At 72.2% G+C, this 57,080-nt stretch carries 49 protein-coding genes, 2 tRNA genes and 2 pseudogenes (2 of these 53 cut by a window edge); 19 read left to right on the top strand and 34 right to left on the bottom strand.

Annotated elements, in window-relative coordinates; genetic code table 11:
• The 4 genes in view from QOZ89_RS16445 to QOZ89_RS16430 are tightly spaced (at most 19 nt apart) and all read right to left on the bottom strand, a layout consistent with a single transcriptional unit that may run on beyond the window.
• Positions 1–531, bottom strand: the 5' portion of a protein-coding gene (locus QOZ89_RS16445) for a PfkB family carbohydrate kinase (RefSeq protein ID WP_083418937.1). The gene continues 474 nt to the left of window position 1, outside the view; only the first 531 of its 1,005 coding nucleotides appear in the window; its start codon is at positions 529–531; its stop codon lies beyond the left edge, outside the window.
• Positions 528–1,340 (bottom strand): ATP-binding cassette domain-containing protein, encoded by an 813-nt coding sequence (locus QOZ89_RS16440; RefSeq protein WP_312624163.1) that lies wholly within the window; start codon positions 1,338–1,340, stop codon positions 528–530. The genes QOZ89_RS16445 and QOZ89_RS16440 overlap by 4 nt, the downstream gene beginning before the upstream one ends.
• 8 nt (positions 1,341–1,348) lie before the next feature.
• Positions 1,349–2,383, bottom strand: a complete 1,035-nt coding sequence (locus QOZ89_RS16435) for an ABC transporter permease (protein WP_007515983.1) — start codon at positions 2,381–2,383, stop codon at positions 1,349–1,351.
• Positions 2,384–2,402: 19 nt separating this feature from the next.
• A complete protein-coding gene (locus tag QOZ89_RS16430) occupies positions 2,403–3,443 on the bottom strand; it encodes a substrate-binding domain-containing protein (protein WP_312624162.1) in 1,041 nt (346 codons plus the stop codon).
• 245 nt (positions 3,444–3,688) lie between these two features.
• On the opposite strand from QOZ89_RS16430, the gene QOZ89_RS16425 reads away from it, so the two are divergent.
• The 3 genes from QOZ89_RS16425 (at position 3,689) to QOZ89_RS16415 (ending at position 5,327) form a co-directional block, all read left to right on the top strand.
• On the top strand, positions 3,689–4,711 hold the full coding sequence (locus tag QOZ89_RS16425; protein WP_071049979.1) for a LacI family DNA-binding transcriptional regulator: 1,023 nt from the start codon (positions 3,689–3,691) through the stop codon (positions 4,709–4,711).
• Between the two features lie 207 nt (positions 4,712–4,918).
• A tRNA-Met gene (locus QOZ89_RS16420) sits at positions 4,919–4,995 on the top strand.
• A gap of 258 nt (positions 4,996–5,253) precedes the next feature.
• Positions 5,254–5,327, top strand: a tRNA-Met gene (locus QOZ89_RS16415).
• Positions 5,328–5,421: 94 nt separating this feature from the next.
• Here the strand turns inward: QOZ89_RS16415 and QOZ89_RS16410 are convergent.
• Positions 5,422–6,804, bottom strand: coding sequence for an aspartate aminotransferase family protein (locus tag QOZ89_RS16410; RefSeq protein ID WP_071050042.1), 1,383 nt, complete (start codon positions 6,802–6,804; stop codon positions 5,422–5,424).
• A gap of 389 nt (positions 6,805–7,193) precedes the next feature.
• Between QOZ89_RS16410 and QOZ89_RS16405 the strand changes: the two genes are divergently transcribed.
• On the top strand, positions 7,194–7,682 hold the full coding sequence (locus QOZ89_RS16405) for an Lrp/AsnC family transcriptional regulator (protein ID WP_083418960.1): 489 nt from the start codon (positions 7,194–7,196) through the stop codon (positions 7,680–7,682).
• A gap of 78 nt (positions 7,683–7,760) precedes the next feature.
• On the opposite strand, the gene QOZ89_RS16400 is transcribed toward QOZ89_RS16405, so the two are convergent.
• Both QOZ89_RS16400 and QOZ89_RS16395 read right to left on the bottom strand, forming a co-directional pair.
• Positions 7,761–8,030 (bottom strand): hypothetical protein, encoded by a 270-nt coding sequence (locus tag QOZ89_RS16400; RefSeq protein ID WP_071049980.1) that lies wholly within the window; start codon positions 8,028–8,030, stop codon positions 7,761–7,763.
• A 243-nt stretch (positions 8,031–8,273) separates the two neighbouring features.
• Positions 8,274–9,635 carry an NAD(P)/FAD-dependent oxidoreductase gene (locus QOZ89_RS16395; RefSeq protein WP_071049981.1) on the bottom strand — a complete coding sequence of 454 codons (1,362 nt, stop codon included), beginning with the start codon at positions 9,633–9,635 and terminating at the stop codon, positions 8,274–8,276.
• Positions 9,636–10,048: 413 nt separating this feature from the next.
• On the opposite strand from QOZ89_RS16395, the gene QOZ89_RS16390 reads away from it, so the two are divergent.
• From QOZ89_RS16390 to QOZ89_RS16380, 3 genes are all read left to right on the top strand, one after another.
• Positions 10,049–11,479, top strand: coding sequence for a gamma-aminobutyraldehyde dehydrogenase (locus QOZ89_RS16390; protein ID WP_071049982.1), 1,431 nt, complete (start codon positions 10,049–10,051; stop codon positions 11,477–11,479).
• Between the two features lie 122 nt (positions 11,480–11,601).
• Complete coding sequence (locus QOZ89_RS16385; protein WP_083418961.1) at positions 11,602–12,921, top strand: alpha/beta fold hydrolase; 1,320 nt, start codon at positions 11,602–11,604, stop codon at positions 12,919–12,921.
• Positions 12,922–13,426: 505 nt separating this feature from the next.
• Positions 13,427–13,570, top strand: coding sequence for a hypothetical protein (locus QOZ89_RS16380; protein WP_241834383.1), 144 nt, complete (start codon positions 13,427–13,429; stop codon positions 13,568–13,570).
• Between the two features lie 44 nt (positions 13,571–13,614).
• Here QOZ89_RS16380 and QOZ89_RS16375 read toward each other — a convergent pair whose 3' ends face one another.
• From QOZ89_RS16375 to QOZ89_RS16355, 5 genes and pseudogenes are all read right to left on the bottom strand, one after another.
• Entirely contained in the window at positions 13,615–14,385 is a 771-nt protein-coding gene (locus QOZ89_RS16375; protein ID WP_071049984.1) for a glycerophosphodiester phosphodiesterase, read from the bottom strand.
• Between the two features lie 158 nt (positions 14,386–14,543).
• Positions 14,544–15,416, bottom strand: a complete 873-nt coding sequence (gene hisN, locus QOZ89_RS16370) for a histidinol-phosphatase (RefSeq protein WP_312624161.1) — start codon at positions 15,414–15,416, stop codon at positions 14,544–14,546.
• Positions 15,417–15,853: 437 nt separating this feature from the next.
• Entirely contained in the window at positions 15,854–16,870 is a 1,017-nt protein-coding gene (gene rsgA / locus QOZ89_RS16365) for a ribosome small subunit-dependent GTPase A (protein ID WP_312624160.1), read from the bottom strand.
• The gene (gene aroA / locus QOZ89_RS16360) at positions 16,867–18,222 is read right to left on the bottom strand and encodes a 3-phosphoshikimate 1-carboxyvinyltransferase (protein ID WP_491723653.1); all 1,356 of its coding nucleotides are present in this window, start codon (positions 18,220–18,222) and stop codon (positions 16,867–16,869) included. The genes rsgA and aroA overlap by 4 nt, the downstream gene beginning before the upstream one ends.
• Before the next feature lie 102 nt (positions 18,223–18,324).
• A pseudogene (locus tag QOZ89_RS16355) lies at positions 18,325–18,846 on the bottom strand (methyltransferase domain-containing protein); the annotation flags it as partial.
• A gap of 1,053 nt (positions 18,847–19,899) precedes the next feature.
• Between QOZ89_RS16355 and QOZ89_RS16345 the strand changes: the two are divergent.
• From QOZ89_RS16345 to rsrA, 3 genes are all read left to right on the top strand, one after another.
• The gene (locus tag QOZ89_RS16345) at positions 19,900–20,673 is read left to right on the top strand and encodes an alpha/beta family hydrolase (protein WP_312624158.1); all 774 of its coding nucleotides are present in this window, start codon (positions 19,900–19,902) and stop codon (positions 20,671–20,673) included.
• A 471-nt stretch (positions 20,674–21,144) separates the two neighbouring features.
• Positions 21,145–21,966: a sigma-70 family RNA polymerase sigma factor gene (locus tag QOZ89_RS16340; protein WP_274536557.1), complete on the top strand. Its 822-nt coding sequence runs from the start codon at positions 21,145–21,147 to the stop codon at positions 21,964–21,966.
• The gene (rsrA, locus tag QOZ89_RS16335) at positions 21,963–22,253 is read left to right on the top strand and encodes a mycothiol system anti-sigma-R factor (protein ID WP_071049988.1); all 291 of its coding nucleotides are present in this window, start codon (positions 21,963–21,965) and stop codon (positions 22,251–22,253) included. The genes QOZ89_RS16340 and rsrA overlap by 4 nt, the downstream gene beginning before the upstream one ends.
• A 358-nt stretch (positions 22,254–22,611) precedes the next feature.
• Here rsrA and QOZ89_RS47385 read toward each other — a convergent pair whose 3' ends face one another.
• Both QOZ89_RS47385 and QOZ89_RS16330 read right to left on the bottom strand, forming a co-directional pair.
• Entirely contained in the window at positions 22,612–22,686 is a 75-nt protein-coding gene (locus QOZ89_RS47385) for a 50S ribosomal protein bL37 (RefSeq protein WP_369299096.1), read from the bottom strand.
• Between the two features lie 123 nt (positions 22,687–22,809).
• Positions 22,810–23,607: a DUF5317 family protein gene (locus tag QOZ89_RS16330; protein WP_312624157.1), complete on the bottom strand. Its 798-nt coding sequence runs from the start codon at positions 23,605–23,607 to the stop codon at positions 22,810–22,812.
• A 238-nt stretch (positions 23,608–23,845) separates the two neighbouring features.
• Here QOZ89_RS16330 and QOZ89_RS16325 point away from each other — a divergent pair, with 238 nt between their 5' ends.
• The gene (locus QOZ89_RS16325) at positions 23,846–24,073 is read left to right on the top strand and encodes a biotin/lipoyl-binding carrier protein (protein ID WP_071050046.1); all 228 of its coding nucleotides are present in this window, start codon (positions 23,846–23,848) and stop codon (positions 24,071–24,073) included.
• 62 nt (positions 24,074–24,135) lie between these two features.
• Here the strand turns inward: QOZ89_RS16325 and bsaP are convergent, their stop codons facing one another.
• From bsaP to QOZ89_RS16305, 4 genes are all read right to left on the bottom strand, one after another.
• Complete coding sequence (gene bsaP / locus QOZ89_RS16320; protein ID WP_241841875.1) at positions 24,136–24,396, bottom strand: biotin synthase auxiliary protein BsaP; 261 nt, start codon at positions 24,394–24,396, stop codon at positions 24,136–24,138.
• Between the two features lie 76 nt (positions 24,397–24,472).
• Positions 24,473–25,543, bottom strand: a complete 1,071-nt coding sequence (gene bioB / locus QOZ89_RS16315) for a biotin synthase BioB (protein ID WP_397428789.1) — start codon at positions 25,541–25,543, stop codon at positions 24,473–24,475.
• 423 nt (positions 25,544–25,966) lie between these two features.
• A complete protein-coding gene (gene bioD / locus QOZ89_RS16310; RefSeq protein WP_083418938.1) occupies positions 25,967–26,770 on the bottom strand; it encodes a dethiobiotin synthase in 804 nt (267 codons plus the stop codon).
• Positions 26,767–27,957: an 8-amino-7-oxononanoate synthase gene (locus tag QOZ89_RS16305; RefSeq protein ID WP_397428785.1), complete on the bottom strand. Its 1,191-nt coding sequence runs from the start codon at positions 27,955–27,957 to the stop codon at positions 26,767–26,769. Before QOZ89_RS16305 ends, bioD begins: the two co-directional genes overlap by 4 nt.
• Before the next feature lie 314 nt (positions 27,958–28,271).
• On the opposite strand from QOZ89_RS16305, the gene QOZ89_RS16300 reads away from it, so the two are divergent.
• Entirely contained in the window at positions 28,272–29,729 is a 1,458-nt protein-coding gene (locus QOZ89_RS16300) for a sensor histidine kinase (RefSeq protein ID WP_198543324.1), read from the top strand.
• 837 nt (positions 29,730–30,566) lie between these two features.
• On the opposite strand, the gene QOZ89_RS16295 is transcribed toward QOZ89_RS16300, so the two are convergent.
• A complete protein-coding gene (locus tag QOZ89_RS16295) occupies positions 30,567–30,812 on the bottom strand; it encodes a WhiB family transcriptional regulator (RefSeq protein WP_007518532.1) in 246 nt (81 codons plus the stop codon).
• 688 nt (positions 30,813–31,500) lie between these two features.
• Between QOZ89_RS16295 and QOZ89_RS16290 the strand changes: the two genes are divergently transcribed.
• Complete coding sequence (locus QOZ89_RS16290) at positions 31,501–32,226, top strand: glycerophosphodiester phosphodiesterase (RefSeq protein ID WP_071049992.1); 726 nt, start codon at positions 31,501–31,503, stop codon at positions 32,224–32,226.
• A 557-nt stretch (positions 32,227–32,783) separates the two neighbouring features.
• On the opposite strand, the gene QOZ89_RS16285 is transcribed toward QOZ89_RS16290, so the two are convergent.
• Positions 32,784–33,782 (bottom strand): diacylglycerol/lipid kinase family protein, encoded by a 999-nt coding sequence (locus tag QOZ89_RS16285; RefSeq protein WP_071049993.1) that lies wholly within the window; start codon positions 33,780–33,782, stop codon positions 32,784–32,786.
• 246 nt (positions 33,783–34,028) lie between these two features.
• Here QOZ89_RS16285 and QOZ89_RS16280 point away from each other — a divergent pair, with 246 nt between their 5' ends.
• Positions 34,029–34,478 carry a hypothetical protein gene (locus tag QOZ89_RS16280; protein WP_312624155.1) on the top strand — a complete coding sequence of 150 codons (450 nt, stop codon included), beginning with the start codon at positions 34,029–34,031 and terminating at the stop codon, positions 34,476–34,478.
• A gap of 238 nt (positions 34,479–34,716) precedes the next feature.
• Here QOZ89_RS16280 and QOZ89_RS16275 read toward each other — a convergent pair whose 3' ends face one another.
• The 4 genes from QOZ89_RS16275 to sodN all read right to left on the bottom strand — a co-directional run bounded on the left by QOZ89_RS16275 (position 34,717) and on the right by sodN (position 37,961).
• Entirely contained in the window at positions 34,717–35,793 is a 1,077-nt protein-coding gene (locus tag QOZ89_RS16275; RefSeq protein ID WP_083418941.1) for an RNA polymerase sigma factor SigF, read from the bottom strand.
• Entirely contained in the window at positions 35,790–36,323 is a 534-nt protein-coding gene (locus tag QOZ89_RS16270; RefSeq protein ID WP_071049994.1) for an ATP-binding protein, read from the bottom strand. Before QOZ89_RS16270 ends, QOZ89_RS16275 begins: the two co-directional genes overlap by 4 nt.
• A 647-nt stretch (positions 36,324–36,970) precedes the next feature.
• A complete protein-coding gene (locus QOZ89_RS16265) occupies positions 36,971–37,468 on the bottom strand; it encodes a GNAT family N-acetyltransferase (protein ID WP_071049995.1) in 498 nt (165 codons plus the stop codon).
• Positions 37,469–37,562: 94 nt separating this feature from the next.
• Entirely contained in the window at positions 37,563–37,961 is a 399-nt protein-coding gene (gene sodN / locus QOZ89_RS16260; protein ID WP_071049996.1) for a superoxide dismutase, Ni, read from the bottom strand.
• 137 nt (positions 37,962–38,098) lie between these two features.
• Here sodN and QOZ89_RS16255 point away from each other — a divergent pair.
• Positions 38,099–38,428 (top strand): annotated as a pseudogene (locus tag QOZ89_RS16255) (S24/S26 family peptidase); the annotation flags it as partial.
• On the opposite strand, the gene rfbC reads toward QOZ89_RS16255, so the two are convergent.
• The 4 genes from rfbC to QOZ89_RS16235 all read right to left on the bottom strand — a co-directional run bounded on the left by rfbC (position 38,389) and on the right by QOZ89_RS16235 (position 42,170).
• Positions 38,389–39,006: a dTDP-4-dehydrorhamnose 3,5-epimerase gene (rfbC, locus tag QOZ89_RS16250; protein ID WP_071049998.1), complete on the bottom strand. Its 618-nt coding sequence runs from the start codon at positions 39,004–39,006 to the stop codon at positions 38,389–38,391. The pseudogene QOZ89_RS16255 and the gene rfbC sit on opposite strands and share 40 nt — an antisense overlap.
• Positions 39,007–39,314: 308 nt before the next feature.
• The gene (locus QOZ89_RS16245; protein WP_116271596.1) at positions 39,315–40,067 is read right to left on the bottom strand and encodes an amino acid ABC transporter ATP-binding protein; all 753 of its coding nucleotides are present in this window, start codon (positions 40,065–40,067) and stop codon (positions 39,315–39,317) included.
• A 38-nt stretch (positions 40,068–40,105) separates the two neighbouring features.
• Positions 40,106–41,089, bottom strand: coding sequence for an amino acid ABC transporter permease (locus QOZ89_RS16240; protein ID WP_083418942.1), 984 nt, complete (start codon positions 41,087–41,089; stop codon positions 40,106–40,108).
• On the bottom strand, positions 41,073–42,170 hold the full coding sequence (locus tag QOZ89_RS16235; protein ID WP_241841877.1) for an ABC transporter substrate-binding protein: 1,098 nt from the start codon (positions 42,168–42,170) through the stop codon (positions 41,073–41,075). Before QOZ89_RS16235 ends, QOZ89_RS16240 begins: the two co-directional genes overlap by 17 nt.
• Positions 42,171–42,764: 594 nt before the next feature.
• Here QOZ89_RS16235 and QOZ89_RS16230 point away from each other — a divergent pair.
• Positions 42,765–44,006, top strand: coding sequence for an NAD(P)-dependent malic enzyme (locus QOZ89_RS16230; RefSeq protein ID WP_071050000.1), 1,242 nt, complete (start codon positions 42,765–42,767; stop codon positions 44,004–44,006).
• Positions 44,007–44,047: 41 nt separating this feature from the next.
• Here the strand turns inward: QOZ89_RS16230 and QOZ89_RS16225 are convergent, their stop codons facing one another.
• Positions 44,048–44,380 (bottom strand): hypothetical protein, encoded by a 333-nt coding sequence (locus QOZ89_RS16225; RefSeq protein ID WP_071050001.1) that lies wholly within the window; start codon positions 44,378–44,380, stop codon positions 44,048–44,050.
• Between the two features lie 205 nt (positions 44,381–44,585).
• Here QOZ89_RS16225 and QOZ89_RS16220 point away from each other — a divergent pair, with 205 nt between their 5' ends.
• Complete coding sequence (locus tag QOZ89_RS16220) at positions 44,586–45,560, top strand: zinc-binding dehydrogenase (protein ID WP_071050054.1); 975 nt, start codon at positions 44,586–44,588, stop codon at positions 45,558–45,560.
• Here the strand turns inward: QOZ89_RS16220 and QOZ89_RS16215 are convergent.
• Positions 45,550–46,812, bottom strand: coding sequence for a serine/threonine-protein kinase (locus QOZ89_RS16215; RefSeq protein ID WP_071050002.1), 1,263 nt, complete (start codon positions 46,810–46,812; stop codon positions 45,550–45,552). The two genes, QOZ89_RS16220 and QOZ89_RS16215, sit on opposite strands and share 11 nt — an antisense overlap.
• A 330-nt stretch (positions 46,813–47,142) precedes the next feature.
• On the opposite strand from QOZ89_RS16215, the gene QOZ89_RS16210 reads away from it, so the two are divergent.
• The gene (locus QOZ89_RS16210) at positions 47,143–48,267 is read left to right on the top strand and encodes a fibronectin type III domain-containing protein (protein WP_071050003.1); all 1,125 of its coding nucleotides are present in this window, start codon (positions 47,143–47,145) and stop codon (positions 48,265–48,267) included.
• A gap of 191 nt (positions 48,268–48,458) precedes the next feature.
• On the opposite strand, the gene QOZ89_RS16205 is transcribed toward QOZ89_RS16210, so the two are convergent.
• The 3 genes from QOZ89_RS16205 to QOZ89_RS16195 all read right to left on the bottom strand — a co-directional run bounded on the left by QOZ89_RS16205 (position 48,459) and on the right by QOZ89_RS16195 (position 53,317).
• On the bottom strand, positions 48,459–49,004 hold the full coding sequence (locus tag QOZ89_RS16205) for a DUF3800 domain-containing protein (RefSeq protein WP_071050004.1): 546 nt from the start codon (positions 49,002–49,004) through the stop codon (positions 48,459–48,461).
• Between the two features lie 129 nt (positions 49,005–49,133).
• Positions 49,134–49,313 carry a DUF6104 family protein gene (locus QOZ89_RS16200; protein WP_071050055.1) on the bottom strand — a complete coding sequence of 60 codons (180 nt, stop codon included), beginning with the start codon at positions 49,311–49,313 and terminating at the stop codon, positions 49,134–49,136.
• A 197-nt stretch (positions 49,314–49,510) separates the two neighbouring features.
• Positions 49,511–53,317, bottom strand: a complete 3,807-nt coding sequence (locus QOZ89_RS16195; protein ID WP_071050005.1) for a multifunctional oxoglutarate decarboxylase/oxoglutarate dehydrogenase thiamine pyrophosphate-binding subunit/dihydrolipoyllysine-residue succinyltransferase subunit — start codon at positions 53,315–53,317, stop codon at positions 49,511–49,513.
• Positions 53,318–53,767: 450 nt separating this feature from the next.
• On the opposite strand from QOZ89_RS16195, the gene QOZ89_RS16190 reads away from it, so the two are divergent.
• Positions 53,768–55,999 (top strand): hydantoinase/oxoprolinase family protein, encoded by a 2,232-nt coding sequence (locus QOZ89_RS16190; protein ID WP_083418944.1) that lies wholly within the window; start codon positions 53,768–53,770, stop codon positions 55,997–55,999.
• A gap of 288 nt (positions 56,000–56,287) precedes the next feature.
• Here QOZ89_RS16190 and QOZ89_RS16185 read toward each other — a convergent pair whose 3' ends face one another.
• Positions 56,288–57,080, bottom strand: partial view of a thiamine-phosphate kinase gene (locus QOZ89_RS16185; RefSeq protein ID WP_312624154.1) — the 3' portion only. The gene runs 158 nt beyond the window's last position; only the last 793 of its 951 coding nucleotides appear in the window; its start codon lies off the right edge, out of view; its stop codon occupies positions 56,288–56,290.

Below are 57,080 nucleotides of genomic sequence, written 5' to 3'. Positions count from 1 at the left end.
TCCCATCGCGGCCGGGCGTAGGTTGAGGTCGTAGGTAACGGTCGTGGCTGGGGCTAGGCCGCGGATGAGTTCGGCCACGTGCTGGGCACCGGGCGGGAGCACGGCACCGAACGATCCGGTGTGCACCACCACGGGCCGCGTGGCTGGAGGGTCGGGAGCGACGTCCCAGTCGAGGTCGAAGACGTATGACGCGTTGCCGTCGGCCCGCAGCCGTGCGTGGGCAGTCGACGTCCGCGGTCCGCGCTGGGCGAGCAGCTCGATGCCTTCGCCGCGGAAGTGCGCCGCCAGCCGCGCGCCTCGGCGGTCCGTCCCAAGCCGGGTGGCCAACGTCACCGGATGGCCGAGCCGGGCCAGCCCCACCGCGACATTCGCCGGACTTCCGCCGGGTCGCTCGCGAAGCGAGCCGTACGCGCCGTGCAGCACGTCAACGAGCGCCTCGCCGACGACCAGCGCGCTCCCGGGTCCCACCGCGCCCTGGCCACCGCGGCCGCGGGTCGTCGCCTGGAGCGGTACGCCGGCGTCGATCGTCATGGTGCCGCACGTCCCGGGGTCTCGGCCAGCGTCGTGGCGCCGGTCATGATCGCGACGGCCTCGGACATCGTGTGCGACCTCGGCGTGATCACCCCGGCCGACCGCCCGAGCCGCTGAATCTGGATCCGGTTCGCCACCTCGAACACGTTCGGCATGTTGTGGCTGATCAGAATCACGGCGAGCCCGCGTTTCTTCACCTCCTCGATCAGCCGGAGCACCTGGGCCGTCTCCTTCACGCCCAGCGCGGCCGTCGGCTCGTCGAGGACGACGAGCTTGCTGGCGAAGGCCGCGGCACGCGCCACCGCGACCGCCTGCCGCTGGCCGCCGGAGAGGGTCTCGACCGCCTGGCCCATGTTCTGCAGGGTCCCGATGCCGAGTTCGGTCATCGAGCGCTCGGCGCTGGCGCGCATCCCCTTCTTGTCGAGCATGCGCAGGACGGAGCCGAGGACGCCCTTTCGGCGTACCTCGCGTCCGAGGAACAGGTTGCTCGCGATGTCGAGGGCCGGTGCCACCGCGAGCGTCTGGTAGACGGTCTCGATTCCGGCGGCCCGGGCGTCCTGCGGGCGCTTGAACTGCACCGGGGAGCCGTCGACCAGAATCTCGCCGGCGTCGGGGATGTAGGCCCCGGTGAGACACTTGATCAGGGTGGACTTGCCGGCGCCGTTGTCGCCGATGATGGCCAGAACCTCGCCTGGGTAGAGGGCGAGGTCGACGCCGTCGAGGCCGACCACCCGGCCGAAGGTCTTCACAAGCCCGCGGGCCTCGAGGGCGGGGACCCGGCGTTCGGCCGCGGCTAACGGCTTGGTCATCGTTGTGCTCATGCCCGCACTTTCCTGATCCATTGGTCGACACCCACGGCGGCGATGACGAGGATGCCGATGGCCAGCACGCGGTACTGGTCGTCGACCCCCGCGAGTGACAGGCCGCTGCGGAACACCCCGACGATCAGTGCGCCGATCAGCGACCCGACCACGACACCGCGGCCGCCGAAGAGGCTGGTTCCGCCGATCACGACGGCCGTGATGCTCTCGAGATTCGCGTCTGTCAGCGCATTGGGGCTGGCGGCCCCGGCGCGGCCGATGAGGATCCACGCGGTTATCCCGAAGATCACCCCGGCCGCGACGTACACCGACAGCAGCACCCGGCCTACTCTGATGCCCGCGAGCCTCGCCGCCTCCGCGTCGTTGCCGACCGCGTAGACGTGCCTGCCCCAGGCTGTCTGGCCGAGCGCGTACGCCGCGAGGACGTACATCACCGCGACGAGCACGACCCCGGTGGTGATCCGGAACCGGCCCGCGCCGAAGGTGTCGCCCGTCCAGCTCAGCACGTCGGGCATGGACGACGCCTGGATGCTGCGCGCCTTGGAGTAGAGCAGCCCGAGCGCCGTGAAGACGCTCAGCGTGCCGAGCGTGGCGATGAATGGCGGCACCTTCAACCGCATGACGAGCAAGCCGTTGACGAGGCCGCCCAGCGCGCCGAGGGCGACGCCGATCGCGATCGCGAGCCCGCCCGGCAGGCCCTGCTCGGCGGCGAGCTTGGCCATCACCATCATGGAGAGCAGGGTGAGCGCGCCGACGGAGAGGTCGATGCCCGCCGTCAGGATGATCAGCGTCTGGCCGATCGCCAGCGCCGCCACGATCGCTACCTGCTGGAGAACCAACGAGAGCGACTGCGCGGAGGAGAACCTCGGGTTGACGATCGTGAACACGACGAACGAGGCCACCAGCACGAGGATCGGGCTGATCGTGGGATGCCCGTGCAGGAGGTGCTGAACCGACTGCGTCGGCGACCGGCGCCGAGCGGCGAAGGCCTCAGCCGCCATGGCTGGCTGGTGCGGGATCGTGGTTGACACAGGCTCCTCCATCCCGGCCTCAGCTGACGGTGCCCCAGCAGATCTTGCTGGCCTCGTCGGTTCCGATGCTGTCGACGCCCGCGGCCGGCTTCTCGGTGACCAGCGCCGCGCCGGTGTCGATGAAGTCAAGGCCCGGCGAGGTGGCCGGCTTCGCGCCGCCCTTGGCGATCTGGGCGATGGCCTCGACGCCGAGCTGGGCCATCTTGAGCGGGTACTGCTGCGAGGTGGCCGCGAGCGTGCCGTCCTTCACCTTGCTGACGCCGAGACAGCCGCCGTCGACAGAGACGATGGTCGCCTTCTTACCCGCCGCCGCGAGGGCCTCGGACGCCCCGATCCCGGCCGGCTCGTTGATCGAGTAGACCAGGTTGATGTTCGGGTTCTTGGCCAGGCAGCGCTCCATGGCGCTCTTGCCGTCGGGCTGGGCGCCGTTGGTCGGCTCGTTGCAGGCGATCGTGTACCCGCCGCCGCTGTAGGTGCCGGCCTTGGCCTCGTCGCCGTTCTTGGTCTTGTCCTTGACGTCGATCCCCATGCCGGTCAGAAAGCCCTGGTCGCGGTTGTAGTCCACGGAAACGATCTTGTCGTTGAAGAGGTCAAGCATCGCGATCACGACGTCCTGGCCCTTCATGGTCTTGGCCGCCCACTGGCCGATGAGCTCGCCGGCCTTGAAGTTGTCGGTCGCGTAGGTGATGTCGACGGTGTCGGCCGGGTCGGGCGGGGTGTCGAGCGCGATCACGTACAGGCCGGCGTCCCGAGCCTTCTTGATCGCGGAGTTCACGCCCGGCCCGTTCGGGGTGATGAGGATGCCGTCCTGGCCGGCCGCGATCGCGTTCTCGATGAGCGTGATCTGGCCCTCCTCGTCACCGTCCTCCTTGCCCGCGCCGACGGTGAGGTCGACGCCCTGGTCCTTGGCGGCCTTCTTGGCGCCCTCCTGCATCGCGACGAAGAACGGGTTGATCGAGTCCTTGGTGATCAGCGAGACCGCGACCGTGTCGGACCCGGACCCGGACCCGGAGCCGCCGCAGGCCGCCGTGGCGGTGACGGCAGACAGTAAGACGGCCACGCAGGCGACTCGGCTAACGCGGGAGCGGACCCGGCCGGACGCCGCGGGTCGGGTGTGGCGGGTTCGGTGCATCGTGGCGACCCTTCTCTCGACTGTCCGGCAGACCTCGGCCCCGGACCAGACAACGTTGTCAGGCGATGGTCATAGCGGGATGGCCCCGTGTCAAGTCTCATATGTCTGGATGCCGGGTATGATTGACAGCGTTGTCGGGACCCGGTACTCCTGGTTCCGGAGGGAGGCCGCGCATGCGCAAGCGCGCCACCATGACGGACGTCGCCGCCTTGGCTGGCGTGAGCCTCAAGACCGTCTCGCGGGTCGTCAACGGCGAGCCGGGGGTGTCGCCCGATCTGGTCGAGCGGGTCCGCCGAGCCGTCGAGCAGCTCGACTACCGGCACAACCTGGCGGCGAGCAACCTACGGCGCGGGGTGCGCACCCAGACGATCGGCGTGCTGCTCCATGACCTCCGTAACGAGTACGCCGCGGAGCTGCTGCGCGTGATCGACGACCATGCCCGGCCGCTCGGCGTCGCGGTGCTTGCGTCGAGCCTCGACGACCACGAGGACCGCGAGCAGGTTCTCGTCCACGACATGGTCACGCGGCGCGTCGACGGGCTCGTGCTGATGCCGGCCAGCCCGGACCAGAGCTACCTGCTCCCGGAGGTCCGAGCGGGCCTCCCCGTCGTCGCCGTGGACCGGCCCACGGCGGGCCTCGCGGTCGACACTGTCGTCGTCGACAACCGGGACGGTGCCCACCGGGCGACCGAGTACCTTCTTGGCCGAGGCCATGTTCGCGTCGCGTGTCTGACCGACCGCGGTCGGCTGTGGACCGCGCGGGAGCGACTCCGCGGGTACCTCGAAGCGATCACGGAAGCTGGCCTGCCCGTCGACGAGCGGATCGTCGTCAAGGACCTGGTTACCGCCGACGAGGCGACGGCGGCGACCCGTGCGCTCCTCGATCTCGCCGATCCGCCTACCGCGGTGTTCGCCGGCCGCAACGACCTGTCGGTCGGCGTGGTCAGGGCGCTGCGTGAGCGCGCCCTCGAGCGCAGGGTCGCGGTCGTCGGCTTCGACGACTTCCCCTTGGCCGATCTGATGAGCCCGGCCGTCACGGTGGTCAGCCAGCGGGTGACCGAGATCGGCGCGACCGCGGCACAGCTGCTTTTCGCCCGCATGCACGGCGAAGCGCCCACGCCACGGACTGTGGTGGTGCCGACCCGGCTCGTCGAGCGCGAGTCCGGGCTGATCCCCGTGCCGGTCACGTTTGCTTGACGGCGGCCCGCGCCAGATCGCGCTCGCGTCCTCCTGGGCGAGCGGGACCAACTCACCGTCACCCCGTCGATGGTGAACGTCGCCGGCCTCACCCCGCTCGACGAGGTCGCCTGCCCGCTGCCCGCGGCCGGGCGAGGCCGCGCGGGCCGGCGCCGCCGCTCGCTTTGACAGGCTCGGCCAGCCGGTGTGTATAGTTTGCAACAATGACGCGGGGTGGAGCAGCTCGGTAGCTCGCTGGGCTCATAACCCAGAGGTCGCAGGTTCAAATCCTGTCCCCGCTACCAGTTTGGTTGTACCGTCGAGGCCGTCCCGGAGAGATCCGGGGCGGCCTTTGACGTTTCCTGAGGGACGCTCGTCCGTGGCCGATCCATACCTCCGCCCCAGCCCGGGTTCGCCGGGGCGAAGCTGCCCAGTTTGGCCAGGTTGGGCTCCGTCGCGTACGGGTCACTCTCCGGGCGGTTGGGTTCGGTGGGGCCAGCTCACGGATCGGACATCCGCTTTGACACCTCCTGGCCACGAGCGTGTATAGTTGCCATTACCGACGCGGGGTGGAGCAGCTCGGTAGCTCGCTGGGCTCATAACCCAGAGGTCACAGGTTCAAATCCTGTCCCCGCTACGAGACCAGGGATAGAAGTAGCCCTGGATGACAAAGGCCGGCGCGATCGCGCCGGCCTTTGTCATTTCCGGGACTGGTTTTCGGGAGGGACGGGTCAGCCGGCCGCTCGGGCTAGGTCGGCGCACATCGCGTCGAGGCTGTCCAGGTAGCGGTCCACGTCGGCGTCGGTGTGCTGGACCGAGAGGGTCCACTCCTCCTCGCGCCCCGGGGCCATCAGCACGCCGCGGTTGGCGTTGTAGAGCCAGGCGAGCTCCGGCAGCTCGGCGTTCTGATGTTCCATGAATGTCGTGTAGTCGCGGATCGGGGCGTCGGTGAAGTGGACGCAGCCCTTCGACGAGATGCCGACCGTGTAGCCCGGGATGCCGTGGCGGGCGAGGATCGCGTCGCACCCGGCGATGAGCCGGTCGTTCAGGCGGTCGAGGTGCGCGTACGCCTCCGGGGTGAGCACGCCGAACAGGCTCGCGCGCGCCGCGGCCATCGTCAGCGGGTTGCCGTTGTAGGTGCCGACCTGCTTCACCTTCCCGGTCGCCACGACCTCCATGATCTCGTCGGTGGCGCCGATCGCCCCGGCCGGCAGGCCCCCGCCCAGCGCCTTGGCGAGCGTCACCATGTCCGGCGTGACACCGAACCGCTCGGTCGCGCCACCGGGAGCGACGCACAGGCCGGTCTTCACCTCGTCGAAGATCAGGACGATGCCGTGCCGCCGGGTGATGTCCCGGACGGCCTCCAGGTAGCCGGGCTCGGGCAGGATGACGCCGAGGTTCATCATCGCCGCCTCCATGATCACGCAGGCGGGCTTGCGGCCCTCGTCGATGAGCCGCTCGATCCGGCGCTCCATGGCCGGAGCGTCGTTGAACGGCACCGGGACGGTGAGGTCGACGACCGCCTCCGGGATGCCGGCGCCGTAGCCGAGCGAGTTCATGTCGTCCGCCGGGCCGATGTCGGCGTAGGGAGCGCCGATCGAGACCATGACGTAGTCGTGGTGGCCGTGGTACGAGCCGAAAATCTTGACGATGGTCTCCCGGCCGGTGAGCCCGCGCGCGATCCGGATCGCGTCCATCGTCGCCTCGGAGCCCGAGTTGACGAAGCGCCACTGCGGCAGCCCGAACCGGCGGGCCAGCTCCTCGCTCACCACGACGGCGTCCTCGGTCGGCATCGCGAAGTGGCTGCCCAGCGCGACCCGTTCCGAGACGGCGCGCACGATCGCCGGGTGCGCGTGGCCCTGCACCATCGAGCCGAACGCGTTGTGGAAGTCGGCGTACTCATTGCCGTCGACGTCCCATACCCGCGACCCGCGCCCATGGGTGAGGTAGATCGGCCATGGGTCGCGTTCCTGGTAGGACGACGGCACCCCTCCGGTCATGGTGCGCAGCGCGCGCTCGTGCATCGTGCCGGAGCCGGGGGTGGCCGCCTCCAGCCGCGCCTCCTCCCGCCCGGCGAGGTCGGCGGCCCGTTCGGTGAGTGCCGCCGTCGAGATCCTCTCGGCCGGTTGGTTGCGTGTGTCAGCCGTGGTCACGGCGGCCTCCCGGGGCTCGCGATGGGCAGTTCAACGCTGGAAGCGTAGCCCCCAACCCCGGTTTGCGATGGAATCCGTCGAGATAATCCCTTCTGATCATCGCATCACGGCCGAGATCGTGCGGTCATACGATGGCGGGTACTGTCGGCCGGCATGGCGCCGCGAATGGTGACCGGCTGGACGAGAGGTCGCCCGGCGGCTCTGTCGCGTGCCTTGCCGTCATGCCCGTCGGGGACGGGGTGACGTTCCCGCTGCCGGGTTCCATCGGGTCCAGCGGTATCCGATAACAGCCGTCAGGATTGTGGTCATCGGTGGCCAGGATTGGTGGCGAGGAGGAAGTGGAGGAAGCGGTGCAGATGCGCAGGGCGTCGGGTGGTCGCTCCTCGTCCGAGCCTCTGCTGGACGACGTCAACAAGGCGATCATCGAGCAGCTCCAGCAGGACGGCCGGCGGTCCTACGCGGCGATGGCGGCGGCGGTGGGGCTGTCCGAGGCCGCCGTGCGCCAGCGGGTGCAGCGGCTGCTCGACGCCGGGATCATGCAGATCGTCGCGGTCACCGACCCGTTGCGGGTGGGTTTCAAGCGTCAGGCGATGATCGGCGTGCGAGTGATCGGTGATACGAGGGAGGTCGCGGACGCGTTGTCCGCGCTGCCCGAGGTCGACTACGTCGTGATCACGGCCGGGTCGTTCGACCTGCTGCTGGAGATCGTCGCCGAGGACGACGAGCACTTGATCTCGCTGGTCAACGACCACATCAGGGCGCTTCCCCAGGTCAGGGAGACCGAGACGTTCGTCTACCTTCGCCTGGTCAAGCAGACCTACACCTGGGGCGTCCGCTAACACCCGCAGATGGGCCTTCGGCCGCCTGGACAGCAGCGCCGCGGTTGCCGGAGGACGCCGTTCAGTGCCGGCTTGCCCTCAACGAGGGCGTGGTGGGGTGCGCCAGCCGCCGGGGGCGGTCGGGTCGATGGTGTCCGCGGCGGCGAGGAGTGCCTGGGCGAGGGCCCGAGCCTCGGTTGGGCCCAGGTAGGCGACCGCGAGCGTGTCGAACATCGGGGAGACCAGGCGAAGCAGAATGACGGGCCCGTTGTCGCGGCCCGCTGGCGGTTCCGGCCGGACTGTGATCTCAGAACCGCCGAGGCGGGTCACCAGGATGTCATCGGCTGGTTCACGTCCGACCTGAGGCATGGGCCGTCCCATCTACCCGGGCCGGCTGACATCCGGCCACCGCGCTCTGTCGGACTCCTGAAACCACCCCCTGGTTGTGTATCGGTTGATTTTTGCGACTATTCGGCACGTTCGCCCGAGATCTCCCGCCGGTGCGGGGGAGCCGGTGCGACGAGGAAGCCGACCGACACCGCGACCAGCATCAGGTGAAACGAGTTGAGGCTGGTGCACCGGGTGGAGGCCGCGATCCGCGGTGACGAGCCGTCAGTGGCCGGTGAGACGATCCACGGCCTTGCCAAGGTGGGACGGCCGGCCGGTGCGGTTCTCCCGGGCGTCGGCCGTCGCGGCGCCGAGACGGCCGGCATTGACGCCGAGCCACCGCAGCGGTTCGGGCTCCCACGGCCGGGTCCGCCGGTTCACCCAGGGAAGCCTTGTGTTCGGCGTGTCCAGGCCCGCGACCAGCTCGGCGAGCGTCCGCCCGGCCAGGGCGCTCGCGGCGACGCCGTCGCCAACGTAGCCACCGCCGCTGCCCAGACCCGTGGCCGGGTCGAAACGCACCGACGGGGCCCAGTCGCGGGGCACACCGAGCGGGCCGCCCCAGCGATGGGTGATCTCGGCTCGCGCCGCCGCCGGGAACAGGGTGCCGAGGGTGCGGCGCAGGTGTTCGAAGACGGCGTCCTCATGGTCGAACGACGGCTTGATCCGCGAGCCCAGGTGGTAGGGCGCTCCCCGGCCGCCCAGCACGATGCGCCCGTCGGCGGTGCGCTGGGCGTAGATGATCAGGCGGCGGGCGTCGTTCAGGGTGAACCGCTCCCGCCAGCCGATCTCGTCCCAGGCCGCGGCCGGCAGCGGCTCGGTCGCGATGACCAGCGAGTAGATGGGCACGAGCTCGCGGCGGTGGCCGGCAAACCGGGGCGTCCACGCCTCGGTCGCCCGGATCACCGCGTCGGCTCGGACCGTGCCACCGTCGAGCTCGACGAGCCCAGGGGCGATCGCACGCGCCGGCGAGTGCTCGAAGACGGTCACGCCGCGCCGCTCGACCGCGTCCGCCAGTCCCCTGACCAGCTTCCCGGGGGACAGCGCGGCGCACTCCGGGTCGAACACACCGCCGAGCGCGCCCGGGATGCGCACCCGCGCCGCCACCTGGTCGGCGTTCAGCCAGCCGCGGCCCTCGGCACGCAGCCTCGCCTCCTGCGCGGGCGTGGTGGCCAGGCACAGGTAGCCGTCCTTGGCGAAGTCGCAGTCGATGCCCTCGGCCGCGGCGACCGCTCCCACCTCGTCGACGGTGGCGGCCAGCGCTGGGCGCAGCTGGTCGGCCATCGAGGCGACCGGGAACAGCGCCGAGCACCAGCCGCCGTTGCGGCCGGACGCGCCGAATCCGGCGACCTCGCTCTCGACCACGACCACGCGCCTTTCCGGGGCGAGCGTGGCCAGGTGGTACGCGGTCCACAGCCCGGTGAACCCGGCGCCGACGACGCACACGTCGGCGCGCAGCTCGCCGCGCAGCGCGGACCGTGGCGTCACCGGGCCCAGGAGCTGGTCGGCCCACAGTGAGGCCGGCAGCGCCGTCGACGGGCGCGCCGGGCGCCGGCGTATCCGCTGGACGATCCGGCTCGCGTCAGCCACCTGCCCTGCCTACCCTTCGGAACGGGGCGCGCACCGGATCCTGTCCGGTTGGCGCGGCCGGACGGAGGTGCGATCCGTGTTCTACCTCGGAACTCTGGCGCCCTTCGGCGGCGGGACCGGCTGCGGCCTGGGGCCACCGCATCGTGTGGGCCGTCCGTCACCGCGTCCCGACGACCTTCGGCCGCGCGATGGGCGACGTGCTCAGCGACATCTATCCGAGCGTGGTATCCGTGCCCTAGTGTGCGGGCAACTGCCGTCTTCGACCGTACTTGCCCGGTCCGAAGACGGCATCCGTAGGTCCGTCACGTTCTCGCCGCCGCGCGGCCGCGTGCCGGAATCCGGAATGTGGTGGAGTCTGAGCCCGGCGGATGTGGGGACCGCGGAGGGCTGACGTCGGGGACGGGAGAGGGTGGATGGGCACGGTTCTGGGCAACTTCATCGGCGGCGAGCACGTGCCGGCGGCCGACGGCCGAACGATGCCGATCGTCGACCCGTCGACCGGCGAGCAGTACGCCGAGGCGCCGCTCTCGGGCCCCGCCGACGTGGACCGCGCCGTCACCGCGGCGGCGGGCGCGTTCGAGTCATGGCGGGACGCGACGCCGAGCGAGCGCGCCCGCGCCCTGCTGAAGATCGCCGATGCGATCGAGGAGCGTGCCGACGACATCGTCGCGGCCGAGAGCCGCAACACGGGCAAGCCCGTCCAGCTCACCCTGGACGAGGAGATCCCGCCGTCGGCCGACCAGGTCCGGTTCTTCGCCGGTGCCGCGCGGCTGCTGGAGGGCCGCGCGGCCGGGGAGTACATGGCGGGGCATACCAGCTATGTACGGCGCGAGCCGATCGGCGTCTGCGGCCAGGTCACCCCGTGGAACTACCCGTTCATGATGGCGATCTGGAAGATCGCCCCCGCGCTCGCGGCTGGCAACACCGTCGTCCTTAAGCCGTCGGACACCACCCCGGCGAGCAGCCTGCTGCTGGCCGAGATCGCGGCCGAGTTCCTGCCGCCGGGCGTGCTCAACGTCGTCTGCGGCGACCGTGACTCCGGGCGGGCCCTGGTCACCCACAAGGTGCCAGCGATGGTCTCGGTGACCGGCAGCGTCCGCGCCGGCACGGAGGTCGCCAAGGCCGCGGCGGACGACCTCAAGCGGGTGCATCTGGAGCTCGGCGGCAAGGCGCCGGTCGTGGTGTTCGACGACGTCGACCCGGTGCGGGTGGCGGAGGGGATCGCCGGCGCGGGCTACTTCAACGCCGGCCAGGACTGCACCGCGGCGACGAGGGTGCTGGCCGCCCCCGGTATCTACGACGACCTCGTCGCGGCGCTCGGCGAGGCCGCCCGCGCCACCCACATCGGCCCGCCGTCGGACGCCGAGGCCGCCTTCGGGCCGCTGAACAACGCGAACCAGCTCGCCCGGGTGAGCGGGTTCGTCACGCGGGCGCCCGCGCACACCGAGGTCGTGGCGGGTGGCGTGGCGGTCGATGGTCCGGGGTACTTCTACCCACCCACGGTCATCGCCGGCGTACGTCAGGACGACGAGCTCGCCCAGCAGGAGGTCTTCGGGCCGGTCGTGACCGTGCAGCGGTTCTCGGACGAGGACGAGGCGGTGCGATGGGCCAACGGTGTCGAGTACGGCCTGGCGTCGAGCGTGTGGACGTCGGACCACGGGCGCGCCATGCGGGTCACCCGTCGCCTCGACTTCGGCTGCGTGTGGGTGAACACGCACATCCCGATCGTCGCGGAGATGCCGCACGGAGGTTTCAAGAAGAGCGGTTACGGTAAAGATCTCTCGGTCTACGGGCTCGAGGACTACACCCGGATCAAGCACGTCATGCATAACCTCGAGTTCTAGGCCTCGCGGAGGCGCTGCCCCCAAGGTCCGCGAGCGACGTCGGCGCGGTGCCGGCGGAGTGCACGGTCTGCTCCTCCCGCGCACCTCCGCCAGTCCTCAGGGGCACGGAGGCGGTGGTCGCGATGCGGGTGGATGGGACGGCCGGGCCCGAAAAACGTTCCGGTGGCCACGGCGCGTCGGGCCGTGGGGCGTCGTCAGGTGGCGGTGGCACCGAGGGGCCCGGCGGCGCCAAGCTGGAGGGCGCGGCAGCCACCAGGGCGGGTGAGCCGCGGAGCGGGCGGACGAACCAGCGGTCGCAGCGGTTCGTCACGCTGCACGGCTATCGTCGCGCCTACCTGCGCGCCGGGCGTGGCCCGGCCGTGCTGCTCATTCACGGCATCGGGGACAGTTCGGCGACCTGGAAGCCGGTGCTGTCCAGGCTCGCCCGCAGGCACACGGTCATCGCGCCCGACCTGCTCGGCCATGGCCTGTCCGACAAACCACGTGGCGACTACTCCCTCGGCGGGTTCGCCTGCGGGATGCGTGACCTGCTGACCGTGCTCGGTATCGACCGGGTCACCGTGGTTGGGCACTCGCTGGGTGGCGGTGTGGCCATGCAGTTCGCCTACCAGTTCCCCGAGCGCTGCGAGCGGCTGGTGCTGGTCGGTACCGGCGGCGTCGGGCCCCAGCTGCACCCCGCCCTGCGGCTGGCGGCCACTCCGGGCGGGGAGGCGCTGCTTTCGCTGCTTCGGCTGCCGCCGGCCCGCCTCGCCGGCCGGGGCGTGTTCGGTGCGCTCAGTCTGCTGGGGGCCGACCTCGGCCGGGACGCGGCCGATCTCGGTCAGGTGTTCGACGCGCTGACCGCGCCGGGCGCGCGGGCGGCGTTCCTGCGCACGCTACGGGCCGCCGCGGACTCCCGCGGCCAGGCGATCACGATGCTCGACCGCTGCTACCTGGCGCAGGGGATGCCGACGCTGATCATCTGGGGCGAGCACGACGCCGTGATTCCGGTCACACACGCCCGGATCGCCCACGAGGCGATGCCTGGTAGCCGGCTGGAGATCTTCCCCGACGCCGGCCACTTTCCCCACCACACCGACCCCGATCGGTTCCAGGCCGTCCTGGAGGACTTCCTCGCCACCACCCGCCCGGCGAGCCATTCGGCCCGCAAATGGCGCGCGCTGCTGCGCTCGCGCTCCCTGCCACCCGGCGAGCCCCTCGCGGGTGCGGTGGGCACGGACTCGACGGCCCCGGCCGGCCAGGGCGCGGCCACCGACCGCCCGGGGGCGCTCGGCGGCGGGACGCGTGGCGCCCGCGGCGCGCGTGTGGGGACCGCCCGGGCGGCGCAACGGCCGGCGAAGCCCGGTCGACCGGTGGAACGGACCGAACCGGCGGAATCGGCGGAACCCGCGGCGAGAACGGAGCACACCGAGCTGCTGGGGCGTTTCTACAAAGCGGGATGAGTCCGCGCCCGGGCGGGCAACGTGCTGTCCGAAGGAGTCGTGGTGGCTTTCGGTGGCGTCGACAAGCAAGGCGGCGGTGACCCAAAGATGAGTGGATCATGTCTCCCACCCGGTCGGCGGTGGCATGAGTGTCCGAACGGGTCGGACCGCGCGGGCCCGGCCGTATCGGGCGCCGCGCGCCGGTCGGCGATGCCCGTGGCCCGTGGTGGTCAGCTACTGGTAAGGCCAACGCCAGTGACAAGCGGCACGGGTAAGTTCCACATTTAGTCTCCAGGAAGCGCTACCGTAGAGTTAGGCCTGTCGGCCACCGGCAATCTGACCAATGTTGGTGACCAGTCCCGGCGGCAAAGCTGGTGACGAGGCTGGCGACGAGGGACGGTGCGAGCCGCCTTGTTCGCCGAAGGGGTTATGTGGACACCCCGATGGACTATTCGGAGGTCGATCCTTGGCACGCCGTGCACGTCTCAGCTGGCCGGATGAACGCCGGGGGGCGAGTGAGGTAGTGGTGACGCGGTTCGATCCGGGCCGCGGCTGGACCCTCGAGCAGGCTCGCGACCTGGTACGCCAGGGTTACTCGGTGGATAATGTCGCGGAGCGGACTGGCTTTCCGTCGCAGATGTTGAAAGTCGCGGCCGTCGACGAGGACTGAACCTAGCCTGTCAGATTGCCGATGCCGATTTGCGAGGGTTAGGTTCAGCGCCCGACGGCGTGTCTTGCGGTGACGGTCACGAGACGGTCGACGTGGTCCGAGTAGACGGCGTCCAGGCCGTAGCCGAGCAGCCGGGCGAGCGTGGCTGGGCGCTGCGCGTCCCAGCCGAAGGCCAGCAGGCCGTGGTCGTGCAGCACTTGGGCTATCGGGGCGGTGGGCGCCACCCACTCCCGGGAACGCAGATTTAACGCGGTCACTCCGGCGGCACGCAGTTCGTGCGCGTAACGGCCGATTCCGCCGGCCGCCCGGACCTCGCGCATCGACGTGGAGTTGACCAGGCGCACATCGGGGTCGAGCTCGCGCCAGACGCGCAGGCTACCCAACGGGCCACATATCCACAGGCGGCGTGGCGCGTCCGCGCCGGCCGCCCGCGCCACGGCCAGCACCGCGGCCACGGTGGCGTCGGCCGCCCTGCCCGCCGGCGTCTTCACGTCCAGGCTGAACTCGAAGCCGGTGCCGAGCGCCCGGTAGAACGAGGACAGCGTCGGCAGCCAGCTCGGCAGCGCGTCGGCGGGCAGCGCCGTCACGTCACGGCGCAGCCTCGGCGGCCCATACACCCCGTCATGATGCAGTACGGGCACTCCGTCGGCGGCGAGCCAGGCGTCCGACTCCAGCCCCGTCGCCCTGTTCGCCAGCGCGCGGGCGAAGGCCGCCAGCGTGTTCTCCCGCTGGTACCAGGCGGGTGCCCCCCGGTGCGCGAACCCGATCGGCCCGCGTCGGGCGGTCGGCACCGGGCCGACGTCCGGGCCGTCCATGCGTCACCGTCCATGTCGTCGCTCTCACCGAGCGAAGGTTGGTGCCGAGGGGCCGCGGAGCGGCCCTGGCGGGAGCGCCGGGCGCGGGCCCGCCGGCCGGCGCGCGGGGCTGTCGGCGACCACCCCGCCGATCGGTGAGGCGGCCCGACGGCACGCCGTCAGCGCCTGGAGCCGCTCGTCACGAAGGAGGCCAGCGCCGCCTCGTGCAGGTGGCCGTTCGTCGAGAGCACCGTGCCGTGCCCGGCCCCGCGCCGGCCGCGCAGGTCGGTGAACCGGCCGCCGGCCTCCTCGACGATGACCTGCAGCGCGGCGAGGTCCCACAGCGAGACGACCGGCTCGGGAGCGACGTCGACGGCGCCCTCGGCCACCATCATGTGCGACCAGAAGTCGCCGTACGCCCTGGTCCGCCAGACCTGGCCGGCGAGGTGGAGCAGCTCGTCGAGGCGCCCACGCTCGGTCCAGCCCTCCAGCGAGGCGAACGACAGGAACGCGTCCTCCAGCCGGGACACCGAGGACACCCGCAGGGCCCGGGTGTCGCCGGTGGCGGTGCGGGTGAACGCGCCGCCGCCGCTGGCCGCCCACCACCGCCGGCCCATGGCCGGGGCGCTGGCGACGCCGACGACCATCTCACCGTCCACCTCGAGCCCGAGCAGCGTCCCCCAGACCGGGACGCCCCGCACGAAGTTCTTGGTGCCGTCGACCGGGTCGAGGATCCAGCGCCGCTGGGCGTCGCCGGTCAGCCCCTCCTCCTCGCCGAGCACCGCGTCGTCCGGACGGGCCACCGCCAGCCGCTCCCGGATCATCGACTCGACGGCCGTGTCCGCGTCCGACACCGGGGTGTTGTCCGGTTTTGACTCCACCCGCAGATCCACCGCCAGGAACCGAGCAAGCGTGATCTTGTCGGCGGCGTCCGCGAGACTCAACGCCAGGGCAAGGTCGTCGGCCGGCGTGGGCCAGCCGTCCGCGGCCGGCTCGGTCGCCGAACCGGAGTTGGTGGCGGAGTCGGCCGCCGCCGGGTCAGACAGCTTCACGGCTGTAGAGCCTACGGTTCCTTTCCTGCCGATTCTCCTTCCCCACAGGTCGCCAGTACCGGGGTCGAGACCGATCGGCCAGGTGCTTCGAATCGGTGGCCGGAGGCGATCCGCGGGGACCCGCGGACGGGGGTAGACCTTGAAGCGCGGCGGATCTCGGCCTGTGACGGTGGTGAGCAGGTCAGAAAGTAGACCGTGAAATGGAGGCGGGGTCACCCGCGGCCGTGGCGAGCGGGCCAGAAGGCGGACCTTGAAATGAGACGGGTCTCACCCGACGACGGCTGGGCAGAAAAATGAGAGACAGCTCTCATCCCTCCTTCCCCACAGATCGCCCATGTCTGGGGCCGGGCGGATCTGTGAGGTGCTGCCAGTCCATGGCTGGAGGCCGATCCGCGGGGACCCCGCGGGCAGCTAGGCCGGGAAGAGGGGGGTAGTCCTCATCCGCCCCGGGCAGCCAGGAGGCGGCGCAGGCTGGTGAGTCGGGCGGGGTCGGCGTGGCCGTCGCGGGCTGCCTGGTCCAGGGCGCAGTCCGCGAGGCCTTCGGCGTGGGTGCAGCCGGGGGGACAGTTGGCGGCGGCTTCGGCCAGCTCGGCGAACGCGGCGAGCACCCTGGCCAGGCTGACCGCCCCGAGCCCGAACGAGCGCACCCCCGGGGTGTCCACCACCCAGCCGCCGCCGGGCACCGGCAGGGCCACCGCGGCCGACGAGATGTGCCGGCCCCGACCGGTCACCGCGTTCACCTCGCCGATCTCCCTGGCCGCGTCCGGGACGAGCCGGTTGACCAGGGTGGACTTCCCGACCCCACTGTGACCGAACATCACACTCACCCGGTCGGTGATCAGCGCCCGTAGCTCGGCGGGGTCGACGTCCGGGCGGCTGGTGACGATGGTCACGCCGAGCGGCCGGTACAGGTCGCGCAGCTCCTCGTCGCCCGCGAGGTCCGCCTTGGTCAGGCAGAGCACTGGGTCGAGACCACCGTCGTAGGCGGCGACCAGGCAGCGGTCGACCAGGCCGGTACGCGGCGGCGGGTCGGCGAGCGCCGTCACGATGATGAGCTGGTCGGCGTTCGCGACGATCGGCCGCTCGGTCGGGTCGGTGTCGTCGGCGGTGCGCCGCAGCACGCTGGTGCGCTCGGCACGGCGCACCATCCGGGCGAGCGCGCCCGGATCGCCGGACACGTCACCGACGAGCGCCACCCGGTCGCCGACGACGACCGGCACCCGGCGCAGGTCCCCGCCCCGGATCGCGGCGACCACGGCGCCGGCGAGGTCCGCCTGGCCGTCCGGCAGGGTGCGCCGGCAGCTGTAGCGGCCCCGGTCGACGGCGACCACCACCGCGTCGACGGCGTCGGCATGCTCGGGGCGCTCGCGGGTACGCGGCCGTGAGCCGCGCCCCGGGCGGGTGCGGACGTCGTCCTCGTCGAGGTCGCGCCCGCTTCGTCGCGCGCCGCTCATCCAGTGTCGCTGGAGGCCAGGTGCGGGCCGGCGAGCATCGCTGCCCACATGGCCGGGAACTCGGGCACCGTCTTGCCCGTCGTGGCGATGTCGTCGACCGTCACCCCCGGCACCGCGAGGCCCACCACGGCGTAGGTCATGGCGAGCCGGTGGTCGGCGAGCGGGTCGAGCCGCGCCCCGCGCAGCGGCGCCGGCCGGATGGCCAGGCCGTCCTCGGTGACGGTGATGTCGGCGCCGAGCCGGCCGAGCTGGTCGGCGAGCGCCCCGAGCCGGTCGGTCTCCTGCAGCCGCAGGTGGGCGATCCCGCGCAGGCGGGACGGCGAGTCGGCGAGCACGGCCAGCGCGGTGAGGACCGGGGCCGCCTCGCCGACGTCACCGAGGTCGGCGTCCAGGCCGCGCAGGCCGTCGCCGGCGCGCACGCGCATGCCCGCGGGCGTCCGCTCGGCGCGCGCGCCCATCTGCTCCAGCAGAGCGGGCAGCATGCGGCCGGGCTGCGTGGTGACCTCGGGCCAGTCCGGGATCAGGACGTCCCCGCCGGTCGCCACCGCGGCGGCGAGGAACGGGGCGGCGCTGTTGAGATCCGGCTCGATCGCCCGGTCGTAGGCGCGCAGCGGGCCGGCCGCCACCCGCCAGGTCGGCGGCTGGCCGGCGGCGGCCGCCACGACCTCGACCGCCGCACCCGCCGCCCGCAGGTCGGCGACCGTCATGTCCAGGTACGGGCCGGAGGGCAGCCGGCCGCCGACGTGGCGGACCTCGACGCCCCGGTCATAGCCCGGCGCGGCCAGCAGGAGGCCGGAGATCAGCTGGCTGGAGCTGGAGGCGTCGACGGTCACCGGGCCACCGGGGAGGCGGCCCTGGCCATGGATGGTGAACGGCATCGCGTCGCCGTCGATGGCGGCGCCGAGGCGTCGCAGCGCGTCGAGCAGTGGGGTGAGCGGGCGCTCGCGCATCCGTGGGTCGCCGTCGAAGCGCGCGTCGCCGCGGGTCAGCGCGGCGAGCGCCGGGGTGAAGCGGGCGACGGTGCCCGCGTTGCCGCAGTCGACCGCGGTCGGGCCGCCGTCAGCGGAGCGCGAGCCGAGACCGCCCCGCACCACCCATTCCGTGCCCATGGCGACGGGAGAGGACTCCGTGTCCACCTCGATGCCGAGCGCCCGCAGCGCGCCGGCCATGAGCAGCGTGTCCCGGGAGCGCAGCGCGCCGCGCAGCCTGGAGACGCCGTCCGCCGCCGCGGCCAGGATCAGGGCCCGGTTCGTCCCGGACTTCGAGCCGGGCACCCGCACCACGGCCCGCACCGGACCGCTCGCGGTCGGCGCTGGCCACGGGTCGGCCGGAACACGTGTCGCTGTCGTCACGCCCTCTAGCATGCCCTCGCCCCCGCACTGATTCGCGGGCCGGTCCGCGGGTTCGACGGCTGCCCGACGCCTGAATGTGGGCGAATCGGCGCAGGCCGCGATCTAGCTCGGTCTTCTCGCGGAGGCGATGAGGTGGATACCGATGGACTCGCCTTCGCGCTCCGCGGCGAGTTCGACCTCGGTGCGAACCAGAGTGGGGAACGAGGACATGTCCGCTGACAGCGCCCGCTTCACCGCCTCGACGGACAGCACGGTGCGCGGCCGGACCCAGTCGACCTCCAGGCCGGCGCTCGTCAGCACGGCCTTGAGCTCCTCGGGCCAGAAGCACCGGGTGATCGTGCCGTCCTCCGCCGGGACGAGCACGACGTCGGCCCGTGGCACGTCGGAGAGCTCGGCCCAGCGGTGCTGCTCGGCCAGCCGGGCCAGGCCCAGCAGCAGCGAGTCGACGCACAGCAGCAACTGGCCGCCCGGCCGCAGCAGCCGGTGGATCTCCTCGAGGGTGCTCTCGGTGGCCAGGCAGAACGACAGTGCCCGTCCCTCGGCCAGCACCGCGTCGAACGACGCCGGCGCGAACCAGTCGAGGCTGCGGGCGTCGCCCACCACGCTGCGCAGCGCACCAGGCGGACCCCCGCCGGGCTGTTCGCCCGCGCGGCGCGCGCCGGACGCTGTCCTCGTCATCGCCTGCGAGGACGGCACCGACCGGCCGCGGCCGAGGGGCGGCGCCTGGCCACGTGCGCGCTCCCTGGGCCCCCCGAAGTCCCTGGGGCCCCGACCGGATCGGCCAAGGCCGGGACTCCCGCCGGATGGGCGAAGCCCGGCGCCCCCGCCGGATCGGTGCCAGGGTTCCTCCCAGACCGGTGCCAGGGTTCCTGCCGGGTCGGCGCCGGGATCCCTGCCGGATCGGCGAAGCCGATCGGGCAGGCCTGGAAGCCGGTCCGGGAAACCTGTTGGGAGGTCCGCGATCTGGGAGGTCTGCTGGGAGTCCGGCGATCTGGGAGTCCGGCGATCCATGAGGTCCGCCGGGAGGTTCGTGACCTGGGCGGCGTCACCGACGACGCGGATGACCTGGTGACCGGCCGCCACCATCTGCCGGGCGAACCGGTCACGCTGCCCGGAGACGTCGAGCACCCTTGACGGCGCGCCCGGCAGCCACTCGCGCAGCTGGACCGAGGCGACCTCGTCGTAGAACGACCAGTAGGGGTCGTCGCTGCCCGCGGGCGCCTCGCAGACCACGGTGGGTGCGAGGGGGCGACGAAACTCCGGATCACCAAGCTCAGGATCGGCGCCGGGACCAGAAAGCATGAACCATTCCTACCCTTCGAAGGGCCGCGATGCGAGGCATGTCACAGACCAGGGGCGGAAGCCTCAAACGTCGGAGGGTTTGCGGTCATCCTTCCTCCTGCCGCGCAGTGCACGGGCGGCGGGACCGCCCGTGATGTCGCGGGGAGGGCTTCGGTGGGGCTCACAGCACAACCTGATCTCATGACTCGAACCGTCGATGGCGCGACGCCCCGAGGTTGCTCCCAGAGCGGCGGAATCCGGGGTTCCTCCTCGATCGGCGAGGCTGATCCGGGAGGTCTGCCGGGAGGTCGGCTGGCAGGTCCAGCCACCCAGATCGCTATGGCCACATCCGCCGCCGCGCAAACCCCTGTTTCTGTGGACGGCGGACGGCTGCTCGTGGTTCCCGGTGTTGGCCAGCAGCTGGCCGCCAGTGCCGGCGGCGCGGCCGGCGGCACCGATGGCACACCGGTGGTGGTGCTGCTGCATGGCGCCGGGTCCGGCACCGACACGCCGCTGCTGCGGCGCCTGACCGAGCTGCTCGTCGTCGCGGGCGTCACCGTCGGCCGGCTGGAGATGCCCTACCGGGTCGCCGGCCGCAAGGCGCCCGACCGCCCGGCGCGCCTCGACGCCGTGCTCATGGCCGCCGTCGCGGCGCTGACCGGGGGTGCGCCGCCCGCCGAGGGCGCGCCGCGCCGGCTCGCGTTGGCGGGCGCGTCCATGGGTTCCCGGGTCGCGGTGCGCACCGCGAGGGCGGTCGGGGCTCGTGCGGTGCTGGCGCTCGGGTTCCCGCTGAACCCACCGCCCCCCCGGCCATCGCTTCGCGAGAGCCCGGGGACCCCTGCTGCCCCCCGGCCATCGCTTCGCGAGAGCCCGGGGACCCCTGCTCGCGACCGGCCCTCGCGCCAGGTGGAGCTGTCCGGCGCCGGCGTGCCGGTGCGCGTCGTCCAGGGAGAACGAGACTCCTTCGGCAGGCCAGAGCCCGATCCGCGGCGCGGCGTCGAGGTGGTCGTCGTGGCCGGCGCCGACCACTCGTTCAAGGTCAGGGTCCGGGATTGCCGTGCCGCCGAAGAGGTGATCGAGGAAGCCGCCATGCTCGGGGCGACCTGGCTGCTGCAGCGGCTGGACGTGCCCTCCTCGCCCGCCGGCGGCTCGGGGAGGCCGGTCTCGTAGCTTTCCCAGGCCCGCCTTCGACCGGTGGTCCCGACCAGGCCTGTCCAGGCCCGTCGTGGCCGTGACGGCCGGTCCGGCCGAAGCGCCGCCCGGACGACGGCGAGTCCTAAGGAGGCCCGGAGGCCTCCGGCCCGCCCGGTCAGGAATTCCTCGGGCCTGTCCAGGGATCCGCTCCAGGGATAGGGATCCACCCTGAGCGGTCGCTCAGGAATCCGGGTCCGGTGGACCTGGGGAATCCCGAAGACGGCCAGGTGGTTGGCTGAGACGGAAGCCAAGGTCACGGAGGTCAGATTGACGTCTGAGAGCCAGCTGCGCCGGCCTGCCGCCCCGGCGGGGATGATCGGCGGTACAGGCCCATGGGCGGCCCGCGAGGTCGGCTCGTGGACGGGCGTACCTCCGCTGAGCGGGGTATCGTCACCACGGAAGGCCAGTGACAGCCGTTCGGCGCAGCCGATCACGCGATGGGAAGACGTGGCGGGCCGTGAGGCCCTGAAGGGCGACGTCCCGGCGGGCGAAGGCACGACGGACGAGAATCCGTCGGCGGCCGGCGACATCGCGACGACGGCGACGACGGCGGGCGGCCGGCGGACCAGCACGGTTGTTGACGTTCAGTCAGCTTCCCGGGGGCCCGCGACGTCGGCCGGGGAGGACCGCCTCCCGGGCCACCCGAGCGGTGAGGGAGTGATCCTGGTCGACGAGACCACCGAGGAGCGGGGCGCGCGATTCGAGCGTGACGCCCTTCCCTACCTCGACCAGCTGTACGCGGCCGCGCTGCGGATGACGCGCAACCCGGCGGATGCCGAAGATCTTGTTCAGGAGACCTTCGTCAAGGCGTTCGCGGCCTTCCACCAGTTCCAGGAGGGCACGAACCTCAAGGCCTGGCTGTACCGCATCCTCACCAACACCTTCATCAACAACTACCGGAAGCGCCAGCGCCAGCCGCTCCAGAGCCCGACCGAGCAGGTCGAGGACTGGCAGCTCGCGGAGGCGGAGTCGCACACCTCGACGGGTCTCAAGAGCGCAGAGATGGAGGCGCTCGAGCACCTGCCAGACAGCGACATCAAGGAAGCGCTCCAAGCGCTCCCCGAGGACTTCCGGATGGCCGTCTACCTGGCCGACGTGGAGGGTTTCGCCTACAAGGAGATCGCCGAGATCATGGGCACGCCCATCGGCACGGTGATGTCCCGGCTGCATCGAGGCCGGCGCGGCCTGCGCAAGTCGCTGGAGCAGTACGCCAGGGAGCGCGGGCTGGTTCCCGCCGGCTCCCCTGGGAACGAGGGCGGTGCCTCGTGAGCTGCGGCCACCCGCACGACATCGACTGCCGCAAGGTTCTCGACGCGGTCTTTCTGTACCTCGACGGAGAGTGCGACGGGACCCAGCAGAACCTGATCCGCGCCCACCTCGACGAGTGCTCGCCGTGCCTGCGCGAGTTCGGCGTCGAGCACGAGGTGAAGCTGCTGGTGGCGCGCAAGTGCGGCGGCGACCGGGCCCCCGACTCACTGCGCGCCAACCTGCTGGTCCGCCTGCGCGCCGCGCGGGTCGAGGCCGACGCGACCACCAGTGAGCTGAGCGCCGAGTAGGGCAGCCAGGCGCCGCGCGGAGCGCTGCCGGTGCCGGGCCGCCTTCGGCCGCTGAACGCCCTCCCCGGGTTTCTGCCCGGGTCGAGTCGAGGCGTATGACAGCGCCGGCATGATCATCCATCGGCGAGCCGGCTGGGCTGGCGGCTCCGGCCGCGGAGCGCGCCCCTGCTGGGCCTTACGGGCACCGCCAGGCCCAGCCGGCCTGCCAGCGGCGGCCTTGGCGCCCCTGCTGGGCCTACGGGCACCGCGCTTCCCAACCGGCCGGCCGTCGAGCAACGCTTGACGCTTGTGCCCGCTCGGCGGCCAGGCGGTGGGAACCCCCATGAGGGCCGCACTGCGGGCCGATGGGGGGCGTCTGTCAGGTGTTGGGGCGCTTGCCGTGGTTGGCCTTGCTCTTCGCGCGGGCGCGCCGCTTACGCTTCTTCTTCGCCATGCCGCGACCTCCTTCCCTTGCCTGTCGCCGCCTTGGGCGGCGGGCGCAGTGCGCCCGCCGTCGAACGCTTCGCGTCCGACAATGTAGCCCGGGGTGGGTGCGGCAGGCTGGGGACCCGCCTGATCACGGGCCGGTCCCGCGGCCGGGTTCCTTCGTGACGGACGTGGCGGTGGACGTTCCCGAGGAGGAGGACGCGTCCGCCGGGCGCCCGGCGGGCAGGGCCGCCGTCGGTCGACGGGGCCGGCGAGTGGCGGCGGGGGAGCCGTCGCGGTCTCCCCGAGCGTCCGCGTCCGCGTCGTCGGCCGAGCCGTCTTCGTCGGTCGTCGCCGTGGCTCGCTGCCGCTGGCGGCGCCGGCGGGCGCGTTCGGCCCCTCGGGCGCGCAGCGTCCGGTTCGCCCGTACGGGCGCGAGCCCCGCGAACAGCGCCACGCCGGACACGATCAGCACGTCCCCGGCGCTGAGCACCGACGGAGCCACCCAGAAGGGAAACGGGATCACGTCGCCGAGCACACGCAGCCGGGTGTCGTCGCCCGCGAGCGTGTAGTACCGCGAGGACGCCACATCGTCCCGCTCAACCCCGGCCGAGCTGATCGCCGCCGTCGAGACCGGCATCTGGCCATGGTTCGCGCCGATCACCGCCGCATTCAGCGCCAGCCCGAAGAACAGCAGGAATAGTCCGGGAACCCGCCGGTTCGCCGCGGTCAGGGCAGCGGCGAGTGCGGCGGCGGCGATCCAGCCCACGGTCCGGGCGCTGTCCACAAGCGCGGCGATGACCAGCGCCAGGACGATGCCCGCGGCGAGCCAGCCGAGCCGTACCCGGATGCGTCCCAGGGCGTCGAGGGTCCCTCCGCGCAGTCGGGCGACCAGCAGGCCGATCAGCAGGGCGAGGACGAGAAGAACGAACACACCTGTAGTTTGCAAGCCAAGGCACTTCCACCGCTTCCGTGGGGTCCCGCCCGACCTTCGCCACGCCGGCTGGGCTCGCCGCGAAGCGGTTTTGCGATGGCGCTCCGCGACATCCGACGCCTGAAACGGTCTAGCGGCGTCAGCCGACTACGCTGGCAGACGGACCGGAGAGCCGGTGACGTGGGCGGCCCGGTCAGCTGCCGGATCTCTGGTGATGTGCGCGACGCGCACTGTGCCCCCCGAAGGGATGACCATGGCCGAGGAAGTCCGCGCCGAGATGGTGGCGAACGTCTGGAAGGTCGTCGTGGGGGTGGGAGACCCTGTCGGCGCCGGAGACGCGTTGGTGATCCTCGACTCGATGAAGATGGAGATCCCGGTCATCAGCGAGGACGGCGGCACGGTGGCCGAGATCGCCGTCCGGGAGGGCGACGTCGTCCAGGACGGCGACCTCATCGCGATCGTGGAGCCGACCCCGGCCTGAGGGCATGGGCGGCCTCCGCCGCGGGCTGGGGTCCTCGGTGGATCCCCGCCCGCGGCCGCTCGTCAGCTGGCGGTGACGCCGTGTTCCGCGCAGCGAGCCGTCCAGCCGGTGGGAACGACCTGGACGACCAGCCTGCGCCGGCAGGTGGGGCAGTAGCGCGGTGGTTCCAGCGCGCGCGCCGCCGCGCAGCGATCATGGGAGCCCGTGGCCGCCGGCTCGCCGCAGCGGTCGCAGTAGCCGACCGGCGCGACCTGAACCGCTCCTGCTCGGTACGGCGAAGGGCCGTCGTGGGGGCCTGCCACCTGGTCCTCGTTCCTCGTCACTGTCTGGTTCCTCCGCGGTCGTCTGGACACCGGTACAGCGCCTCGGGCTCGCTTCGCCGCCGCGCCGCCGCCGCCTCTACAGCGTCGCCTGCAGTGACTTGATCGGCATCGACAGGCGGTCGAGCATGGCGAGGTCGACGTCGGGGGACTGCCCGAGGGTCGTCAGGTAGTTGCCGACGATGACGGCGTTGATCCCGCCGAGCATGCCCTTGTCTGCCAGGTCGCCGAGGGTGATCTCCCGGCCGCCCGCGTAGCGCAGGATCGTGCGCGGCATCGCCAGGCGGAATGCCGCGATCGTGCGCAGCGCCTCGCGCGGCTCGACGGGGGGCAGGTCACCGAACGGCGTGCCCGGCCGCGGGTTGAGGAAGTTCAGCGGTACCTCGTCCGGTTCCAGCGCCGCGAGCTGCGCGGCGAGCTCCGCGCGCTGCGCGAGGCTCTCGCCGACGCCGATGATCGCGCCGCAGCACAGTTCCATCCCGGCCGCGCGGACCATCCGGCAGGTGTCGAGCCGCTCGTCCCAGCTGTGGGTGGTGACGACGTTCGGGAAGTGCGAGCGGGCCGTCTCGAGGTTGTGGTTGTAGCGATGCACGCCCATCGCGACCAGTTCGTCGACCTGCTCCTGGGTGAGCATCCCCAGCGAGCAGGCGACGTTGATGTCGACGGCGGCGCGGATCGCCGCCACGCCCTCGCGGACCTGGGTCATCAGCCGGGTGTCCGGCCCGCGTACCGCCGCGACGATGCAGAACTCGGTCGCGCCGGTCGCGGCGGTCGCCTTGGCGGCCTCGACCAGGCTCGGCACGTCCAGCCAGGCAGAGCGGACCGGCGATTCGAACTTGCCGGACTGCGAGCAGAAGTGGCAGTCCTCCGGGCAGCCACCCGTCTTGAGGCTGACGATGCCCTCCACCTCGACCTCGGGGCCGCACCAGCGCATCCGCACCTCGTGCGCGAGCGCGAGCAGCTCCGGCAGCGCCTCGTCCGCCAGCTCGAGCACGGCCAGCACCTGCCGCTCGTCCAGGCCCCGGCCCTCGAGAAGGACCTGCTGGCGGGCGGTGGCGAGCAGTCCGGCGGCGTCCGCCGGCAGGACAGCCGGACTGATGGTGGTCACGGGTGGGGTCACTTCGTTCGCTCCAGCCGCCGAAACCGGCATCGGGGACAGTGGCGTCATCATCGAGTCCATGGCCGAAGGGCGCGCGACGATGGCGAAGCCTCGCGCGCCCGGAGGCGCTTTCTAGCGTTCATGGCCGAAGGGCACGCGACGATGGCGAAGCCTCGCGCGCCCGGAGGCGCTTTCTAGCGTTCATGGCCGAAGGGCACGCGACAGCGGCGAAGCCGCGCGCGCCTGAAGGCCCATTCCTAGCATCAGAGCCGTCGGGTGAGCGGGCATCGCCGCGTTCGTCACCACACGCCCGCTCATTGTCGAACTCAGGCCGCCCGCGGCGCGCGCCTGACGGACGTGGTATCTGGCACGTCGCCGCGGCGAGCCCTACCGTTCCGTGCTTCCGGTCTGGCCCCTCCGTGGCGTCGCCGGAGTCTGTTCCAGACCCAAGGCGTCCGGAGCTCCGGCAGGCCGTCACGAGGCCCGCGACGGGTCGCTGAGCGAGCCGGATGCCAAACGCGTGGCCGCCGAGCCCGGCCAGCCCGCGGACCGGGGCAGGGATGGGGGGCTGTGCAGGGCGCGGAAGGCGGCGGGGTCGAACGTCCCACCGAGGGACGGGGCTAGCGACCGTCGGGCGAGCTCGCGGAACCCCACACGGTCGAGCAGGCCCGCCCCGGCCGGGAGCACACCGGCGAGCGGCCGGCCGGCGACCGTCTCCAGATCGGCGAGGTTGGCTCGTTCGGCGAGGCCCGGGTCCGCCGGCCAGCTGCCGATGACCACACCGGCCGGTTCCAGGCCGCGGTGCGCCAGCGCCTCCAGCGTGAGTGCGGTGTCGTTCAAGGTGCCCAGTGCCGGCCGGGTGACCACGAGCACCGGCGCCCGGAGCAGCCGGGCCAGGTCGGCGAGCGTACGGCCGTCGTCGTCGTAGCGGACCAGCAGCCCGCCCGCCCCTTCTACGAGCACGAGCCGGTGATCGGCCGCCAGCCTGGTCACCGTGTCAGCCGCGGCAACCAGGTCGAGGGGGGGAAGCCCCGCGCGCCGGGCCGCGGTCGCCGGAGCGAGCGGCTCCGGGTAGCGGGCGAGCTCGTGCACCTCGCTGACGCCCGTCAGGTCGCGGACCAGGTCGGCGTCGCCGAGCTCGCCCGGCCCGACGCCGGTCTGCGCCGGCTTGACCACCGTCACCGGTGCGCCCCGGCCGCGTGCCAACGCCGCCACCGCCGCCGTGACGACGGTCTTGCCAACCTCCGTACCCGTACCGGTGACGACGAGGATGCTCATGTCCCGGTCTCCGGCCTGACGGCGCCGTCGGCGGCGCGCAGTGCCCCGGCGAGCGCGCTCGCGAACAGGGCCACGTCGTCGTCGGTGAGGTCGGCGCGCGCGGACAGCCGCAGCCGGCTGGTCCCCGGCGGCACCGTCGGAGGACGGAAACAGCCGACGGCCACGCCCCGCTCCCGACAGGCCGCGGCGGCCGCGACCGCCCGCTCGGGCGCGCCGAGCACGACGGAGACCACGGCCGCGGCGGGCGCTGGCGCGCCGGCGAGACGTGCCAGCTCCGCCGCCCTGGCCCGGCTGCGGGTGGCCAGGCCGGGGTCGGCCGCCAGGAGCCGCAGGGCACCTAGCGCGGCGCCGGCCGCCGCGGGCGCGAGGCCGGTGTCGAAGATGAAGGTGCGGGACGTGTCGATCAGGTGGTCGCGTACCTCGACCGGCCCCAGCACGGCGCCGCCCTGGCTGCCCAGGGACTTGGACATGGTGACGGTGGCTATGACGTCCGGCTCACCGGCGAGGCCGGTAGCGGCGGCCGCGCCCCGCCCGCCGGGGCCGACGACGCCGAGGGCATGCGCCTCGTCCAGCAGCAGCACCGCGCCGTGACGGCGGGCGGCCTGGTGCAGCTCGGCCAGGGGCGCGAGGTCACCGTCGGCGGAGAAGACCGAGTCGGTGACGACGAGAGCCCGCCGGTACCGCCGGTGCGTCAGGGCGCCGTCGACGGCGGCGACGTCCAGGTGCGGCACGATCGCGACGTCGGCGCGGGACAGCCGGCAGGCGTCGACGATCGAGGCGTGGTTTCGCTCGTCGGAGACGATCAGGTCGCCCGCCCCGACGAGCGCGGTGACGACGCCGAGGTTCGCGGCGTATCCGGAGGCGAAGACCAGGGCCGCCGCGAACCCGGTGTGCGCGGCGAGCGCGTCCTCCAGCTCGGCGTGCAGCGCCGTCGACCCGGTCACCAGCCTGCTGCCGGTGGAGCCGGCACCCCAGATCCGCAGCGCCTCGACACCGGCCTCGATCACGGCCGGGTGCCTGGAGAGGCCCAGGTAGTCGTTGCCAGCCAGGTCGACGCGCACCTGGTCGTCCAGCGCGGGCCGGGGCCGTACCGACCGGCGCAGCCCGGCCTCGCGTCGGGCCCGCGCGTTCGCGTCCAGCCAGGCGAGTGGGGCGGGCGGGGCGGAAAGTCGCTGGTCCACGGTCACGTCGCGACTGTATGACGGCGTTCTGGCTACGGCCCTTGGCGCTGTGAGCCAGGAATCGCCTGGCGCGCTTGTACGGCTGCCCCATGTGGAGCGCTGGTTGCGGGCCAGGGCCGGCCGTGGGCCACGCTGCTTGGGCCGTTTGGCTCGGAGGCTCTGGTTCGCCTGGCATGTACTGCCTCGGACGCGCTGTGGGCCTGGGGGCAGGCCGCGCGCCCAGGCACCAGGCGGAGGCGGACAGGGGCCCTCGGGGCACCGAGATTGTTCAGGAGGCAGCTTCGTCTGGCAGTCTGCCTGCCGTGGGAACCCTGGCCGACATGCTGCGCGCGAGCACCGACCTGAACGACGACGACATCGACCAGCTACACGCGCTCGTCGCCGACTGGGCGTTGCTGGCCGATCTCTCCTTCGCGGACCTGCTCCTGCTGGTTCCCAGCCGTACCTCGAGCCAGCGGGCGGCCAAGGTCGGGCACGCGGAGTTCCTCGTCGTCGCCCAGGTGCGCCCGACCACTGGCCCGACGGCGTATCACAACGACGAGGTCGGCAGCGTCGTCATCAATCGCTGGGTGGTACGCAACGCGTGGCGAGAGCACCGGATCGCCCGGGAGGGCGAGCCCGAGTGGGACGGCGGCGTTCCGGTGCGGACCGAGGCCATCCCGGTCCGGCACGGTAACCGGGTGATCGCCGTGCTTGCCCGGGACACCAACCTCGCGACCACCCGCACCCCGAGCGCGCTGGAGTCCGCCTACCTGCAGTGCGCCAACAACCTGGCCCTGATGGTCGCTGAGGGGCTGTTCCCGTTCCGGGGCAGCTCCGCCGAGCTCCCGGAAGCGCCTCGGGTGGGCGACGGGATGGTCCGCCTCGACGGCGCTGGCAAGGTCATCTTCGCGAGCCCGAACGCGCTGTCGGCCTACCGCCGGCTCGGCTACACCGGCAACGTCACCGGTGAGGACCTGCGTTCGGTGCACCGGGCGCTCAGCCTGCCGGCGACCACTCCCGCGGTGTGGCACGCGATCGGCCGGCGCCGGCCCGTGGAGGTCGAGCTCGCGGTCGGTAGCACTGTGGTGCTGCTGCGCGCGATTCCGTTGTTCCCCGGGCAGACCAGGGAGGTCCTGGTCCTGGTGCGCGACGTCTCCGAGCTGCGCCGCCGGGAGGCGCAGCTGCTGAGCAAGGACGCCACCATCCGGGAGATCCACCACCGGGTGAAGAACAACCTGCAGACGGTGGCGGCGCTGCTGCGGCTGCAGATGCGCCGCACGAAGGTCGACGAGGCCAGGGACGCGCTGCGGGAGTCGGTCCGCAGGGTGACGTCGATCGCGCTGGTGCACGAGACGCTCTCGCAGACGTTGGGGGAGTCGGTCCCGTTCGACGAGATCGCCGACCAGATCACCTCCGTCACGGTCGACCTCGCGACCACCGGGACGCGGGCGACGACACGGCGGGTCGGCTCGTTCGGCATGCTCTCGGGTGCGCTCGCCACGCCGTTGGCCCTTGTCCTCTCCGAGATTTTGCAGAATGCTGTCGAACATGCGTTCGATGGTTCGGCGGGCTCGATCGAGATCCGGGTACGGCGCACGGCCAGCCGGCTCGATGTCGTGGTCGCCGACGACGGCGCAGGCCTGCCGGACGACTTCCAGCTGGAGCATTCGCCGCGCCTCGGCCTGCAGATCGTCCGTCAGCTCGTGCTCGGGGAGATGCAGGGCACCATCCGCCTGCAGGCGGGCGCCGAGCGGGGGACCGAGGCGTTGCTCTCGATCCCACTTTCTTCAGGTTGAGTGTTTGGGGCGCTGGAAGGCGGGTATTACCGGACTCGTGGAGTGTGCCCTCAGTGAGCGCCCATCGAGCGCTCACGCTGCGTCTCACTTCATGCCGGTTGAGGTGACGCCCCGCTCTCGGGGCGCCGAGTCGACTCCGGCCACCGGTCAGCACGCCCTGACCCCAGCCGGAACCGCGGCCGTCCAGGCCGCCCCCCGCAACGCAGCTCTTGCGTCGGGCCGTAGGCACGCCAACTCGGGCTCGGTTACCGGTCAGCGCGACTTGGCCACCACCGTGCCCGCGGCCGTCCAGGCCGCCTCCCGCAACGCAGCTCTTGCGTCGGGCCGTAGGCACGCCAACTCGGGCTCGGTCACCGGTCAGCGCGACTCGGCCACAGCCGGAACCGCGGCCGTCCAGGCCGCCCCACGCAACGCAACCGTCGCACCGACCCTGACGAGCGCCAAGTCGGAAGCGTCCGCCAGCCCCGGACCAAGGCCCTCGAGTTTTTGGGCCGTCCAGGCCCCAAAAACAGCATCGGCCGTTCCGTCCATGGCGCGCCAGCCGGAGGCGGCGGCCATACGGACAGAACGGCCGAGAGTGCCGTGGTCGGAGGCGCACCGACTGGGCGCGCTCCGTGACATGGGCACGGATGCAACTATCGCTGAGCCACGCGTCGCGTCGGCCAGCGATTTCTGCGATATATGGCCAGGTAGTGGCGTTGTTGGCCGCTGGCCCGCGGACCCGTGCGTCGAGAGTCGCACGAACTCACGGGGAGGGATGACCCCTCAGACGCAGCTGGTGTGCGATCCCGGCGCGCAGTGGACCGATCACCGGTCCTCGGCCGGAGGCACCGCCGGTCAGGCGGTGCGGACTCGCAGCACCTGCCGCTTCAGGGCGCGCCGTTCGTCCTCGCTCAGGCCACCCCAGACGCCAGCGTCCTGGCCGGTCTCCAGTGCCCAGTTCAGGCAGTCGGAGGTCACGGCACAGCGTCGGCATACGGCTTTGGCTTCGTCGATCTGGCGCTCAGCAGGCCCGGTGGTCCCGATTGGGAAGAAAAGCTCGGGGTCCTCGTCACGGCAGAGCGCTCTGTGGCGCCAGTCCATGCGTCCTACTCCCTCTGTCGTAGCGGGCGACTCTGCACAAGAGACGCTCGACTGACTCCTAGGGTTGCGTCACGAGACGTGACCACGCGGCGAGCCCCGTTCTCGTCGCGACCCCGGGTGTCGTCTAGTCAACTGCGTGCAGGAGTGCGCCCGGGTGTATGTGGTCCATCCACCTCGGACATTCGCCACCCTCCCACCGGAACCGGCAGGGGCGCAAGAACCTGCAACCGCGTTCACACCATCTCTGGCCTGCACTTGTCCGTTAAGGACACGGACGGACCACGATCGGCTGCGCTCCGGATGACTAGTCCGGGCTGTCTGGATGCCTGGTGGCCATGGGCAGTTGGCTCCATCAGCCGGGTCTTGTCCGGATAGTCCGACCAGGCCATGCCCTGTCACCCGCCGATCCACCATGCCAACTAGGCATCCCGCCCGCTGCGCCGGGCCGCGGTACCGAGGTGGCCTCCGGTGACCCAGCCGGCCTCGTCGGGCCGCGCCAGCGCCCGTCCTGCTCCGCGCTCATTTCCTGTGCGGTGCCCGCGTCAGGCCGGGCGGCCGAGGGGCGTGCGGGCGGGCGCGGTGGCGAGGTGTGGCGGTCTCCACCGATCTGCCTACTGAGCAGAAACGGCGCGTCCGGTGCAGGATGGCTCCGGGACATGGTCTGGTGGCGGATCGCTGGGGAGGCCGCATGGAGGTACTGGGGCATCGCGGCAGCCGGAGCCCCGGGCCCGAGAATACGGCCGCGGCGGTCGACGCGGCGTTAGCGGCCGGGGCGGACGGGATCGAGATCGACATCCGGCGCACCGCCGACGGCGATCTCGTCTGCGTCCACGACGCGCGGCTGCCCCGGCTCGGGGGCCGGGCGGTGATCCGTCGGCCCACCGCCGACTTGGCGGCCAGGGGCATACCGACGCTGCATGATGTGCTGGACGCCTGGAGCGGCCGGGGACGGATCATCATAGAGATCAAGAACCAGCCCGGCCAGCCGGATTTCGATGCCCCCCGCGAGCGGTCCGCGCAGGCGCTGGTCGAGCTGCTGCGCGCCCGCGGGCTGACCGGGCCCGGTGCCGGGGTGACCGTGTCGTCGTTCGACTGGTTCGCGATCGAGCAGGTGCGAGGCAGCGGCGTGGGGGTGCGTACGGCGTTCCTGACCATGCCGAGGATGTCGGTGAGCGGCGGCCTGTCCTACGTGCGCTCCGCCGGGCACGCCGAACTGCATGCCCACACCTCGGCTGTGCTCGCCGCCGCCGACGCGGCCGAACGTGCCCGCGCGGCTGGGATCCGGCTGGTCACCTGGACCGTGACCAACGAGCGGGCGGCGCTGCGCCTGCGCGACGCGGGCGTCGACGGCATCATCTGCGACGACCCGGCCGGCGCCGTCCGCGCCCTGCGCCCCGCCCCACCGTCGCCCTGACCGCAAGCTCGTGACAACCCCGGGTCGGGGACTGGACTGAGGTCGGCCGGGGTTGGGCGGGAAGGTTGTCATGGTTCGCTCCGTGCGGGCGGCGCGCTCCGGCCCCGTACTCGCTTCGCTCCCACGGGACCTCCGCGCGCCGTCCTCCTGCGCTCACGGGCGCTGCGGCGACCTCCGCTGCGGCCCAACCACGTTCGCTTCGCTCCGTGGCCGGGCCTCCGCGGAGGCACGCCTCCGCGCCAGCACGGTGACCTTGCGTTGGGACGTCACCAACCCGAGACCACGGCGTTCGTATGGGCACTTCGCTTCGCTCGTGGGACGGTCTTCGCGCCTGATGGGTATGGATTGCTCGACTCGTCACCGTGTTAGGCGCTCCACGAGCGCAGCGAAGTGGCCCGACGGATGGGCATGCTTCGGATGGGTGACGTTCAGCGGCGGGCGACCGTGCGGCGCGGAGGCGCGCCTCGCGGAGGAGGACGGCGCGCGGAGGTCCCGTGGGAGCGAAGCGAGTACGGGGCCGGAGCGCGCCGCCCGCACGGAGCGAACCAGAAATACAGCTATACAGCCGCGATCACACGCAGGGCCTGGGGGTGGGCGGTCAGCTCGACCTCGGCGTGCTCGCCGAGGTACTCGCCGTCCATCTGGAAGGGGGCGGTGGGTGCCGCGGTCATCCGGATCCTGGTCAGGTCGTGCTCGAGGACCACGTTGCGGCCGTGCGGGCCACGGTCGCCGGCGAGCATCTGCCCGGTGGTGCGCAGCAGGCTCGACAGGCGCGCCCTGCGCAGCCCCAGCAGGTCCAGGCCGGTGTCGAACGACGCCTCAGGGCAGGCGCGAACCGGCATGCCGCCCAGATAGGTCCACGGGACCGCGTTGCAGACGATGGCGACCGTCACCTCGCGGTCCGGCGTGGCCGCGCTCTCCTCAGCGCCGTCCTGGGTCTCCGCGGCGGTCCTGGGTATCTCCGGCCCCGCCTCGAGCTCGAGGTTGATGCCTACCCGGTCGCGGCCGATGCCGCGGCCGTACCGCGCCACCGCGCTGCGAAGGAACAGCCCGGCGCTGTTCGGCCGCCCGCCCGAGCGCCTGCGCTCGACCCTGCCGACGACCTCGGCGTCCAGCCCCATCCCCGCGCAGAACGTGAACCAGCGTGCCTCGCCGGCCCAGCGGGCATGGCCGAGGCCGACCAGTCGGGTCCTGCCGTCGCGCAGGTTGGCCAGCAGTTCCCCGGTCGCCTCGACGGGGGACGCGGAGTAGCCGAGCGCTCTGGCGAACACGTTGGTGCTGCCGCCGGGAACGACGGCGAGCGCCGGCGCGTCCGGCCTCGGCCCGCCGTGGAGAAGGCCGTTGACGACCTCGTTCACCGTGCCGTCGCCACCGAGGGCGATGACCACGTCGACACCGGTCTCGGACGCACGCTGGCCGAGCTCGGCCGCGTGCCCGCGTCCCTTGGTGATGACGGTCTCGACGGCGACGTCGGCGGACAGGGCCGTGACGAGGACGTCGCGGACCCGTTCCGTGGTCGTCGTCGCGGCGGGATTGACGACCAGGAGCCCTCGCATGCTCACCACGGTAGTACCCTGCCGCTTTCCGGCGCCGGCATGCGGAATGTCTCACAATGACAGCGAAGTATCGGAATGTCGCCAAGGCGTGAAACGGAGCGTGCTGTTGCTTGATAGACGCGTCTGCGTCACCTGGTGGCAACGGAGCGGCAGAACCGTCGTTCTGCCCTCGCCTCACACCATGCGGACCGGCCGCGGGGCATGTGAGCGGAATCGGCCTGGGGGCGGCGCCGTAAGGTCAACGCCATGGGAAGTGGCGAGACGCCGGGTGCTCGACCGGGAGCCTGGGCACGCGAGACAGCGACCGCGCTGGCGGCGGCTCCGCCCGCGCTGACGGTGGCCGCGGCGCTGGTAGCGGCCGAGGGCCTGCTGCTCGTGGGCCTGGGCGCTTTCCAGGTCATACGGGGCTTCGGGAACGGCATTGACGACCTTGCTCGCGCGGAGTTCGGTGGTGTGCTGTCGCTCGGGTGCGGACTCGTGGTGTTGGTACTCGCCCGCACGCTCGTGGTCAACCGCGCCGCGACGAAGTCCCCGGTCATCGTCATCCAGCTGCTGTGTGTGCCGGTCGGCGCCGCGATGATCCAGAATGGTCTCTACGCCTATGGCATCCCGCTGCTGGTGGTCGCCGTGGCGGTCCTTCTCGCTCTGGCGGTCGCAGGGCTGCGCCGCTCCTCCGACCGCGACCCCAAGGCCTGAGCCCGCAAGGCCCTGAACACGGGCTGGCGGGAGCGTCCGGGACCTCCCAGCAGACCTCCCAGCAGACCTCCCAGATCGCTCCGCGATCCGGCAGGGACCCCGGCTCCGCGATCCGGCAGGGACCCCGGCTCCGCGATCCGGCAGGGACCCCGGCTCCGCGATCCGGCAGGGACCCCGGCTCCGCGATCCGGCAGGGACCCCGGCTCCGCGATCCGGCAGGAACCCCGGCGCGCTGGCCCTAACCGTCCTCGAGGAGACCGCGGCGCAGCTGGGCCAGGGTGCGCGCGAGCAGGCGCGAGACGTGCATCTGGGAGATCCCCAGCTCCGTGGCGATCTGGGACTGGGTCATGTTCCCGAAGAAACGCAGTAGCAGAATGCGCTTCTCGCGCGGCGGAAGCTTCTCCAGCAGTGGCTTGAGCGACTCGCGGTACTCCACGCCCTCCAGGGACTCGTCCTGGACGCCGAGCGTGTCCGCGACGGCCGGCGACTCGTCGTCGCCGGAGTCGGGTGCGTCGAGCGAGACAGCCGAGTACGCGTTGGCCGACTCTAGCCCTTCGAGCACCTCCTCCTCGCTCATCTCGAGGTGGGCGGCGATCTCGGCGACCGTCGGTGACCGGCCGAGCGACTGGGACAGCTCCGAGGTCGCCTTCGTCAGCGACAGCTTGAGCTCCTGCAGCCGCCGCGGAACCCGGATCGCCCAGCCCTTGTCCCGGAAGTGCCGCTTGATCTCGCCGACGATGGTCGGCGTCGCGTAGGTCGAGAACTCGACGCCGCGCTCCGGGTCGAACCGGTCGACCGACTTGATCAGGCCGATGGTGGCGACCTGGACGAGGTCGTCCAGCGGCTCGCCGCGGTTGCGGAACCGGCGGGCGAGGTACTCGACGAGCGGCAGGTGCATCCGGACCAGCTGGTCACGGATCTGCGATCGCTCGCTGTCCCCTTCGGGCAGCTCGGCCAGCCGGGCGAACAACACGCGCGCGTGCGCCCGGTCGGGGGAGCTGGTCCGGTCCGGCGTGTGCTCGTCCCGCTCCGGGGCTTCGGGTGTCTCGCCCTTGGGCTCGTCCACGCCGGGCCGCTCGGTTCCGGTGTCGGTCACGGCATCCTCGGGCTTGAGGTCGTCCTCACCGGCCCTGGGCGGCGTCTGGCTCGCCAGCATGGCCGTCTCGGCGTCGCCGCGGGGAGGCTGGGGCCGCGGAGGCCGCGCGCTCGCGGACTCGGGCGGGTCGGCAAGCGCCTCGTCCGGCCCGCCGGCGCGCTGGCTCAGGGCCGGCACCCGGTCGCGCGGGGTGGTCGGGGTACGTCCTGGCGACGTCATGACGTTCCCACGGCACCGAGCTTCGCACCCTGGCCAAGCTCGGTCGATTCGGCGCTGCGGCTGCGCACGTGGCCCGCCGGCGGCTCGCCGAGGTCGGCGCGGGCGCCCTGTCGTTTCGCCAGCTCGATGGTCACCCGCTGACCGGGGCCGGTCGAGCTGGACACCTCACCGGCGAGTGCGTCCAGAACGGTCCAGGCGAAGGTGTCCTTCGACGGCGGTTCGCCGTCCAGGCTGTCCACCGAGACTGTGACCCGCATCACGCCAGGCGAGAGCGCGAACACGCACTCCAGCGCCGAGCCGGGCACGGCCGACACCAGGAGCAGCGCGGAGGCCTCGTCCACGGCGATCCGCAGGTCCTCGATGTCGTCGAGGGTGAAATCCAGCCGGGCGGCGAGGGATGCCGTCGCGGTGCGCAGGACCGTCAGGTACGCGCTCGCGGCCGGGAGGGTGAGCTGCACGACATCGCGCAGCCCGCCACCGTGGACACCGCCGGAGCTCACCGTGCCGCCGGCCGAAGGCGTCGGATCCACGTTCTACCCCCAGTGACTACGTCGTTCCAACGGCGGGCCTCGCCGTTGGTGGTGGTTGTTGTCCGGTCGCGTCGAGGCTCCCGGGTAGAACCGCCCGCCTACATCATCCGGCTTCGATGCCGGCTCGTCGCGGCGGGCATCCGGCTGTCGACTGCCGGCCACCGCCCGGTCAACCCACGACCGCGCCAGCGTGGCCCCGGGTCATGGTGGTCATCGATGGCGTATCCAGCATGCCGCCTCCCCGGCACACGCCACCGACGGCCCATGAGAGCCCCGCACCTGGCGCCGCCCCCGTCCGAGCGGCGGGAGCCCCGGGGAGCGGTTCTCGGGCCTGTCGTGGGCCCGCGGGGCACCAACCAGGACCAGGCGGGCGCGCAGCGCCGCGTGCCGAACCACCACGGCCGCGCTCGACGCCCGACTCCGTGCCGCTCGCCGTCCCCACGGTACCCAGCGTTGCCCCGGTGGCGCAGGTCGGGTGATCGGAAGTGTTTGGCACCTTGCCAGCCCGGGTGGTGAGCCTGGTGTGTGATTCCGGACCCCGTTTATAAAAAGGCGTCCAGGTGCGGGAGTGTTCCCCGGCCGCGGCCAGGGGCTGCCTGATGGCCTCCGGGGGCGCGAGGCTTCGCCATTTTCGCGCCCCCTTTGGCCTATGCGCTCCCGGTGAGGGCGGCGAGGGCGTCGGCGTCGAGCCGCCAGGTCGTCCAGCCCTGCTGGGGAGCGGCACCGAGCGATCGGTAGAAGTCGTGCGCGGAGGTGTTCCAGTCCAGCACGTCCCACTCCAGTCGCGGGTGGCCGCGGTCGCGCGCCATGGCCGCCAGCGCGACGAGCAGGGCCCGGCCATGGCCGGCGCGACGGTGTTCCGGCGTGACGAACAGGTCGACGAGGAATGTCCCCGTGCGTCCCGTCCAGGTAGAGAACGTCTCGTGGTAGATCGCGAACCCCACTACCGGTGCCCTACCGGCGGCGAGGTCCGGGCCGTCCGCCGTGGCCACGAGTGCCGCCGCCTTCGGCGGGTCCCCGAAGAGCGCCTCGGTGAGGTCGGGCTCGGTCATCCTCACCGCGTCCGGCTCCCGCTCGTACTCCGCGAGCGCCCGCACCAGCTCCAGCACGACCGGCACGTCATCCGGCTCGGCCGAACGAATCACTGACCTGCCTCCACTTCCGGGAGCTCGCCCCAAACAGACGTCGCCGGCCTCCGGTCGAATGACCGGAGGCCGGCGACATGGTCGCGCCCCAGGATCAGGCCGCGGCCTTGGTCTCCCAGAAGATCTTCGCGATCTCATCGATCTTGTCGAGCAGCTTCTGGCCGTCCGCCGGGTCTACCGAGGCCTTCGCGCCGGCGGCGCCGGCGGCCTTGGTGGCCTGCCAGAACAGGTCATGCAGCTGCGGGTACTTCTCCAGGTGGTTTGGCTTGAAGTAGTCGGTCCACAGCACCCAGAGGTGGTGCTTGACCAGGTCGGCGCGCTCCTCCTTGATGGACAGTGCCCGGGAGCGGAACACCGGGTCCTCGTTCCCCTGGTACTTCTCCTGGATCGCCTTGACCGACTGGGCCTCGACTCGGGCCTGCGCCGGGTCGTAGACGCCGCAGGGCAGGTCGCAGTGCGCGCTCACCCGGGTGGTGGGGTGCAGCAGGCTCATGCCGCCGTCCTTCCTCGCACGTTCGTCCGTCGGGGGCACGGGCGGCGCCTCGGCGCGAGACAGACCGTTTACCCGTCCGCCGCGGTGGCGTCGTACGGGGGGCGGCGGCCCGTGTCCCCACCTTCTGGCAACCTACCCTTGTGCGGCCTTCGGTTCCCGTGAGGGCGGTCTCCGTTCGCGGCGCGTCGATGGCGCCGACACTGCGTGACGGCGACGCCTGCCTGGTCTGGTGGGGCCGCGAGCCCCGCCCGGGTGATGTGGTCGTCGCCCGGCTGCCCGCGGGCCGCGGGCTCGGCGTGAAACGCGTCGCCTTCGGCGACGAGGACGGCGGCTGGTGGCTGCGCTCGGACAACGTGGGCGTCGGCACCGACAGCGCCGCCTTCGGCATGATCGCCACCGGCGACGTGCTCGGCCGGGTGGTGCTGCGCTACTGGCCCCGGCCGGCCTGGTTCCGCAGGTCGGCGTAGAAGGCCAGACAGTCGGCGTACCGGGGCAGCAGCCCGGCGGCGTCCGCCTCCTTCAGGGTCGGCGCGACAGCGTCCTTGTCGGACAGCAGCGGGGTCAGGTCGGCCGGCCAGGGCAGGCCAAGATCGGGGTCCAGCGGGTGCACGCCATGCTCGCGTCCCGGGCTGTACGAGGTGGAGCACAGGTAGGAGACCTGCGCGCCGTCGGTGAGGGCGACGAACGCGTGCCCCAGGCCCTCGGAGAGGTAGAGCCCCTTGCGGTCCACGTCGTCGAGGACGACCGCGTCCCATCGGCCGAACGTCGGCGAGCCGGAGCGGATGTCCACCACGCAGTCCAGCACCCGCCCGGACACACATGTGACGTATTTCGCCTGGCTGGGCGGCACATCCGCGTAGTGCACGCCGCGCAGCGTCCCCGCCCTGCTGACGCTGTGGTTGGCCTGGGCGAGCCGGAGCGGGTGGCCGACGGCCTTCTCCAGCGCCTCGACGCGGAACCATTCGAGGAAGGTGCCGCGGCCGTCGGTGTGCTGGCGGGGGGTGAAGACCCACGCGTCCGGTACGGACAGTTCGGTGACATCCACGCCTGCGGACCGTACCGGTTCAGCCGCCGGTCCGTACGCAGTCTCCCCGCCGACCCCACCACGGTGTGACTCCGTAGGCACGGCACCCCCCTCAGCCCGCGCCGAACCCGCTCAGACCCCAGCGTTCAGGTCAAAATAGTGTCCTTCCCGTGACAATCCGGAGCGCACCCCCGCACGAGCGAAGCGAAGTGCCCCCGCGCCAGCCCTGCCCCGGGTCCTGCACGCTCCGGCGGCGGGTGACCGTGCTGGGCGCCTCCGCGCCAGCACGGTTGCGTTGCGCTGGAACGTCACCAGCCCGACGCTGCTGGTCACAGCACCTTGGACAGGAAGGACCTGGTCCGCTCGTGCTGGGGGTCGACCAGCACCTGGCCGGGCGGGCCGCTCTCGACGACGACACCGCCGTCCATGAAGACGACGGTGTCGGCCACCTCGCGGGCGAAGCCCATCTCGTGGGTGACGACGACCATCGTCATGCCGTCCGCCGCGAGCCCCCGCATGATGTCGAGCACCTCGCCGACGAGCTCGGGGTCGAGTGCCGAGGTCGGCTCGTCGAACAGCATCAGCTTGGGCCGCATCGCCAGTGCCCTGGCGATCGCGACCCGCTGCTGCTGCCCGCCTGAGAGCTGGGACGGGTAGGCCTCGCATCGGTTCCCGAGACCAACCCGGTCCAGCAGGGCACGGGCGCGCTTCTCGACCTCGGAGCGTTTCTCCCGACGCACCCGCAAGGGCGCCTCCATGATGTTCTCCAGCGCCGTCATGTGGGCGAACAGGTTGAAGCGCTGGAAGACCATGCCGATGTCGGCGCGGCGCCGGCAGACCTCGCGCTCGCGCAGCTCGTGCAGCCGGCCGCGGTGTTCCCGGTAGCCGACCAGGTCGCCGTCCACCCACAGCCGGCCCGAGTCGATCTTCTCCAGGTGGTTGATGCAGCGCAGCATGGTCGTCTTGCCCGAGCCCGAGGGCCCGATCAGGCAGAGCACCTCGCCGGGCTCGACCCGCAGGTCGATCCCGCGGAGCACCTCGTTGTGGCCGAAGGAGCGGCGGATGCTCTCGGCGAGCACCATCGGCGTGCCGTTCTCCGCCTCGGCCGGGATCTCGCTGGTCACGTGACCACCCCGCTCTGGTCGCGGCGCATCGGACGGCTGGGACCCACCCTGTTGCGGCCAGCCGGGTCGTAGTGCCGTTCCAGGAAGTACTGGCCGACGCTGAGCACCGACGTGACCGCCAGGTACCAGATCGCGGCGACCATCAGCAGCGGGATGGTCTGGAAGTTGCGGCTGTAGATGATCTGGGCGGCGTAGAGCAGCTCGGTGTAGGCGATGACGCTGACGAGCGACGTCGTCTTGAGCATCGAGATGGTCTCGTTGCCGGTCGGCGGGATGATCACCCGCATCGCCTGCGGCAGCACGATCCGGCGCATCGTCTGCGCCTGGTTCATGCCGAGCGCCTGCGAGGCCTCGGCCTGGCCGGTGTCGACGGCGCCGACGCCGGCGCGCACGATCTCGGCCATGTACGCCGCCTCGTTGAGCCCGAGGCCGAGGACGGCCGCGCCCAGCAGCGGGATGAGCGTGTTCGACTCGGCGGAGGCGAACTCGGGGCCGAACGGGACGCCGATCGACAGCCTCGGGTAAAGCGCGCCGATCGATGCCCAGAACAGAATCTGGATCATCACCGGCGTACCGCGGAAGAACCACGTGTACAGCCAGGAGGCCGAGCGCAGGACCGGGTTCGGCGACAGCCGCAGGATGGCGAGCAGCACTCCGCCGACCACGCCGATGGCCATCGCGTAGAGCGTCAGGAAGAGCGTCGCCCACAGGCCGCGCAGTATCTGCTCGGAGAACAGGTACTTCCAGACGATGTCCCAGTGGAAGGCCTCGTTGGTGACCAGGGCGTGCACCAGCATCGCGGCGAGGAGGGCGAGGACGGCGACGCCCACCCAGCGTCCCGGGTGGCGGACCGGAACCGCCTTGATCACATCGGCCGTCGACGCGCCGGCGCCGGCCGCCCCGGTCACCGGGGCGGCCGGTGAGCCGGGGGCCTGCGCCCCCGGCTCACCGCCTGGCGCCTTGTCAGCTGAGAGCGCCATTGATCTTCGGGTCCGTGATGGCGCCCTCCTGCACGCCCCACTTCTCCAGCGTCTTCTGGTACGAGCCGTCCGCCATGACCGCCTTCAGCGCCGCCAGCAGCGGCTCGGCGAGGCCCGAGTTCTTCGGCACCGCGATGCCGTACGGAGCCGTGCCGTAGGGCGTGCCAACCAGCTTGAGCTTGCCCTCGGACAGCTTCACCTGGTAGTCGGCGACCGGCGAGTCGGCCATCGACACCTGCGCCCGGCCGGCGGTCAGCGCCAGGTTCGCCTGGTTCTGGTCCGGATAGGCCTGGACGGTCACGCCCGGCTTGCCGGCGCTCTTGCACTTCGTGTCCTGCGCGGTGGCGTCGTCGGCCTGGACGGTGCCCGTCTCGACGGCGACGGTCAGGCCGCAGAGGTCGTCCAGCCCGGTCAGGGTGGCCGGCTTGGCGGCGCTGGTGAAGAACGAGGTGCCGGCCGAGTAGTACGTGACGAAGTCGACGACCTGCTCGCGCTCCTTGGTGTCGGTGAACGACGAGATGCCGATGTCGTACTTGGCGGCGGCGAGCCCCGGGATGATGTCCTCGAAGCCGGCGTTCTCGACCTCGACCTTGACACCGAGCGCGGCGCCGAGGGCCTTGATCAGGTCGACATCCATGCCGATCACGGTCTTGCCGTCCGTGTCGAAGAACTCGTTCGGCGCGTAGGACGCGTCCGAGGCCACCTTGAGGGTGCCGCCCGCGTACTTGGCGGGCAGCGTGGCCGCGACGGAGGGATTCGCGGAGGGCGCCGCCGTCGTGCCGCCACCGTCCGACGAGTCGTCGCCACCGCCACAGGCGGCGAGGACGGCGAGCAGGCCGGCCGCCGCGGTCGCGGCCACCGCCCTGCGCGCGGCCCGGCGGCCCACGCCGCCGCCCATGATCCGGTGTGTTCGAAGGCGCATGCCGATCCTCTCCAGTTCCAGCCAGTTCCCGGTGCGGACGGCCCCACCGCCCTGGCCCAGGCTGGCGGTCGGCTCGCGGGCAGGTGAGCACACGCTCATCGGCTGCCCGGCCAGCAGACCCCTGGCTGGCTGGTTGGCGCTGGATGCACCCCCCGTCACGACGCGCGGCCCGGGGTCCCTGCCGGACCGCGAAGCCGGGGTTCCTGCCGGATCGCGAATCGATCTGGGAGGTCGGCTGGGAGGTTCGGGTTGCCCGTTCCGTATGTCCGTACTCGGGTGGGCAGGCGACAACGGCGGCGCACGTCCTGGGCCTTCACCCAAGCGTGGTTACGTGTCAGTAGTGCTACATGCATGCTTCGGCAACGTTGCAAGACATTTCGACCAGATGTCGTCGGTGTGATCGTCATGTGTAGTCGAACGATTGCATCTGGCCGACCGCCCGCCGCATACCGGCGCTGACGTGCAATATTTGAAGGTGCCCCGGGCGACCCCCGGTCCTACCCCCGCCGGCTCACCCGCTTGCCGCCGGGGTTCCCGCTGGTCCGCGCGGCAGACTGGCGGGTGAGCCGCTCAGGTCATCTCCTCGCGGCTGAGAGCTCCGCCCACGGGGACGGCCCGCCGGCCCCGGACGCCGGGCTGTGCCCGGCATCACCTCTCACGATGGGCGACCCCCGGACCACCGCAGACAACAGCCCCTCGACGACCCCGGGCCGTACGTAGGCAGCCGGGCCGCCCGTACCCAGGAGCACTTCCGTGACAGCGACCGCAGACCACCCGATCCTCGACCAGTCCTCCAGTGCCGTCGCGGGCGCCATGCCCGTTCCCGTGAGCCCGCGGGTGTCCGACGACGACCCGGTGTTCGCGCTGCACCGCGGCGGGAAGATCGCGCTCGAAGTGACGTCGCCACTGGCGAACGCCGACGACCTCTCCCTCGCCTACACGCCCGGCGTCGCCCGGGTGTGCCTGGCGATCGAGGAGACGCCGGCCCTCGCCGAGGACTACACCTGGCGCGGCAACCTGGTCGCCGTGGTCACCGACGGCACCGCCGTGCTCGGCCTCGGTGACATCGGCCCGGCCGCCGCCATGCCCGTCATGGAGGGCAAGGCGGCCCTGTTCAAGCACTTCGCCCGTGTCGACGCGGTGCCGATCTGCCTGGACACCAAGGACGCCGATGAGATCATCGACACGGTCGCCCGGATGGCGCCGAGCTTCGGCGGGATCAACCTCGAGGACATCTCCGCGCCCCGCTGCTTCGAGATCGAGCGGCGCCTGCAGGCGCGTCTCGACATCCCGGTCTTCCACGACGACCAGCACGGCACCGCCATCGTCGCGCTCGCCGCGCTGGAGAACGCCGCCCGGGTGACCGGCCGGCAGCTGTCGGACCTGCGGGTTGTCGTGTCGGGCGCGGGTGCTTCCGGCATCGCGGTGACCCGCATCATTCTCGCCGCCGGCATCGGCGACATCGCGGTCGGCGACCGTAAGGGGATCATCTACGCCGACCGGGGCGACCTCACGTCGGTCAAGGCGGACATCGCGGCCGTCACCAACCGGACCGGGCTGACGGGTTCGATCAACGACGCGCTGGCCGGGGCAGACGTCTTCATCGGCCTGTCCTCGGGCACCGTCCCCGAGGAGGCGGTCGCGACCATGGCGCCGGGCTCGATCATCTTCGCGATGGCCAACCCCGACCCGGAGGTCCAGCCGGAGGTCGCCCGCAAGTACGCGAGCATCGTCGCCACCGGCCGGAGCGACTTCCCGAACCAGATCAACAACGTGCTCGCCTTCCCCGGTGTCTTCAGGGGCGCGCTGGACGTGCGGGCGAGCCGGGTCACCGAGGGCATGAAGCTCGCGGCGGCCCGCGCGCTCGCCGACGTCATCGCCGACGAGCTCGCGCCGGACCACATCATCCCGAGCCCGTTCGACACCCGCGTCGCCCCGGCGGTCGCCGCCGCGGTCGCGGCCGCGGCCAAGGCGGACGGCGTCGCCCGCCGGTAAGGCGGAGGCGCGTTAGGCAGGGCGCGCGGCGCCCTGCCTAACTAACGCCTGCCGCAGCCCGGGCAGGGCGCCTTCGCGGTGACCTCCTCGATCGGGCGCAACGTCCCGCAGCTTTTGTAGGAACAGGCCACGAAGTCGGTCGGGGTCACGGTGATCACCGGGCGGCCGTCCTCGGTGAACGTCAGCGTCGGCGGCTCCGGGTCGAGCACCAGCCGGCGGCGGCGCCAGCGTGGCCCGCGCGTCGACCGTTCCCGTCCGGGCGCCGCCGCGGGCTCGGATGCCGCGGGCTGCGCGGCGGCCTGGGGCTGTGTAGCGGCCGGCGCCGCCTCGGCGGGCTCGGCCGTCAGCGGGCGCGCCGCGCGGGTCGGTGGCATGGACGGCTGAGCTGTCGGGAGGCCCGCGTCCACGGGACCGGTCGGGGGCCACGTCGGTTCAAGAGCCACCATGATGACGAGTCCAGCACATCCGGCGACAGACCGCGACCCAGCCTCCCCCCATCGACCGGTACTGGACACCAGCTGTCCTGTTGACCCGGGACTTCCGGTGGCGTCGCCTGACTCGGCGCCCTACGGTTTGTCCGTGCTTGCCGCCGCCGCAGTGACGATCAACCCGTCCGACCCGCTGGCCGGTCTGGCCGTGGGAGAGCAGCCGGAGCCGGCCGTGCCGGACGGCTGGGAGACCGTCTCGGTGCGGGCCGCCGCTCTCAACCACCATGACCTGTTCAGCCTGCGCGGCGTCGGCCTGCCTGCCGAGCGCCTGCCGATGATCCTGGGCTGCGACGGCGCGGGCGTGACGGCCGACGGCACCGAGGTCATCGTCCACGCGGTGATCGGCGATCCCGCGGCCGGCGGCGGTGACGAGACCCTGGACCCGAAGCGAACGCTGCTTTCGGAGCTGCACCCCGGCACGCTGGCCGAGCGGGTCGCGGTACCCACCCGCAACCTCGTGCCCAAGCCCGCGTCGCTCTCCTGGGCGGAGGCGGCCTGCCTGCCGACGGCCTGGCTCACCGCCTACCGGATGGTCTTCACCAAGTCAGGGCTGTCCGCCGGGGGCGGCGGCACGCTGCTCATCCAGGGCGCGGGCGGCGGCGTCGCCACGGCCGCGTTGCTGCTCGCCAAGGCCGCCGGCCACACCGTCTTCGTCACCTCTCGCGACGAGACCAAGCGCAAGCGGGCGCTGCAGCTGGGTGCCGACGCCGCGGTCGAGTCGGGTGCCCGGCTGCCGGCCAGGGCCGACGCGGTCATCGAGACCGTCGGCGCGGCCACCTGGAGCCACTCGCTGAAGTCGCTGCGCCCGGGTGGCATCGTCGTCTGCTCCGGCGCGACCAGCGGCCCGAACCCGCCGGCCGAGCTGAACCGGGTGTTCTTCCTACAGCTCAACATCGTCGGCTCGACGATGGGCACCCGTGACGAACTGGCCGCCCTCGTCGACTTCCTCGACCGCACGGGCGTGCGGCCGCTGATCGACGACGTCCGCCCCCTGGCCGACGCCCGCGCCTCCTTCGAGCGCATGGCCCAGGGCGAGATCTTCGGCAAGCTCGTCCTCACCGTCTGAGCGCGGACGGCCGGATCAGGACGGTGCCGAAGGCGACCGCCCAGGAGCCGAAGAACACGGTGATGACGGCCGCGGCCGAGTAGCCCCACCAGGGGAGGCCAGCGAGGCTCGCGGCCGGCCACGGAGCGAGCGCGAGCACCACGGTGGCGGCCAGCAGGAACCCGCCGACCGCTCGGTCGAGCGCGGACCGGTCGGACCGGGCGAGGCCGGCCGGGCCAAGCCCGGATGGCCGCGCCCGCGGCCCCGTCGCCGTGACCGGCTCGGTACTGGGTCCCCCCGTCGGGCCGACCTGCTCCGCCCCGTGTCCGGGCGACGTGGCGGCCGTGCCCGGTATGCCCAGAAGGCCCGGCCCAGCCTGGGGGCCCGATGGTGACGAACCCGTCAGGCCGGCCACCGGCGCCCGCGCGGCGGCGGCTGGCGCCTGCTCCGCGGCGACGGCGGTGAAGGCGGCGGCGGCCTCGTCCGCTGTGATCCGGCCGGCGAGGTCCTTCACCAGCAGCCCCAACACGGCATCCACCAAACGATCCGGGCCGGCCGGGCGGGTGGGAACGTGGTGGAGCACCGCCTCGATCGTCGCCGCCTCGGTCGACCGGCTGAAGGGGGATGCGCCGGTCAGGGCGAAGTAGAGCGTGGCACCGAGCGAGAACAGGTCGCCGGCCGGTTTCCCCCGCACGCCGGCGAACTGCTCCGGCGCGATGTAGGCGAGAGTGCCCACCGGGCCGCCGGCAATCGTCGGCTGCCCGTCGTGGGACGCCACTCCGAAATCGGCCAGTACCACGCGGCCTCCGTCGCCGATCAGAATGTTCGCCGGCTTGACGTCCCGGTGGGTGATACCCAGGCCATGCGCCGCGACGAGCGCGGCGAGCACCGCCACTCCGATGGTCGCGACCCTCTCCGGCGGCAGCGGGCCGGTCGCGCGCACCAGCTGCGCGAGTGACCTCGACTCGACGAGTTCCATGACGATCCATGGCAGGCCACCATCCGAGACGACGTCGAGCACCGTGACGACATGCGGATGATCTCGCAGCTTCGCGACGATGCGAGCCTCACGTTCGACCCGGGTGAACGCTAGGTGGTCGTCGGCGTCGCCAGCCGAGTTGTCCAGCCGCAGTTCCTTGACGGCGACCTGTACCTCCAGAACGCCGTCGAACGCCCGCCACACGGTGCCATGCGTGCCGGAACCAAGCTTTTCGAGCAGCCGGTACCGGCCGGCCACCACGCGGCCGCCCGACCCGTCGACGTCAGCGGTCACGGTCTGCTTCGCCCCCTTAGTTCCGCCGTTCGACGGCCCAGCCCGAGCACCCACCGCATCCCGTGAACTCGCCGGATGCCGATCCGGGCTCCTGTCGGGAATGCAAAGCTGACAATAGGCTAGAGACTGCGTGGATATTGGACAGTTCGAGGCAATTATGCTGGGATCGGAAGGCGAACACGCTGGCGGCTTGGCGCGGTCGCCGCTACATCTGCCTCTGGCGGTGCCACGTGTGGCGGTGGTCGCTTGTTCGGCCGCCGCCCGTGGCCGTTCTTTCCTGTGCCGCTCGTCATCGGTGGGGCTCAGAACCCGGATTGGGAGGATCCAGCGGTGGTGACGCCCGCCAGCGGCCGGCGCCCTGGTGGCCGGCTGAGCACCGCCGTGGCCACCCAGATCGGCCTGGCGGCGGGCCTGCTGCGCGGCTGGCTGTTCAGTAGCCGGCGGCTGCCGGCCGTGATCCTCGCGACGGCACTCGCGGCGGCGGCCACGGGGCTGCTCGCGCCGCGGGTGGACGCCGGTGGGCCGTCCGACCCAGCCAGGCCGCCGGCACGAGCGCCGGGCGCGCTCACGACCACCGCCGGCGGCACGGTGCTCGAATCGGGCGCTGATCCGCTCCCGACGGGCACACCGCCGGGAGCGGTCGCCGGGCTCATCGGTTCCAGCGGCACCCGAACCGCGCGGCTGTGCTGGCAGCCGGCCGACGGCGCCGCCGAGTACGTGCTGGAGTCCCGGGACGTGGCCGTCGGCGAGACGTGGACCACGATGCCCTACCCGATCAAGGAGCTGTGCTACACCGTTCAACAGCTACTCACCGGACATGCGTACGAGTTCCGGATTATCGGGTCGAACAGCGCCGGCAGGGGCGCACCGTCGAACACCGTCACCGTCACAGCGGGCCCGCCCCTGCCCGGCGCGGTGAATGGCCTGGCCGCCGTGCCTGGCGCGGCGACCGTCGAGTTGTGCTGGCACGCGGCGTCGGGAGCGAACCTTTACCTTTTCGACCACCGCGATGTCACCGCTGGCGAGGCGTGGACGACGATGCCCTACCCGATCAAGGAGCTGTGTTACACCGTCCAGCAGCTGGTCGCCGGTCATGCGTACGAGTTCCGGATCGCCGGGTCGAACAGCGCCGGCAGGGGAGCCCCGTCGAACACCGTGACGGCCTCGGTCGCCCCGGGAATGCCTTTGCCTGGTGCGGTGGCCGGCCTGACCGCCGCGCCCGGCCAGGGTACGGCCGACCTGTGCTGGCAGGCGGCCAAGGACGCCGCCGAGTACGTGCTGGAGTCCCGGGACGTGACCGCCAGCGAGGCGTGGACGACGATGCCCTACCCGATCAAGGAGCTGTGTTACACCGTCCAGCAGCTGGTCGCCGGTCATGCGTACGAGTTCCGGATCGCCGGGTCGAACAGCGCCGGCAGAGGAGCGCCGTCGAACACCGTCACCGTGGCCGTGTGACCTCCGGCGCGCCCGTCGTCGCTCAGAGCAAGACCGTCGGCCGGCTCGCCCTGACCCGGTGAGGCCTTGCGGCGTGAGCCGTATACCCGCGTATACTGGTCGGCGTTGGCAGGTGTTGACTTGCCGAAAGTGGCGCCGGGTGAGCCCGCGGTGGTGGGACCCCGGCGTTCGCGCTGTCTGAGCTAGGTCCTTCAATGAGCATCTACCACGTGCTGCTCTATCTTGCCGAGACGACCGAGTATCCAGGCCTCGTCTCGTCGGTGGGCGTGGAAGACCCCGCTAGCCAGAATGTCGGACACCCAGAGTGTTGGTTCCTCGGTGCCCAGCGGGAAGTCGTAGCGAAACCTGCCGATCCGTTCTCGTAAGGCTGCCAGTATGGTCGCGTCGTCGCGATTCTGCTGTTTGCCACGTGATTCGATCGCGATGGCATCGACTCGACCTTTCAGTTCCCAAAGAAATCGTTCCATCGCCTTGCGGCTGGCACGTTCTGGCCGGATACATGGCCGGGTGAGGACTACGATCTTCGGTCGATCCATTGCCGCCACGGCGTCCAGGTATGCGGTTACACGGGCTGGCTCCGCGTCGCGGAAATGGAGCTTCGCCGTCCCACGCCAGCGTTCGCGCAGGGCCAACATGGCCTCGCGGACCTCGGCGTCGTCGTCATGGGCGACGACGGCCGCGAGGACGTAGAGGCCGTTCGGTCCGGCCTCGTACGACTCGTCAATATATGCCCGCATCCGTCATGCATAGCAGACAATTTCGGCAAACCGCGGCGGGGTGGTAATCGGCTCGCGCGTGAGCGCTATTCTGGCGCTCGAAACCGCCCGTTTTGTTTTCTCTTCTTGCCCGGCCGGCGGAACTGCGTCCTAAAGGTCGGGATCGTCGTCGGGGCGGGCCAGCCAGGTGGCCAGGGACTCGATGGCGGCCTCGTGCTCGGGGTGCTCGTCGACGAAGGTACGCAGGGCGTCGGAGAGCCACTCGAGGGTGACGGTCTCCTCGCCGCGGCGCGCGGCCAGCTCCTCGATCCCCCGGTCGGTGAAGTACATCGCCCGCTCGCTTCCCTCGCCCACCGATCGCCGTGACGTTCCATCCTCGCCGGCCCGCCGGGGGCATCCGGGCCGGCTTGTCCTACCCCGCGTTGCGGTGCCCGGGGCCGTGCCAGCAAACCCTGGCCGTCCCGGAACGCCAGGATCCGGCGGGCCGAAACCGCCCCGCCGGATCCCAGGTCCTACGCGCCACCGCCTTAGGCCGCGAAGGCGGCCTCGATGAGAGCGCGCTGCTCCTTCTCGTGGACCTTCGACGAGCCCGACGCGGGGGCGGCCGAGGCCTTGCGGGAGACCCGGCGCAGCCGCAGGCCGGCCGGCAGGTGCTCCGGCAGGTGCAGGCCCATGTGCGGGTAGGCGCCCTGGTTCGCCGGCTCCTCCTGGACCCAGACGATGTCGGTCGCGTTCGGGTAGCGGCGTAGCGCCTCGGCGACCTCCGCTCCGGGGGTCGGGTAGAGCTGCTCGACCCGGAGCAGCGCGAACTGGCCCTTGTCGTCCCGCTTGTTCCGCGCGTCGGCGAGGTCCCAGTGCACCTTGCCGGCCGACAGCAGCACCCGGCGCACGGCGGCCGGGTCGGTGACCGTCGCGTCGTCGATCACCGGCCGCCACGAGCCTGACGTCAGCTCCTGCACGGTCGACGTCGCCGCCTTCAGCCGCAGCATCGACTTCGGCGTGAACACCACCAGTGGGCGACGCACCGGCGAGAGCGTCTGGCGGCGCAGCAGGTGGAAGTAGCTCGCCGCCGACGAGGGGTACGCCACCGTCATGTTCTCGTCGGCGCACAGGGACAGGAACCGCTCGATGTGGGCGGACGAGTGGTCGGGGCCCTGGCCCTCGTAGCCATGCGGCAGCAGGAGTGTCAGCGCGGTGCGCTGGCCCCACTTGGCCTCGCCGGCCGACAGGAACTCGTCGATGATCGACTGGGCGCCGTTGGCGAAGTCGCCGAACTGCGCCTCCCACAGGACGAGCATGTCGAGGCGCGCGACCGAGTAGCCGTACTCGAAGCCCATCGCCGCGTACTCGGACAGCAGCGAGTCGTGGGCGTAGAACGTGCCGACGGGGCCGCCGTCGGCGCGGCGCAGGGTGCGCAGCGGGACGTGGTCCTCACCGGAGTAGCGGTCGACCAGCACGGCGTGGCGCTGGCCGAAGGTGCCGCGCCGGCTGTCCTGGCCGGTGAGCCGGACCGAGCGGCCGTCGAGCAGCACGCTGCCCAGCGCGATCGTCTCGGCGCACGCCCAGTCGATCGCGCCGGTCTCGACCATCTGCGCGCGGCGCTCCAGCTGCGGGCGCAGCCGGGGGTGGATGGTGAAGTCGGCCGGCAGGTTCACCTGTGTGTCGATGACCTGCTTGACGACCTCCAGCGGCACCGCCGTGCTGACGGCCGCGGCGGCGGCCGCGTCCTCCGCCGTGGTGACGATGCGCGGCTGCGGGGTGGGCCGGTCGCCGGTGGCGTCGCGGGTCTCGGCGAACGCCTTCTCCAGCTCCAGGCGGTAGCTCTTCATCGCCTCCTCGGCCTGGTCGCGGGTGATGTCCCCGCGGCCGATGAGCGCCTCGGTGTAGAGCTTGCGCACGGAGCGCTTCGCCGCGATCTCGTCGTACATCAGCGGCTGGGTGAACGACGGCTCGTCCATCTCGTTGTGGCCCCGGCGCCGGTAGCAGATCATGTCGATCACGACGTCCTTGTGGAATGCCTGCCGGTAGGCGAACGCCAGCGTCGCCACCCGGACGCAGGCCTCCGGGTCGTCGCCGTTGACGTGGAAGATCGGGGCCTGCACCATCCGGGCGACGTCGGTGGCGTACACCGACGAGCGGCCCGAGGTCGGCGAGGTGGTGAAGCCGACCTGGTTGTTGATGACCAGGTGCACGGTCCCGCCGGTGCGGTAGCCGCGCAGCTGCGAGAGGTTCAGCGTCTCGGCGACCACGCCCTGGCCGGCGAACGCCGCGTCGCCGTGCACGAGCACGGGCAGGACGGTGAAGCCCTCCGGCCCCTTGTCCAGGATGTCCTGCTTGGCGCGCGCGACGCCCTCGAGGACCGGGTCGACCGCCTCCAGGTGCGACGGGTTGGCGACCACGGAGACCGGCACCTTCCTGCCGTCCGGGCCGCTGTAGACGCCCTCGGCGCCCAGGTGGTACTTCACGTCGCCGGAGCCGTGCGCGGTCTGCGGGTCGAGGTGGCCCTCGAACTCGGCGAAGATCTGCCGGTAGGACTTGCCGACGATGTTCGCCAGCACGTTCAGCCGGCCGCGGTGCGCCATGCCGATGACGACCTCGTCCATGCCGGTGCCCGCCGCCCGCGCCAGGACCTCGTCGAGCAGCGGGATCGCGGACTCGGCGCCCTCCAGCGAGAAGCGGCGCTGGCCGACGTACTTGGTCTGCAGGAAGGACTCGAACGCCTCCGCCGCGCCGAGGCGCTCGAGCACGCGCAGCTGCTCGGCCGGGTCCGGCCGCTCCGCGGAGCGCTCGACCCGGGCCTGGATCCACTGGCGCTCGTCCGGCTCCTGGATGTGCATGTACTCGATGCCGACCCGGCGGCAGTACGAGTCGCGCAGCACCCCGAGCACGTCGCGCAGCGTCATCGTCCGGTGGCCCGCGAACCCGGCGACCGGGAACTCCCGGTCGAGGTCCCACAGTGACAGGCCGTGGCTGCGGATGTCGAGGTCCGGGTGGCTGCGGATGGTGAACTCGAGCGGGTTCGTGTCCGCCATCAGGTGGCCGCGCACGCGGTAGGCGTGGATCAGCTCCTGCACCCGGGCGCTGTGGTCGAGGTCACCCTCGTGGCTGGTCGGGATGTCGGTGACCCAGCGGACCGGCTCGTACGGAACCCGCAGGGAGCGGAAGATCTCGTCGTAGAACTCGTCCTCGCCGAGCAGCAGCTGGTGGACCCGGCGCAGGTACTCGCCCGACTGGGCGCCCTGGATGATCCGGTGGTCGTAGGTGCTGGTCAGCGTGGTCACCTTGGAGATGGCCATGCGGGCGAGCGTCTCTGTGGACGCGCCGGCGAACTCGGCCGGGTACTCCATCGAGCCGACGCCGATGATCGTGCCCTGGCCCTCCATCAGCCGCGGCACCGAGTGCACGGTGCCCAGACCGCCCGGGTTCGTCAGGCTGATCGTGACGCCGGTGAAGTCGTCGGTGGTGAGCTTGCCCGCGCGGGCGCGGCGCACGATGTCCTCGTACGCGGCCCAGAACTGGGCGAAGTCCATCGCCTCGGCTTCCTTGACCGCGGCGACGACGAGCTGGCGGCCCTTCGACGTGACCAGGTCGATGGCGAGGCCCAGGTTGACGTGCCCCGGCGTGACCAGCGCCGGCTTGCCGTCGACCACCGCGTAGGAGTTGTTCATCTCGGGGAAGTCGACGAGCGCCTTCACCATCGCGAAGCCGATGAGATGGGTGAAGGAGATCTTGCCGCCGCGGGAGCGAGCCAGGTGGCGGTTGATGACGATCCTGTTGTCGATCATCAGCTTGGCCGGCACGACGCGCACCGAGGTTGCCGTCGGCACGTGCAGCGACGTCTCCATGTTGGTGACGACCCGGGCCGCGGCGCCCCGCAGCGTCGTCTGGGCCGCTGCCCGATTGGCGGAACCGGGGGGGCTGGCGGGGGAGGCCTGCGGCGCGCTGGGGGCCGGCGCCGCCTTCGCGGCGGGCACGGGGGCCGGCGGAGGAGCCACGGGCGCGGGCGGGGCGGCAGGGGCCGCGGCCGGGGTGGGCGCGGACGGCGTGGCGGCGGCTGGGGCCGCGGGCGCCTGGGCGGCGGGCGCCTGGGCGGCGGGCGCCTGGGCGGCGGGGCTCTGTGGCTCGGCTGGCGTGGTGGCGATGACCGCGCGAGCGCTCTCCGGGTCCGTGTTGTCGGTCGCGGTGGGCGCGCTCGGGTGATAGTCGGAGAGGAACTCGCGCCATTCGGGTGACACGCTGTCCGGATCCGCGAGGTACTGCTGGTAGATCTCGAACACCAGCCACTCGTTGGTTCCGAAGTCAGGTCCTGACGCGGGTACCGTCGGTGCTGTCACGGGGCCAATCGCCTCTATCCAGGTGGAGACTTCACTTTGCCGAAAGGGGCCTTCGAAAGGCCCTTCCGCTACCGCCTGTCCAGGCTACTCGCCGGGCCGAAGGTCCCTGGCGCGGCCCATTGCGGCAAATCAGTATGACGCCGCTCGCGCCGGCGTCGCCCCCGCTGGCCGGGCGGCCGCTGGTGGCGAGGCGTGGTCGCGGGGCTGCCCTGAGGCATCCGTCGCGGCATCGGCGGCGTGGCGTTCCGGCCGTCCCACCCATCGCGGGCGCCCGTCATCGCCTGCCGTGATTGACCGGCTACCCGTTGGCTCTCGGGCGCGGCCGATGTGAGTTTCCCAGCATCACGACCATCCCTCCCGCCGGCCCGGCCGGCCGGCCGGGCCGGCGCTCGCGGCCCGGATGGACATCCCCGCGCCCGGTGCCGGCGGCGGCGTGCGACGCTGCCCGGCGTGGTGGTGGGCAGGCGGGAAGGCACGGGAGGCGCCGCGGCGGCTCCCAGGACGGACGGGCGACGCGCGGCGGACCTGCCGGGTTACCGGGTGGGGATCGACGTCGGCGGTACCTTCACCGACCTCGCCGCCGTCGCGCCGGACGGGCGGACGCTGTTCGCGAAGGTGCCCTCCGTGCCGGCCGACCCGTCGATCGCGGTCCTGTCCGCGTTCGCCGCGGCGGCGCTCGCCGGCCTGGCGGCCCCGGCACGCGCCGAGGAGCCGGCCGGGCGGGTCGAGCGGTTCGCCCACGGCACGACGGTCGCCACCAACGCGCTGCTGGAACGGGCGGGCGCGAGGACCGCGCTGGTCACCACCCATGGCTTCCGCGACGTCATCGAGATCGGCCGACAGAACCGGCCGTCGCTCTACGACCTGACCATGGACCGGCCGGCCCCGCTCGTCCCGCGCGCGCTGCGATTCACGGTGCGTGAGCGCTGCGGCCCGGGCGGGGTGCTGGAGACCCTCACCCCTGGCGAGATCGCCCGGGTGGTCGACCAGGTCGCCGCCGTCGACGGCCTGGAGGCCGTCGCCGTCTGCCTGCTGTTCTCGTTCGCCTGGCCGGAGCACGAGCGGCGGCTGGCGGAGAGCCTGCGCGCCCGGCTGCCCGGGGTGACGGTCGTCGCCTCCAGCGAGGTGCTGCCCGCCTTCCGCGAGTACGAGCGGTTCGCCACCGCCACCGCGGATGCCTACCTGACGCCGAAGCTCTCCGCCTATCTCACCCGGCTGCGCGGGCGCCTGGCCGAGGTGGGCATCGGCGAGCCGCTCGTGATGCAGTCGTCGGGCGGGGTGGCGCGGCTGGCGGAGGCCGCGGCGCACGCGGCCACCTGCGTGCTGTCCGGCCCCGCCGGCGGGGTGGTCGGCGCGGCCTACGTCGCTGGTCTGTCCGGCGTGCGCGACCTGCTGACATTCGACATGGGCGGGACGTCCACCGACGTCGCACCGGTGCTCGGCGGGCGGGCACTGACCACCTCGGAGTCGGTGCTGGCCGGTATCCCGATCATGCTGCCGACGGTCGACGTGCACTCCGTCAGCGCGGGTGGCGGCTCGATCGCCTGGGTCGACTCGGGCGGCGCGCTGCGCGTCGGGCCGGCCTCCGCCGGCGCCGATCCCGGGCCGGCCTGCTACCAGCACGGGGGGCAGGCGGCGACGGTGACCGACGCCGACCTCGTCCTCGGCTATCTCGGCGACGGCGCGGGCCTCGGGGGGGAGGTCACGCTGTCGGCCGCGGCGGCTACGGCCGCGCTGGAGCGGCTGGGCGCGCGGCTCGGCCTCTCGGCGACCGACGCCGCGGCCGGGGTGGTCGCCGTCGCCGACGCCGAGATGACCCGCGCGCTGCGGGTGGTCTCCGTCGAACGTGGCCTCGACCCGCGCGCGCTCGCGCTGGTGGCGTTCGGCGGAGCGGGCGGGACGCACGCCTGCGCGCTCGCCGAGGCGCTCGGGATGACGATGGTGCTGGTGCCGCGGGCGGCGGGCGTGCTGTCCGCGCTGGGGCTCGCGCTCGGTGACGTGCGCCGTGACCACACGGCGCCGCTGCGCGGGCGGCTCGGCGACGTGGACCTCGCGGGCGCCTTCGGCCGGCTCGCCGGCCAGGTGTCGGCCACGGCCCGGAGCTCCGGCGGCGGAGATGGTGGGGAGGGCGGGGAGAGCGGGGACGGCCCGCTGCTGGAACGGCAGGTGGACTGCCGTTACGTGGGGCAGGCACACGAGCTGACCGTCTCCGCCGGCTCGCCGACGCCCGGCGACGCGGACGATCCGGCCGGCGCGGACGAGGCGCTCGCCGCCGCGGTGCGCGCGGCCTTCGAGGACACCCACGCCCAGCGCTATGGGCACGCGGCGCCCGGCCGGGACGTCGAGGTCGTCGCCGTCAGGCTCGTGGCCACCGCGCCCGGCCTGCGCCCCGCGCTCGCCGCCGAGCCGGCGGATCCGGCCGCCGCGCGCATCCGTCGCCGCGTCTGGCTGGGCAACCACCCGGATGGCGCCGGCCGCGTGCCCGAGGAGCCCGGCCACGCGGACCTGGGCGGGGGCTGGCACGAGGTCGACGTGGTCGCGCGCGCGGCCCTCGGCCCGGGCGACACGCTGGCCGGGCCTGCCGTCGTCGAGTTCACCGAGGCCACCTGCCTGGTCCGCCCCGGTTGGACCGCGCGCGTCGACCCGGTCGGCACGCTCACGCTCACCCGCCCGGCCAGCTGACCGCGGCTCCCCACTCGCGGCCACGAGCCACGCGCCGAGCCGAGCCGGTGAGGGGAGCGGAGGCGAGCGACGCTACGTGACGAAAATTGGGCATAGTAGGGACCTTTTCCCCGCCGTCCCGCGCCGGGAACAGTCCTGTGGCCTGCGTCGTTAACACGACCGTACCGGTCCGCATCATGGCCCCCGGACCTAAAAATTGTCGCTACGTGCGACCTTGCCCCGTGAGGCGACCTGGCGGGCCGGTGCTTTTCGTCAAGATCGCGCCCCAGCTGGGGCGCGATCTTGCATTTAGGGGTGTCTGTAGTGGTCCCAGCCCTGCGGGCCCTCATACGGGGTGCCGTCGACGAGGACACCGGAGCCCTCGGTCACCTCGCCGATCAGGCTCACGCCGGCCGGCAGCGCGGAGCTCGGCGGGAGGCAGGCGACGAAGGCGTTGTCGTCACCGCCGGTGAGGACCCAGCGCAGCGGGTCGGCGGCCAGGCGCTCGGCGGCCGCGCGCAGCGGCTCGGCGATGTCGAAGGCGGCCGAGCGCAACTCGACGCGGATGCCCGACGCGGTGGCGATGTGGCCGGCATCGGCCAGCAGGCCGTCGCTGACGTCGCACATCGCGCTCGCGCCCGCGGCCGCCAGCGCCCGGCCGGCGGCGTAGGGCGGCTCGGGACGGCGGTGGGCGTCGAGCAGCTCGGCGGGGTCGCCCGCGCCCGCGCCCAGCAGTTCCAGGCCGGCCTGCGCCCAGCCCAGGCGGCCGGCGAGCACCACCCGGTCACCTGGGCGCGCCCCGGAACGCCGGATGGGCTCGGCGCCGCCCAGGTCGCCGAGCGCGGTGACCGCCAGGATCACGCGGTCCGCTGAGCTCACGTCCCCGCCGGCGATGACGGCGCCGACCTCGGCACACTCGTCGCGCAGCCCATCGGCGAGCCGCAGCACCCATGCGACCGGGAGATCGCCCGGCGCGGCCAGGCCAAGCAGCAGACCCGTCGGCCGGGCTCCCATCGCGACCACGTCGCTGAGGTTCTGCGCCGCGGCCTTGCGGCCGACGTCGTACCCGGACGAGTAGTCGCGCCGGAAGTGCCGGCCCTCG

This window comes from Pseudofrankia coriaricola (assembly GCF_032027725.1).
In the GTDB taxonomy this organism is placed as follows: domain Bacteria; phylum Actinomycetota; class Actinomycetes; order Frankiales; family Frankiaceae; genus Pseudofrankia.
The sequence above is the reverse complement of the archived record's forward strand: the minus strand, read 5'-3'. Positions and strand labels throughout refer to the sequence as shown.

Bases quoted from the DNA above. Each gene is read 5' to 3' on its own strand.
- QOZ89_RS16275 (WP_083418941.1), bottom strand. From the start codon at position 35,793: ATGACGTCGCCAGGACGTACCCCGACCACCCCGCGCGACCGGGTGCCG.
- QOZ89_RS16400 (WP_071049980.1), bottom strand. From the start codon at position 8,030: ATGCCTCAGGTCGGACGTGAACCAGCCGATGACATCCTGGTGACCCGC.
- QOZ89_RS16375 (WP_071049984.1), bottom strand. From the start codon at position 14,385: ATGGACGGCCCGGACGTCGGCCCGGTGCCGACCGCCCGACGCGGGCCG.
- bioD (WP_083418938.1), bottom strand. From the start codon at position 26,770: ATGAGCATCCTCGTCGTCACCGGTACGGGTACGGAGGTTGGCAAGACC.
- QOZ89_RS16200 (WP_071050055.1), bottom strand. From the start codon at position 49,313: ATGTACTTCACCGACCGGGGGATCGAGGAGCTGGCCGCGCGCCGCGGC.
- QOZ89_RS16300 (WP_198543324.1), top strand. From the start codon at position 28,272: ATGCTGCGCGCGAGCACCGACCTGAACGACGACGACATCGACCAGCTA.
- QOZ89_RS16325 (WP_071050046.1), top strand. From the start codon at position 23,846: ATGGCCGAGGAAGTCCGCGCCGAGATGGTGGCGAACGTCTGGAAGGTC.
- QOZ89_RS16440 (WP_312624163.1), bottom strand. From the start codon at position 1,340: ATGACCAAGCCGTTAGCCGCGGCCGAACGCCGGGTCCCCGCCCTCGAG.
- QOZ89_RS16390 (WP_071049982.1), top strand. From the start codon at position 10,049: ATGGGCACGGTTCTGGGCAACTTCATCGGCGGCGAGCACGTGCCGGCG.
- sodN (WP_071049996.1), bottom strand. From the start codon at position 37,961: ATGAGCCTGCTGCACCCCACCACCCGGGTGAGCGCGCACTGCGACCTG.
- QOZ89_RS16290 (WP_071049992.1), top strand. From the start codon at position 31,501: ATGGAGGTACTGGGGCATCGCGGCAGCCGGAGCCCCGGGCCCGAGAAT.
- QOZ89_RS16285 (WP_071049993.1), bottom strand. From the start codon at position 33,782: ATGCGAGGGCTCCTGGTCGTCAATCCCGCCGCGACGACGACCACGGAA.
- QOZ89_RS16425 (WP_071049979.1), top strand. From the start codon at position 3,689: ATGCGCAAGCGCGCCACCATGACGGACGTCGCCGCCTTGGCTGGCGTG.
- QOZ89_RS16280 (WP_312624155.1), top strand. From the start codon at position 34,029: ATGGGAAGTGGCGAGACGCCGGGTGCTCGACCGGGAGCCTGGGCACGC.
- rsgA (WP_312624160.1), bottom strand. From the start codon at position 16,870: ATGAGCGGCGCGCGACGAAGCGGGCGCGACCTCGACGAGGACGACGTC.
- QOZ89_RS16245 (WP_116271596.1), bottom strand. From the start codon at position 40,067: ATGGTGCTCGCCGAGAGCATCCGCCGCTCCTTCGGCCACAACGAGGTG.
- bioB (WP_397428789.1), bottom strand. From the start codon at position 25,543: ATGCCGGTTTCGGCGGCTGGAGCGAACGAAGTGACCCCACCCGTGACC.
- QOZ89_RS16225 (WP_071050001.1), bottom strand. From the start codon at position 44,380: ATGCCACCGACCCGCGCGGCGCGCCCGCTGACGGCCGAGCCCGCCGAG.
- QOZ89_RS16295 (WP_007518532.1), bottom strand. From the start codon at position 30,812: ATGGACTGGCGCCACAGAGCGCTCTGCCGTGACGAGGACCCCGAGCTT.
- QOZ89_RS16205 (WP_071050004.1), bottom strand. From the start codon at position 49,004: ATGCGGGCATATATTGACGAGTCGTACGAGGCCGGACCGAACGGCCTC.
- QOZ89_RS16240 (WP_083418942.1), bottom strand. From the start codon at position 41,089: ATGGCGCTCTCAGCTGACAAGGCGCCAGGCGGTGAGCCGGGGGCGCAG.
- QOZ89_RS16385 (WP_083418961.1), top strand. From the start codon at position 11,602: ATGCGGGTGGATGGGACGGCCGGGCCCGAAAAACGTTCCGGTGGCCAC.